Source organism: Mycobacterium sp. pUA109 (assembly GCF_041287095.1).
Lineage (GTDB): Bacteria > Actinomycetota > Actinomycetes > Mycobacteriales > Mycobacteriaceae > Mycobacterium.
Window position 1 is genome coordinate 1 of the sequence record NZ_JBGGKS010000027.1, and the last position, 53554, is coordinate 53554.

The window sequence follows — 53554 nt, forward strand, 5'->3', positions numbered from 1 at the left end:
CGAACCCACAACCGGATAACCACGCGGCACAGCAACCTCCAAAACCACTAGACGTTGCACTGACCGTATGAATCCGCCCTGGCCATGGTGCTGCTGAGCTCACTCATCGGCTCGCTCATGAGCACGGTGCAGTGATTGGGTGGTGACCCGCGAGTCACCGCACCGAACGTGCATCCACGGCGGGATTCTGGTCGGATTTCCGCCACCAGTGCACGTTCGGCGCGACCGACTCGGCGCGAGAGACTCGGGGCGACCGACTCGGCGCGCCCAGGCCTAGCCGTGGCCGATCCGCAGCAGGTCGGCGACGCTGGCCAGTTTGATCCGAGGCCGGCCGTGCGGTTCGCCGGTCGAGCGTTCGTAGGCGTCGATCAGCTCCCAGTGCTCGGTGGTGACCAGCTTCGGCTGCCGGGACAGCAGCCAGGCCCGCAGCTCGTCGTCGTGATCGGGTCCGAAGTCGGCGGGCTGCGCGGCGGCCAGGTCGGCGGCCAGGGTGTCCACGGTGTGCTGGGAGTCGCTCTTATTGCTGCCGATCACCCCGGTCGGCCCGCGCTTGATCCAGCCGACCACGTACTGGTTGCGGGTGCCCTCGATCCGCCCGTCGGTGTGCGGAATGGTGCCGGTGCGCTCATCGAACGGCAGGCCGGGGGTGGCCACGCCCCGGTAGCCGACCGCACGCACCACCAGGTGCGCCGGCAGCACCTCCCGGGCGCCGGTGTCCTTGGCCACCACGCGTCCGCTTTCATCGGTCACCAGTTCATTGCGGCCCAGCACCACTTCCTTGACCCGCTCGTCCCCGCGGATCTCGATCGGTGAGGTACAGAACCGGAACACGATCCGTCGCCGACCCGGGCGGGCTTCGCGTCCGGCGTAGCCGCGCAGCACCTTGAGGTTCTGCTTGGGGGTTTTGCCGGCCGCCTCGGCGTCCTCGTCGGTGATATCGGCCAGATCGGCCGGGTCGACGATCACGTCGACGTCCTGCAGCCCCTTGAGGTCGCCCAACTCACGCAGCTCCAAGGTGGTGAATGTCGCCTGCAGGGGGCCGCGGCGCCCGATGATGACCACTTCCTCGACGCCGCACGGGTCCAGCACCTCCAACGCGTGATCGGCGATATCGGTGCTGCGCAACGCGTCGGGATCGGTGATCAGGATGCGGGCCACGTCCAGCGCGACGTTGCCGTTGCCGACCACGATGGCCCGGCCGCGGGACAGATCCGGCGCCATCGTCTGGTAGTGCGGGTGGGCGTTGTACCAGCCCACCAGCTCCACCGCGGCCACGCTGCCGGCCAGGTCTTCGCCGGGGATGCGCAGCGACTTGTCGGACTGGGCGCCCACCGCGTAGACCACCGCGTCGTAGCGTTCGGCCAGCTCGGCCGGCTGCACGTGGTCGCCGACCACGATGTTGCCGAAGAACCGGAACCGCGGATCGCGCGCCGTCTTTTCGAACTGGGCGCTGATCGATTTGATCTTCGGATGGTCGGGGGCGACGCCGGAGCGCACCAGACCCCACGGGGTGGGCAGCATCTCCAGCATGTCGACGTGCACGTCCGGTTCGTCCAGCTTGAGCAGTGACGCCGCCGCAAAATATCCCGACGGACCCGAGCCGACGATCGCTACGTGATAGGGCCGCATATAAGCCTTCTTTCGCGCCCGCGCCGCGCAAGGGGGCTGTCGCGCGTGGGGCACAGACGGGTACTCCCCGATGCTAAACGTTCGCCCGCGGCGGCCGCCGGTAACCTGGATAAACGTGGAACCCGACCGCCAAGCCGACATCGCCGCCCTGGACACCACTTTGACCACGGTGGAGCGAGTGCTCGACGTGGAGGGTCTGCGCAGCCGCATCGAGAAGCTCGAGCACGAGGCGTCCGACCCGAATCTGTGGGACGACCAGGCCAACGCGCAGCGGGTGACCAGCGAGTTGTCCCACGCCCAGGGCGAGCTGCGCCGGGTCGAAGACCTGCGCGGCCGCCTCGACGATCTGCCGGTGCTCTACGAGCTCGCGGCCGAAGAAGAGGGTGCGGCGGCCAGCGAGGCGCGGGCCGAGGCCGACGCCGACCTGGCGACGCTACGCGCCGACATCGCGGCCATGGAGGTCCGCACCCTGCTGTCCGGCGAGTACGACGAGCGCGAGGCGCTGGTCACCATCCGGTCCGGGGCCGGCGGGGTGGACGCCGCCGACTGGGCCGAGATGCTGATGCGGATGTACATCCGGTGGGCCGAGCAGCACAAGTATCCCGTCGAGGTGTTCGACACCTCCTACGCCGAAGAGGCCGGGATCAAAAGCGCGACGTTCGCCGTGCACGCCCCGTTCGGGTACGGCACCCTGTCCGTCGAGCAGGGCACCCACCGGCTGGTGCGGATCAGCCCGTTCGACAACCAGAGCCGCCGGCAGACCTCGTTCGCCGAAGTCGAGGTGCTGCCGGTGGTGGAGACCACCGACCACATCGACATCCCCGAGGGCGACGTCCGCGTCGACGTGTACCGCTCCAGCGGACCCGGCGGCCAGTCGGTCAACACCACCGACTCGGCGGTGCGGCTGACCCACATTCCCACCGGGATCGTGGTGACCTGCCAAAACGAGAAGTCCCAGCTGCAGAACAAGGTCGCCGCCATGCGGGTCCTGCAGGCAAAGCTGCTGGAACGCAAGCGATTAGAGGAACGCGCCGAACTCGACGCGCTCAAGGGCGACGGCGGCAGCTCGTGGGGCAACCAGATGCGCTCCTACGTGTTGCACCCCTATCAGATGGTCAAGGACCTGCGCACCGAATACGAGGTCGGCAACCCGGCGGCCGTGCTGGACGGCGACATCGACGGATTCCTGGAGGCGGGGATCCGGTGGCGCAACAGGCGCGATGACGACTGACACCAGCGTTCTCGCCATCTCGCTGGCGCAGCGCTGGCACGACTTCTGGCGTGGCGACATCGGCGAATGGATCATCGCCAAGGGCTTACGGATCGTGTTGCTGCTGATCGGGGCGGTGCTGGTGGCCCGGTTCATCACCTGGGCGGCGCAGAAAATCACCCGGCGACTCGAAGAGGGCTTCCAGACCGGGGACGCCCTGGTGCGGTCGGAGGCCTCCAAGCACCGCCAAGCGGTCGCGTCGGTGATCTCCTGGGTCGCGCTGGTCATGCTCGGCGTCGTCGTCGCCGTGCAGATCACCGACATCGTCAACATCTCGGTGGGGTCGTTGGTGGGGCCGGCCGCGGTGCTGGGCGGCGCGTTGGGTTTCGGCGCCCAAAAGCTGGTCCAAGACCTGCTCGCCGGGTTCTTCATCATCACCGAGAAGCAGTACGGCTTCGGTGATCTGGTGCAGCTGAGCATGGTGGGGGCGCCGACCGAAGCGCTCGGCACCGTCGAAGAGGTCACGCTGCGGGTGACCAAGCTGCGCACCCCCGACGGCGAGGTGTACAGCATCCCGAACGGCAACATCGTCCGATCGCTGAACCTGTCCAAGGACTGGGCGCGCGCCGTCGTCGACATCCCGATCCCCACCACCGCCGACCTCAGCCAGGTCAACGAGGTGCTGCATCAGGTCTGCGAGCACGCCATGGATGACGATGCGCCGCTGCGGGAGCTGCTGCTGGATCAGCCCGCCCTGATGGGCGTGGAAAGCATCGAGGTCGACACGGTCAACCTGCGGATGGTGGCCCGCACCCTGCCCGGCAAACAGTTCGAGGTGGGCCGACGGCTGCGGGTCCAAGTGGTGCGGGCGCTGGCCCGGGTCGGGGTGGTGACCGCCGGCGGGGTGACCCCCACCGTGGAGGCGCTGGCCCATCCGGCCGCGGCCGACAAAACGCAGAGGCCGGGGTAACGATGGTGAAGGTCACGTTGCCGAAGTTCAAGAGGAACGCCGACGGGGCGCGCGGCTGGCCGGCCTACCTGTTCGGCGGCCACGTGCGCACCTCCACCGTGGTGCTGATCGTCGCGTTTTTCCTGGTGTGGTGGGTGTACGACGCGTATCAGCCGCCGCCGAAACCCGCCCCGGCGCCGCAGGTGGTGCCGCCGGGCTTCATCCCGGATCCGAACTACACGTGGGTGCCGCGCAGCCGGTTGCAGCAGCCGCCGGCCACGGTCACCGAGACGGTGCGACCGTCGACGGTGACCGAGACCGTGACGCCGACCACAACCGCGCCGGAGACGACGTCCAGCGAGCCCCCGCCGCCGCCGTTCTGTCCGCCGTTTTGCCCGCCGTCCCCGGCGGAGCCGTCGCCGCCGGCCCCGCCGGGCGAGTCGGCCAGTCCGGCTCCCGGGCAATCGCCGGCGCCCGCCCCGCCGCCGGTTACCACCACGCCACCCCCGAGGTAGCCTGACCAGCTTCTGGGTGACTCACAGCTACACTGCGTGCCGTGATGATCACCCTCGACCATGTCAGTAAGCAGTACAAATCGTCGGCGCGTCCAGCGCTGGACAACGTCAACGTCAAAATCGACAAGGGTGAGTTCGTCTTCCTCATCGGGCCGTCCGGCTCGGGCAAGTCGACCTTCATGCGGCTGCTGTTGGGTGCGGAGACCCCCACCAGCGGCGACGTGCGGGTCTCCAAGTTCCACGTCAACAAGCTGTCCGGCCGCCACATCCCGCGGCTGCGGCAGGTGATCGGCTGCGTATTCCAGGATTTCCGGCTGCTGCAACAGAAAACGGTGTTCGCCAACGTCGCCTTCGCGCTGGAGGTGATCGGGAAGAAGCCCGAGATGATCAACCGGGTGGTGCCCGACGTGTTGGAGATGGTCGGGCTGTCCGGCAAAGCCAACCGGATGCCCGCCGAACTGTCCGGCGGTGAACAGCAGCGGGTCGCGATCGCGCGGGCCTTCGTCAACCGGCCGCTGGTGTTGTTGGCCGATGAGCCCACCGGGAACCTGGACCCCGAGACCAGCAAGGACATCATGGACCTGCTGGAACGCATCAACCGGACCGGGACCACCGTGCTGATGGCCACCCACGACCACCACATCGTCGACGCGATGCGACAACGGGTGGTGGAACTGTCGTTGGGCAGGCTGGTGCGAGATGAGCAGCGCGGCGTCTACGGAATGGATCGGTAAGTGCGTTTCAGCTTCCTGCTCAACGAAGTCATCACCGGTCTTCGTCGCAATGTCACCATGACGATCGCGATGATCCTGACCACCGCGATCTCGATCGGCCTGTTCGGCGGCGGGCTGCTGGTGATCCGGCTGGCCGACAACTCCCGCGCCATCTACCTGGACCGGGTCGAGTCGCAGGTGTTCTTACAGGGCGACGTCTCGGCCAACGACCCGACCTGCGATGCCGACCCGTGTAAGGCGCTGCGCGAAAAGATCGAGTCGCGGGCCGACGTGAAGTCGGTGCGCTACCTCAACAGCGAAGATGCCTACCAAGACGCGATCCGCAAGTTCCCGCAGTTCAAAGACGTGGCGAGCAAGGACACCTTCCCGTCGTCGTTCATCGTCAAGCTGGAACACCCCGACCAGCATCAAGAGTTCGACGCCGCGATGCAGGGTCAGCCCGGGGTGGACCGGGTGCTCAACCAAAAGGAGCTGATCGACCGGTTGTTCGCGGTCCTGGACGGCTTGAGCAACGCCGCGTTTGCGGTGGCCCTGGTGCAGGCGATCGGTGCGATCCTGTTGATCGCCAACATGGTTCAGGTCGCGGCGTATACCCGGCGCACCGAGGTCGGCATCATGCGGCTGGTCGGCGCCACCCGCTGGTACACCCAGCTGCCCTTCTTGGTGGAGGCGATGGTGGCGGCCACCGCCGGTGTCATCATCGCCATCTTCGGGTTGGCGTTGGTGCGGGCATTGTTCCTCGACAAGGCGTTGAGCCAGTTCTACAAGGCCAATTTGCTCGCCCCGATTGGTTACCTTGACATCCTCTACATTTCACCTTGGCTGCTGCTGGTCGGGGCGGTGATGGCCGGTGTGACCGCGTATGTGACGCTGCGTCTGTACGTACGGCGGTAGCCAGATGGCCAAAAAGTCCAGCGCCGAAAAGGCTTCCGGCAAGCAGGTGGTGGCCACCAATCGCAAGGCGCGGCACGACTATGCCATTGTGGAGGTGTTCGAAGCTGGTGTGGCCCTGGTCGGAACCGAGGTGAAAAGCTTGCGGGAAGGTCACGCCTCCCTGGTCGATGCGTTCGCCACCGTGGACGATGGCGAAGTGTGGTTGCGCAACCTGCACATTCCGGAGTATCACCACGGCACCTGGACCAACCATGCGCCGCGGCGTAACCGCAAGTTGCTGCTGCATCGCCGCCAGATCGACATGCTGGTGGGCAAGCTGCGCGACGGCAACCTGACGCTGGTTCCGCTGTCGGTGTATTTCCTGCACGGCAAGGTCAAAGTGGAGTTGGCGCTGGCGCGCGGTAAGCAGGCCCACGACAAGCGCCAGGACCTGGCCCGCCGGGACGCCCAGCGGGAGATCACCCGCGCGCTGGGCCGTCGAGCCAAGGGCATGAACTGATCGGCGCTCCCGCTGGGCCGGCGTTGGCGCTGGTCTCGGCGGCCAATTTCGGTGTCAGCGACTTCGTCGGCGGGCTCGCCTCGCGGCGGGTGGTGGCGCTGCGGGTGGTGCTGGTGTCCACCCCGGTCGCGATGGTGCTGCTGGGGGTGCTGGCCTTTGTCGAGGGCGGACCGATCACCGCCGAGGCGGTGATCTGGGGCGCGCTGGGCGGGGTTAGCCAGGCGCTCGGCATCTGGTGGTTTTACGCGGCGCTGGGGTCGGGTCCGATCGCGGTGGTGTCCCCGCTGTCGGCGGTGGTGGACGCGGCCGTCCCGGTCGGGGTCGGGGTGGCGTTGGGGGAGCGGCCGGGGCCGATGGCCACCTTCGGCATCGTGCTGGCGCTGGCCTCGGTGGTGCTGATCAGCCGGGAAGCCACCGACGAAGACGTCAAACCGCACCGGTTCACCCGGAGGGTGGCGTGGCTGACGATCGGGTCCGGGTTGGCGCTCGGGTTGAACTTCGTGTTCATCGATCAGACCCCGATGGAGTCGCGGCTGTGGCCGCTGCTGTTCGCGCGGGCGGCGGCGTCGGTGATGGTGGTCGCGGTGGCCGCGGTCAGCCGCAACCTGCACTTGCCGTCGGGCACCCCGCTGCGGTTGGCGCTGCTGGCCGCGCTGCTCGACACCGTCGCCAACGTCACCATGCTGTTGGCGCTGCACGTTGCCCTGCTGTCGCTGGCCAGCGTGCTGATCGCGCTGTACCCGGCCGCGACCGTGGTGCTGGCGATCGTGGTGCTGCGGGAACGGGTGCACCGCTGGCAGGTGGTGGGCATGGTGCTGGCCATGGTGGCGGTGGCGCTGATCACCATCCGGTGACTTGTCTTTTGTCGCCGAGAGTCGTCTTTTGTCGCCGAGATCGACGCTAGCGCGGACAATGTCGAGTGGACCTCTCGCCAGCGTCGATCTCGACGCCGTTACACCACGCCGGGCGGGAAGATAATGCGGTGGCATGTCGTTGCAGACCGCGTACCATGAAGAGTCCTGCCGAAGGTCGGCGGGGATGCGAGGGGCTGAACGGTTTCGACTTCGCGCATCGAATCAAGGGAAGCGTGCCGGTGCAGGCAAGAGACCACCGTAAGCGTCGTTGCAACCAATTAAGCGCCGATTCTCATCAGCGCGACTACGCCCTCGCTGCCTAAGCGACGGCTGGTCTGTCAGACCGGGAGCGCCCTCGGCCCGGACCCTGGCATCAGCTAGAGGGATCCACCGTTACGTCCGGTCGCGGGACGTAACGGGACAACCACAGCGACTGGGATCGTCATCTCGGCTAGTTCGCGTGACCGGGAGATCCGAGTAGAGGCACGGCGAACTGCGCACGGAGAAGCCTTGAGGGAATGCCGTAGGACCCGGGTTCGATTCCCGGCAGCTCCACCTATTCATGCAGGTCACGACAACAAAATACCAGCCGGAAACCTTATCCACACCACTATCCACAAACTCATCTGATACGGTGCCGGACATGGCATCGGTTCGCAGGCTCGACCGCAAAGACGGAACCACGACGTGGCAGGTCCGATACCGGATCGACGGCCGGGCGTCGGGGCTGACGTGGCCGACTGAGGACGACGCCAAGAAGTTCGCCGCCCTAGTCGACAGCGTCGGCGCCAAGCGGGCGCTGGAAGTGCACGGCTTGGACGACGGGCCCGCGCGTAAGCCGAAGGGCATCACGGTCGAGGAGTGGGTCAAGCACTACATCGACCACCTGCCGGGCCTCGACAAGCGCACCGCGGCCGACTACCGGACCTACCTGAAGAACGACATCGGCCCGGTGCTGGGCAAGATCCCGCTCGTCGATCTGTCACGTGACGACGTTGCCTCGTGGATCAACGCGATGGCCTGTTATGGCGCGTCGGGAAAGACCATCGCAAACAAGCACGGGAGCCTGCTATCGCCGGCGCTGGCCGCCGCGGTGACGGCCGGCAAGATCGCGGCCAACCCCGCCGCCGGGCTACGCATGCCGCGCACCGAGGCCGGCGAGATGCGGTTTCTCTCGCACGCCGAGTTCGACGCCATCTTGCGCGCGACCCCCGACTACTGGCGGCCGATGATGCGGTTTCTGGTCGCGTCCGGCGCCCGGCTCGGCGAAGCGACCGCGCTGCGGCCCTCCGACGTCAACCGCGGCGAGAACACGGTGCGGATCGCGCGGGCGTGGAAGCGTCACCCGGACGGCTACCGCATCGGCGCGCCCAAGACGGCCCGGTCCGTGCGAACGATCGACATGCCGGCCGACGTTCTCGACGACCTCAACTACAGCGGCGAGTGGCTGTTCACCAATTCCGGGCGTGGTGCGCGCAGTCGGGGTGGTGCCGTGCGCGCGGCGAACTTCCGGTCCAACGTCTGGTGGCCGGCCGTCGCCCGCGCCAAGGTCGCAGCGCCGCGGCCCCGGATTCACGACCTGCGCCACACCTGCGCATCGTGGATGATCGCGGCCGGCGTCCCGCTGCCGGTGATCCAGCGCCACCTGGGCCACGAGTCGATCAAGACGACATGTGATCGATATGGACACTTGGACCGGGAGGCGGGAAAGCGCGCCGCCGCGGCCATCGAGATGGCCCTAGGCGGGTAAGGGCGGATTGGTCGGCGCCGACCGACGTTCCATTCTTATTCAGGTTTTTCTCAGCCTATGGCGATCTTGTTCTTATCGATGTACGTTTGCGGAGAACTCCTCCCCAGCGGGGGGGGGGGGGGGGGGGGGGATATCTCTCATAGAGCAGGAAAACCATTGAGCACGAACATAATTCCGGGCGCCCCGGCGAGCCGGCCCAGCGAATTTCGCCAGCGCATCGCGGACCTCCTGGAGGCATTCGCGGCCGACTGTAGCTGCGGCGACACGGCCGACGACTGCGAACTGCTGCCGCACGTGCTCTGGGAGATCCGCCAAATCATGGCCGACATCCAACCGTCAGACCTCTTCCCGCACGAGGCGCTTGCGCTCCTAGCGGTGCTGGTACCGGCGCACGCTCGACGGCTGCGGGTCATCGCCGGCGGCCCAACCCGGCGCCCATCCCTGTCCATCGTCAGTGAGATTCCGGCGCCTGGCATCGGCGAGGCGGCGCCGTAACTCGTCGATCAGGTCGTCATTGCTGGCGTCGCGCAGCGCAACGCCGCCATCCGGGCCGCGGTCGGGGGGCCGGATCGCCGTGGGTTCGCCACCGTTGAGAACGGCGATCGCCGACCCCGGCTCCCATTGCAACGGGCCGTCGAGCTTGTTGAGCGTCGAGCCGCGCGGCCGGGGCGCGCTGGCGTCATCGTTTTCGATGCGGGACTGAACGACATCGGACGGTCCGCCGAGGTCCTGGACGGCTTTCTGACTCAGGTGTAGTTCGACGCGCCGCAGCCTCACTATCTGCCCGAGCCGCTGCCAGCGTGCCGCCTCTCCGTCGTTCATAGCTACATCATCCGGAAAATGTTCGGCAAACACAACCGATGTTCGGCTAACGACATAGTTGTAATTTGTTCGGCTGACCTGCGCTGACATCAAGATCGGTGCAGATCAGGACAACATTTGCCGAACAGATGCTTGTGTCCACCGCATGTTTGCCTTACATTGTGTTCATGCCAATCGGCGCCAAACATTCGAAGTCCATAGGCGAGGATCGGCCGCTTCGGACCCCGCCACACCTTCCGCTCAAGGCCCTCCGCGAGGTCACTGACACCACCCTCGAAGAGCTGGCCATCGGCATCGGCGAAATCCTCGACAGTACGCCCCCTAGCCGCGGAACCCTGTCGGCGATTGAGACCGGGCGTCGCGGTGCATCGCGCGAGCTGCTCAGCGCAATCGAAGAATTCTTCCACCTGAGCCCCGGCACCATCACCACCACCTACCGGCCGCGGCCGACTGCGCGACGGGTGGTCGCGTGATGAGCGCCGTCGAGCTATTCACCTACGCCGAGGACGACCTGCGGGCTGTTGTCATCGACGGAGAACCGTGGTTCGTCGCTGGCGACGTGGCCCGGATGCTCGGTTACCGCGACGCGCACAACATGGCGCGCCGCCTCGACGACGACGAAAAGGGTACTCGCTCACTGAGTACCCCTGGCGGACAACAGGTCGTCGGCATCATCAACGAGTCAGGTCTGTACACCGCGATCCTTGGGTCACAGATCGAGGGGGCGCAGCGCTTCAAGCGCTGGGTCACCCGCGAGGTTCTGCCCGCCATCCGGCGCACCGGCAGCTACGGCACGCGGCCCGCGCTCACCGGCGCCGAGCTCCTGGCCCACGCGGTTCTGGAAGCCCAGGCGATGCTGGCGGCCAAGGACGAGCGGATCGCCGAGCTGGAGCCCAAGGCCGAGGTCGCCGACAGGTTCCTGACCGCCGAAGGTGACCTGTCGGTGCGCGACGCCGCGCAGTCGCTCACCCGCGCCGGCATCCAGGTCGGCGAGCGCCGCCTGTTCTCGTGCCTGGAGAAACGGCAGAAGTGGATCGGCCGCGCGGGCGACGGGCGCTACCGCGTGTACCAGTCGGCCATCGACGCCGGCTACATGTCCGTGCTGCCGCAGTCGCACTACCACCCGCGCACCGGGGTTCTGGTAATCGACCCGCCGCAGCCAAGGGTGACGCCAAAGGGGTTGCAACGGTTGCTGTCTGCGTACAACCACGGGGCCGCGTGATGGGCGACTTCAAGAAGCGTGCCGAATCTTGGGAACTCCTGCTTGAACAGGGATTCGTCAACAAAGGGCTGACGACCGCCAACACGGCGTCGCCGCCGAGCGACGCCGTGCGCCGCGACGAGAGCGCGCTGCGTCGCTACATCGGCGCGCTTCTCGGCGAGATATTCAGGCTGAAGAATGCCGTTCGCGTCCCGTGCCCACGCCACCGCGTGGATGCGTGCTTTCGTTGCGGCGCGCCTATTTACCCTGCCGCCGTTGAAGTGCTGCGCGCGCTAGGTCCGATGGTTTCAACGCCTGATGCGGCTGTAGGTGCGGTGATGTGCACGGCTTGCGTCTCCGTATTGGAGGCGGCGTCCAGGTGACCCACAGCACCGTATGCTCCCAGTCTTTGATCAGCACGCCGAAGGCGAACTCCAGAACGTCGCCCGGACGCAGGAGTGCTGTCGTAGCGCAAACCTCTGGCTCCCAGCGTTCGGCGCGGCGGATATGCACAGCGACGCGGTGCGCGTTCCCGTCGCCGAAGTTCGACAGCTTGCATATCGCCTTGAAGCTGTCGCCCTGGCCGTTTGGGTGCGTCACTTCGCCGTCCAGCGTCCAGTCCGACTGGGGCCGAAACCACCACTCGCGACCGAAGGTGAACCCGGTTGCGCTCATCGAGATCGCTGCCGCAGCCCATGCAGAGACCGTGCCTATCTCCATCGCCGAAACCTACCGCAGCGGCCCAGGGGTTACCGCAGCCGCATAAAGAAAACCCCCGCCCAGGCAGGGGCGGGGGCCGAACAAAGGAGTATTCGTGACCAACTCTACCGCACGCCTGCGACACCGCACCATCCACGCCCGCACCGCACGCCGACTGCTCGCCTCCGTCGCGGCCGGTGCCATCCTGACCGGTACCGCGCTCGGGTGGGCCGGGCACGCGAACGCCGATCCGGACCCGCACGTGCCGAACATGGCCGGGGGCTACTGCCCAGGTGGCGGCCAGGGCTCGCCCATGTGGTTGGGCTACTGCGACGGCGTCCACTATCCGGACGGGAGTTATTGGCACACAATCCAATACGGGCTGCCATTGATCGGCCACCCCAACGGACTGCTGTCGCCGGGGATGCAGTGCGTGGTCGATGACGGTGGACCCATCCCGGTCGCGGCACCCGGCGGCGGGTGCGGTGGTGCGGCATGAACTACACCCTCCCCGAAGTCGCCCGAATCGCTTGCGAGGGCGCGGGCATCAAGGACCCCGAGCGCTGGCTGCTGACCCGCGTGCGTGCCGGGAAAGTGTCGGCGCGACGGATCACCCGCGGCAAATACGTCTTCACCCAAGAGCAGTTGGACGAGCTGCTGGCCAGCCTCGACACCAGCCGACAGCCGGAACCCGCCGCCGAACCCGACCCCGAGCCGGCACCGACCGGTCGACCGACCGCCGCCAGCCTGCGCCGACGACTCAGGAGTGCATCATGACCGACACCATCGCCCACGCCCTACGCCGCGTCGACGAGCTGGAGCAGCTATCCCAGCGTCTCGCGGCCGACAACGCGCACCTACGCGCCCAGCTCGACAACGCACTGACCGAGCGCGCGAACCTGGTCATCAAGAACCGGGCGCTCGTCACGGTGGTCGCCAAGCAAGAAGACGAGATCACCACCGCTGCCCAGGACTTCGACGCCGAGCGCGTTGTCTCGGCGGGACTCCAGGCTGAGCTTGATCGGCTGGCGTCGGACAACGCGACGTTGCGGGCTGAGCGCGACTACTGGCTAGCGCAGTACACGTCGGCGGTGTCCTCATGAGCAAGTTCTACCCACCGCAGCGGATGAACAAAAAGAACCGTGGGCGGCTGTATCGCGCGCAACTCGCGCTGGGCCGGATTGCCAGAACGCTGGACAACGATGACCTGTCTGACAGCGAAGCAATCGAGGTAATCGCGGACATCGTTACCGACTGGGAAGAACTGCGATACGGCGCGCGGGAGCCCTCTGAAGCGGAGGCGTCGTGACCGTCTTCCAAACGTTCCTCTACCGCGTAGCCCTTGGCCTGCTTGGCGTCTCGATCATCGGCAACGCCGTCGCATGGGCAACGAAGGGCAACGGCACCGACTGCGTGCTGCACATCCTCATGCTCGCGTCGCTGATGGCACTGACGGCGCTGCCGGTCCGCTACCGGCGGCAGATCGACGCGCACCGCTGCCCGGCGCCGGCCTCCCTCGATGACCTCTTCGCCGCCCAGGAGCGCGAATGGGGGCATGGCGGCTACGTGTACGACTACCCGGCAACGCTCGCGGACGGCACCGCGATCACGGGGCGTGCGCGATGACCCTCCTATCGGCCCTCACCGTCGCCATCAACCGTGCCTTCAACGCCATCGAGGGGTTGGCGTGGAAGCTCGGCCACGACTGGGACGTGCCGGCACAGACGCCGGAGGGTTGGGACGCGCAGACTTCCGCCGTTGGGGAATCGGCGGAAAGCCCGGAGCCGGTTGAGGTAACTCCCGGCTCCGGGCAACCAAGCTCCGATGAATGGGCCATAAATGACGGCGTCGTGATGGTTCCGGCCAGTTTTCTAAACAGCCTGCCGCCTGGACCCCCGCCCGATGTCGCTCTCGCCGAGGACGACGTGCACCGAGCTGTCGACGCTCAACTGGCTGGACGACTGCTCTTGCTAGCAGACGAACTGCATGAGTACGCCGCCAATTTGATTCCGGACACCAAGTAAGAAAACGGCCCCGCCGGGACGCATCCGGCGAGGCCATGACAAAGGAGAAACGATGTCAGAGACAACGATAACGCAGGGCTACGAATTGGTCGAGTCGCTGCTGCCCGTCGCCCGACGGTGCATCCGCGCGACCGCCACCGACGGTTACCCGATTGCGTCAGCACGCCAACAGGTCGCGGGCCACTGGATCGTCATCGCGAGCACGCCGACCGCCCCTAATGTCGCGGCGAAGTTCACCGGCGCGGACGATGCCCTGGAGTGGCTGAACTACATCGCGCGCTTGTACGTGCGGGCGGTGACCGCGTGAGCGTCACCGTCCGTAATCAGGCCCAACTGGACCAGGCCCTCGCCGATGAGGCCGACGTCATCTACATCAAATCGCCGGCCGCCGTGTGGTTGACCGTCACCGCGACGGGCTCCAGCAGCGTCACGGCGTGGGGCTCCAGCAGCGTCGTGGCGTGGGACTCCAGCAGCGTCGTGGCGACGAAATATGTTGTGGTACACTTGTGGTCGCAGCGCGTCACCCTCACCGGTGACGGCCATCTGATCGACATGACCGGAATCGACCTCGATGATCCGGTCCAGTGGTGCGAATACCACGGCGTCGCCGTCGAAGACGGCATTGCCCACGTGTACAAGGCGGTGGCCGGGGATTGGAAATCCGGCTACGGCACCGACTATTCGCCCGGCTCAACACCGGAGGCGCCGGACTGGTCCACCGAGCGCGCTTGCGGGGGTGGTCTACACTTCTGCGCGGCACCATCACTGGCGCTGACCTACCTGAACTCGCCGCGCCACGAGGCCCGATTCCTTCGCTGTGGCATGCGTCTGGACGAAATGGTGTGCCTGGGCGACAAGATTAAGGCCAAGCGCGTGGTGGTGGGCTGCGTCGAGGTTGATCGGCACGGCGACGTTGTCGGGGCGGTGACCGCATGAAGCTCCGTCGCATCTGGTCCCCGTCCGACGCCCGCAAGCTGGCCGACCACGCCCGCAAGTTCGCCGGACTCAAGGTCGTGAAAGCGCACACCGACGCGCGCACCGAGGATGACTTGGAGTTCGAACGTGACTTGGAGTACCTGCGGGATCTGGAGACCGCGGTCATGGCCGAGGCGCGGTCCGTGGTGCCGCGCCAGCCGCGTCACGCGATCGCGATCGCGCTGTTGCGGCTGGACGGCCTCGCCGGCAACTCCGACATGGACATCATTGCTGACCTTGACCACGCGATGGCCGAGTTCAAGGCGGTGATCTCATGAGCGACGCCGTTGCAATCGCGTGGCTCATCCTCGCCATCGCCCTGTGCGTCGGGCTGCCGATCTGGGAGGCGCTGGGATGAGCGATGTCGACTGGCTCGCGATCTCCTGGGTCTGTTCCGGAACCCCAATCGCCCTCACCGACGACGAGCGCCGAATGGCCGTGCGCCGCATGGTTCCGCGCATGGTCACGCGAGCCGAGGTAAGCCGCGACCTGAGCAGCGCGGATTGGCTTGCCCGTGGTCGCTTCACCGCCGAAGAGGTCGGCCGGCGCATCGGTGTCGGGGAACGGCAGGTGTACCGCATTCGTGACTCGTTACCCGCGGCCGACACCGACGAGTGCCCGGTGTGCCGCGAGCGCATCTGGGTCGTCGCGGGTGTTGCCGAGGAACACCCCGACAGGTTGCTCAACGAGTGTCCGATGAGCGGCCGAGAGATGCCGGTTCAGGTGGATCGCGTTGTGGCGCTGCTACATCGGATGGCCGAAGTGATCGAGAGAAGGAGGGCGGCGTGAAGCTGAACGAGGGATTGGTCGAGGCCGCGGCGCAAGCTGCGGTGGACTATAGCAACCCGCTCCCTTTATGGAAAGACATGTCGGATTCCACGCGAGAGCGCGCAATCGGGCAGGTGCGCGTCGCCATCGAGCACTACCTGACCAACCGGTCGCTGCCGGAACGGATGCGGGAGGCGGCCGACACGCTGCGCGAGATCGCGCGGAAGGTTGGATCTAGCGAGCCCGACCGCAGCTTCGAAATGACACCCTGGACGCTGGAGCACGACGCCGATCTATGGGAAGCCGAGGACCGCGCCGCGGTCGAGCGGGACAAGCTTGCCCAGGAGCTCGCCGCCGAAGTCTTCATGTTCACCGCCGAGGACAAGTTCGAATACGTCCTGCAAGCAGCGCAGAAGCTCATCGCGGACGGCTGGACGAAGGGCGGCGAGCGGTGATGGCCGCGGACTTGCTCAGCGCCTTCGGCGCCGGAATGGGTGGCTGCGTCCTGTTCCTCGCCGTGATCGGCATCTGCGATTGGCTGGAGGGCCGATGACTAATTGGACCGCCATCGACAACGCCGAGATACGCGACCGTGCACGCGATTACGCGCAGTCTCAGGAGTGGGAACGGCGAGACGCGCAACGACACCCAGGTGGATTCGCGACGTGCTACACGCACCTGTGGCAGCCACGGGGGAACGCAATGGAGTGTGCTCGCTGCGGGGAAAGGGAAGAACCGTGACTTACAGCGAAGTGGCGCATCTGCGCGAGCAGAACCACGTGCTTATGGAGGCGAACGCAGCCCTCATTAGGGCGCTGGAAAGCGTAGCCCGACAACTGGGTTGGATATCTGGACACAATAGCCGTCGTGCCGAGCAGGAGGGGCAAGCATGACCGAGATCCCCACCGAAGATGGCCAAGTCACCGGACTGCCGGACACGATCTACCACGCCGACCGACGTTCGCTGTCATCCTCCGGCGCGTCGATCCTGCTCAAGCCGGGCGGTCCAGCGCGGTTCCGCGAGCACATGGACAACCCTCCGAAGCCTAAGCGCCAGTACGATTTCGGGCACGCGGCGCACAAGTTCGTGCTCGGCGAAGGCGAGGAAATCGTTCCGGTCGACGCCGCGGACTGGCGCACCAAGGACGCCAAGGAGCAGCGCGACCAGGCGCATGCCGAGGGTAAGATTCCGCTCCTGCGATCCGAGGTCGACGTTGCGATGCGCATCGCAGACAGGGTGGCAATGCACCCGGTCGCGTGGGGTCTGTTCAGCGAGGGCCAAGCCGAGGTCTCGATGTATGTGACCGACCCGGAGACGGGTGTGCGACTGCGGGCGCGACCGGACTGGATGCAGGCCGGCGACCGGCTGACCATCGTGGACTTCAAGACGGCGGTCGACGGCGGCGCGCACCGGGACGTGTTCGAGCGCAAGGCGTTTGAATACAGTTACCACCTGCAGATGTCCTGGTACATCACCGTGGCGCAGCTGCTCGGCCACGAGTCGCCGGCGTTCCTGTTCGTGGTCGCCGAGAAATCACCGCCGTACCTGGTGAACGTGATCGAGCTTGACGCCGACTATTTCGCGCTCGGCCGTGACGCGATGCGCGAAGCCATCCGCATCTACCGCGACTGCACCGAGGCCGGGGAGTGGCCCGGATACGCGCCGATCATTCACAGCGCTTCACCGCCCGCGTGGGCGAAGACATCGCAGAGCATCAACGACCTATCGGAGGACATCGCATGACCAGCACCGACTACCGCCCGGTCGCCGCGCAACCCGACAAGAAGTCGCTGGCCGCGCTGATCGAGCAGATGAAACCCGAGATCGCCCGCGCGCTACCGAAGCACATGACCAGCGACCGAATGGCGCGCATCGCCACGACCGTGCTTCGCCAGACTCCAGCGCTCGGCCGGTGCACGCCCGAATCGTTCCTCGGGGCGCTGATGACCGCCAGTCAACTAGGCCTGGAGCCGGGGCCGCTCGGCGAGGCGTATCTGGTGCCTTATGGAAACACCTGCACGTTCATCCCCGGCTACCGCGGTCTGGTGAAGTTGGCACGCAACAGCGGCCAGGTGCTCGACCTGTGGGCCGAAATCGCCTACGAGAACGACACGTTCACCTACACCCTGGGGCTGCATCGCGACATTCAGCACGAGGTCAGCCCCTGCGAGCGCGGCAAGCCCACGCACGTCTACGCCGCGGCTCAACTGCGTGACGGCGGCACACCATTCGTGGTGATGACGGTCGCCGAGGTCGAGGCCATCCGCAGTCGGTCCAAGGCCGGCAAGAATGGCCCGTGGGTCACCGACTGGAATGCGATGGCCAAGAAAACGGTCGTCAAGCAGCTCGCCAAGTGGCTGCCACTGTCATCGGAGTTCTCGACCGCCGCCGCGCTGGACGGATCGGTGCGCACCGAGGTAGACGCCGAACTGATCGACCTGGCGCCCGACTTCATCGAGGGCGAAGTGGCCGACGAGATGCCAACCGAGGCGACCGAATGACCACCCGCGAAGTCCTCACCCACGCCCTGGCCGTCATTCGCGCCGAGGGCAAGGACATCCGGTCCGCGATCATGAACGCCGCCGACCGGCACCTTGAGACCACCGCGGCGCAGTACCGGGCGTACGGGGACGCTCGGGATGCGGTCGCGAAGGCGCTCGGGTCGCCGCTCGGCGGAATAACCAGCTGGGAAACCCGACCCGGCCGCACCAAGGCCGACGTCGAGGCGTTAATGGAGCGGGCGATTGAGGGCATCGTGAAGGACATCGACACCCTGGCCGCCATCCACCGCGGTGGCGTGCTCGGCATCCTGTCCGCTGCCGACCAGGCCACCGCAGTCAAGCAGCTGGCCGAACGGCAGGACGCCGCGCTGGCCGAGATTCGGGAACTGCACAAGCGGTGTGAGTGCGGGGTCTGGCACTGCAACGGGTGCACGTGCGGTGCCCTGACGTATCCATGCGAGACCGTCGCCATTCTGGAACGGCACGGGCTGTGCTGACGATCACCGACTTGTTCTGCGGCGCTGGCGGCTCATCCACGGGCGCAATCATGGTCCCCGGAGTTCAGGTCCGGGTCGCGTCGAACCATTGTGACATGCGGGGAATGGGAGCCGGTGCGGTGAGCGGCGTCAAGCGACGGATGGCCGAAGTGCTGCGGGAGCACCGACAACTCGACGAGTACGGCTATTCCGTCGATGAATGCTCTTGTGGCTGGAGTCAGTGCGATGACGATGACGACTGCTACTGGCGTGAACACATCGCCTCGGTGCTGGTGGCCGAGCTGGGACTGGAGCGTGTTTGACGTCTCGCCGACGTCGACAACGTCCTATCCGCGAGCACCGAAAGCGCGAGCGCGCCACCGCTTCGCAAGCACGTACCACCGGGGCTCGATATCCAGACGCGCTACGTCACCGCCTGGGAGGCACCGTGGCCGACATCGTTGACCGCGCAAAGGAACTGCTCGCCGCGACTAGTGCATGGCCGTCGGCGCATCTCGACGTCATGGCCGAACTCGTCGCCGAGGTCGAGCGGGCACGCGAAGCCGAACACGACCCCGGCAGGTGCTTCCACTGCACCCGCTGCGCGGACGCCGACGACAGCCAACAGGACGCGCTACGTGACGAGATAGAACGGCTGCGGCTGTCGCGTGAGAACGCACTCGCGGAGGAACGGCGACTGCGCGAGCTATGTCACGCACAGTTCTATCTACGCGAGGACGTTCAGGCCGAACGAGACGCGGCCCTGGCTGAACTAGACCGGCTGCGCCCCCGCCGGATCGAGACGGTTGAGGAACTGGACGCGCTGCCGGGCGAGACGCTGGTCGAGCACGACGGCCGGGTCTACCGAAACCGCGCGTTCTGCGGTTGCTGGCAGGAAGTCAGCGGTCACCAATACGACCGCGACGCCGAGGACGTCTTGCCCGCGCTGCTGGTGTGGACACCGGAGGGGGACTGATGGCCGACAAAACCGGCATCGAATGGACCGACGCCACCTGGAACCCGGTCACTGGCTGCAACGAGGTATCGCCGGGCTGTGATCACTGCTACGCCAAGACGTTCGCCGAACGCTGGCGCGGCACACCGGGCCACTACTTCGAGCACGGATTCGAGGTGCAGCTGCGGCCCGACAAGCTCGACTTGCCGCTGCGGTGGAGCCGCCCGCGCCGGATCTTCGTGAACTCGATGAGCGACCTGTTCCACGATGCGGTGCAGTCCGACTACATCGCGGACGTGTTCGCCATCATGGCGATGGCGCCGCAGCACACGTTCCAGGTGCTCACGAAGCGCCACGCGCGCATGCAGTCGCTACTGAAGTCGGCGGCGTTCCAGTCGGCAGTGAGCGACGCGATCCTGGCGTACGACGACGGCCAGCCGGTGCGCGTATTCCCCGGCGCGGATTGGCCGCTGCCGAACGTCTGGCTTGGTGTCAGCACCGAGGACCAGAAGTGGGCCGACATCCGCATCCCCGCGTTGCTCGGCACCCCGGCCGCGGTGCGGTGGATCAGCGCCGAGCCGCTGCTTGGGCCGATCGACTTGGCCAGTGGTGGCTATCTGGCGCCCGATGAGTTCGATCGGAATGGAATCGACTGGGTCGTTGTCGGCGGCGAATCCGGCCGCGGCGCAAGGCCCATGCACCCCGAATGGGCGCGTTCGCTCCGCGATCAGTGCGTCGCCGCAGGTGTGCCATTCCTGTTCAAGCAGTGGGGGGAGTGGACGCCAGGGGACCACCGCAACCCCCAGCTCGATGGCCAAGTCCCTGTCCCGTTTCGACCCGAATGCCCGGACCCTTACCCGCTCGGCTGGGTACGTCGCGTCGGCAAGAAGGCGGCCGGGCGCACGCTCGACGGCCGCACCTGGGACCAGTACCCCGCATGACGCCGGCCACCGCGGAGCAGAACGCCCGCTACCGCGCGACACCGCGGCGCTGCATCGGCTGCGGCGGCAAGCCATCGGCCGGGCGCCCGCGGTGCGCCGAATGCCACCAGGAACTGATCGAGGCGAGGAACGAAGGGAGAACGGCGTAGTGCGTATCCGATCCACCAAGCCCGAGTTCTGGCGGTCCGAACGAATCGCGTCCGTCGATTGGGAGGACCGCCTTGTCCTCAAAGGCCTGGAGTCCTACGTCGATGACAACGGCGTCGGCAAAGATGACATCGCCCTGATCGTCGGCGATCTGTTCCAGCGTGACCTCGTTCGCGAACCTTCGCGAACCCTCGCGAGGTTGTCCGAAGCCATTTCCCGGCTTCATCTGGCCGGTTTGGTGTGGCGATACGAGGCCAAGGGCACCAATCTGCTCTACGTCTCGTTCTGGGAGTCGATTCAACGTGTCGACAAGCCGCAAGCGGGGCGTTTCCCCAGGCCAGACGGCACGATGAACTACAAAGACTCCGAAATTCGCGAGTGCCTCGCGAATCCTCGCGAAGCCTCGCGAACCTTCGCGCCTGGAACAGGGGAACAGGGGAACAGGGGAACAGGGGAAATCTCTGGTCCCTTACGTACGGAACCACACAGCGCGCCGCCGCCGACCGCCGCCGAATCCGCGACACCCGGAGCCGAACTCGTCCGCGAGCACATCGACCGTAACCACCCCGCCGCCACCAAGACCGCGCTACGCATCCAAGCAAGCGAACTGCTCAACACCGGCACCGACCGCGAAGTCGTCGCAGCCGCCCTGCAGCTGTGGAACGACAAGCCCAGCGTCGGCAACGGCCGGACCATCCTCGCGTCGCTGTGCTCCGAAGTCATCAAGTCCCGAGCCGCACCGGCCGCCAACGGTCGCCGCGTCGCAGCCTCCGATGCCGCGTTCGCTCAAGCGCAGGCGCTCAAAGCCAGCAACGGCACCCGATTGGAGATCGAGTCATGAACCGCAACGACGTGATCGACGTCCTGTCCGTCGTGGCCGCCGCGACTCGGCGCACAGTCGGCAAAACCGACGTCGAAATCTGGCTCGGCATCATCGGCGACGACGACAAGCAGCTGGCGTTGCGGGCCGTCCGTGAGCACCTGCGCGACTGCCCCGGCGTCTGGCTGGAGCCGGGCCACGTCCACCAACGGGTGCGCGCCATCCGCCGCGATGAACTCGAACGCGAGCCCGACGCCGACCGCGAGGCCCGGCAGGCCGCGCTCGACGGACGGTTCGCCGACCAGGTGCGCGAACTCGCCGAGTCCAAGGCGCTCCCGAAATTCGAGCGACCGTCCAAACGCCACGACGGCCCGAACCCGCTGTCCGTGTCGTGCCCGTTCTGCCGAGCCCGCATCGGCCGGCCGTGCACCATCGGGAGCCTGCCCGGCGTCCAGCGCGGTGACACCCGCAGCACGCCGCACCCGAGCCGCATCGAAGCCGTGACGGAGGCACTGTGACCGACTGGAGATCCCGCGCGGCCTGCCTTGGCCATGACCCCGACCTATGGTTCCCGCAGCCGTCCGAGCGGCCGCACGAGGCCATCGCGATCTGCCGCACCTGCCCGGTCATCGCCGAGTGTGCCGACTTCGCACGCCGGACGGTGCAGCTGCACGGCGTCTGGGGTGGTCGCGCTCGGCACAAGCTCACCAACGAGCGCGTCGGCCGGCCAGTCGGCAGGCTCAAGCCGATCGAGCACGGGACCTACAACGGCTACCACGCGCACTACCGCCGCGGCGAGGAAGCGTGCGATCCGTGCAAGCGCGCCAACACCCAGCGCTCGCGACGCCTCAATGCTGCCGCCCAGCGTCCACGCAGAGCGACGAGTGACCCGCGGCCGGTGTCACTTGATGGGTGGGACCAATTCGAGACGGGAGAATCGCTGTGAGCGCACCGACGCCAGCCGAGCTAGCCAACACGGACCAGTTCGCCGCGCACTGGCAGCAGCTGCATGCCGAAGCCGTGGCCGAGATTCGCGAGGCCATCCGCGGTGGCGATCCGACGGTCACCATGTGCATGCTCGCCGACAGCTTCCGGCGATTGGTCCACTGCTGCCCGGATTGCGCGACGCGGGTCGCGTACGGGCTGGCGGCGTTGATCAGCGAGGCGAAGGGGGAGGCACGCGCGTGACCTGCACCGTCTGCACTGCGAAAACCGACCTGTTCCTGTGTGGTCGCTGCAAAGGCGAACTCCGCAGCACCCTCTCCGGACTTGTGCGCGGCCCTGCGTACACGAACGGCCACTACGGTGCCGGAGGGCTCGCATTCCTGTTGCAGGCCGCCCACGGGCAAACCAGGCTCGGGGAATCGGCACGCAGGAGCACCGACAAGGGCTCGCCGATGTTGTGCAACCTGCGTGCGAGTGAGCTGTTGGCCAACGTGAGCAACTTCCTGTCGACGTGGATCAGGGACATCTGCGAGACACGCGGGGTCGAGATACCGGAGTTCAGGCCGACGCCGGGCGAACCGGACGAGCCGACGCCGACGAAACCAGCGCCGTGGCTCGACGCCGCAGCGGTCTACGTGGCGGCGGGGAGTCCTGGCGAGTACTGCGGGGAATGCTGGAGCTACCACCGAGGGGAGTGTCTGTGAAGCTGAAGGTGTACAAGTCAGCTGGCCGCTGGAACGTTTACTGCCAAGCCACAGCCGTGTGGGTGACCTTCCCCGACTGGCGGTCTGCCATCCGGTACGCATTCAACGAGGCGTGGTATCAGCGCGTCGACTACGGGCCGCGGTGGCGCCAGCTCGTGCTCGGTGGGCGCCCATGAACGCCGACACGTCCGTGATCGACATGGCCGCATGGCTGCTCAAGCACGTCGACGCCATCGCGCTACACCCGGCCGCCGACGAGTTCCTGGACGAGCTGAAACAGCGGGTTGGCGAGATCGAGCGGATGATCAACCGGCCGGCGCCATACCGCGATCTGGGGACGTGTCCGACAGTGTTGGCCGATGGCTACGGGCAGCGCGTGTGCCTACACCCGCTCACGGCGAAGATGGGCCAGACCGACATCCAATGCGCCGGCTGCGGCACGCCGTGGAATGTGGAGAAGCTGATCCGGTTCCGTGTCGACGAGGCCGATGACACGCCGTTCACGCAGCGCCAGATCCTCGACATCATGGCGCAGATCGGCGAGCCGATCCCGATGAGCACCTGGCGCACCTGGAGGGTCGCCGGCAAGCTGATCGAGCGCCAGGAGTGGTATGTCGCCGAGCCGAAATACCGGCTTCGAGATGTGCGGGAGCTGCGGGAGAAACACGGAGCGCACCGGGTGAAGCGGCAAGCGAAAAGCTGACGTATCGCACGATTATCGGTGAAGGGAAAACCATGTTCGATGACATCAACGACGCCAATGAGCTGATCGGCGTGGCAGTCGGCGCAGGCTCTACGTGCTGGGCAAACCTGCCGGGGGCAGCCGAGTTCGATTCGCTCAGGGCATCCGAGATTGCGGACGCGGCCTACGCGCGGTTGCGGGTCATCCTGGCAGATCACTTCGCCACGACCTGACGTAAGGCAATGTTATGAGCACTTCCGACAGGGCATTCAGCTGGTCGCACACCGTGCGCGACACGTCGATGCTGCTTATTCAGTGTCCGTGCGGGATCGCGCACACCGTCGACAATGTGCGACCTGGCGGACTGTCCTTGGTCGACTGCTGCTGCGGCCGGACGTGTGAGATCAGGCACTGATGACACGCGAAAGCCGCTGACCATGACAAACGATGATCGGTGCCGTATTCTCGACGCCAATACGTCAGCGACCGCTTTTGTCTGCTGGCGTTTTTTCATGCCTCCACGCAGGAGTTCTGATGACACGCGATGACGTCCGCGGCCATCTTCATCACATGCCCGTCGTCGGCACGCCGGCGCCCGAAGGCGAAACCCGCGCGATGGTCGTCTTCGATGCGACCGGCCGGAAGATCGCAGCGAGTCCGCACGTCAAGATCGAGCAGACCGAGCACACCGTCTCGCGTCGCGGAGTGGTGACGACCACCCTGAAGATCACGCCGATCAAGCCACCGAAAGGCGACTGATGTTCATCAAGGCCCCCACCGACACGCTCGACTACATGTGGGACTGGTCCGAATGGCTGGCCAGCACCAACGGTGACACGATCGCGTCGGTGGCCTGGACCGCGTCGTCAGGCATCACGCTGGAAACGAGCCCTGCGACGTCGAGCACCGCGACTACGGCGACCGCATGGATCGGCGGCGGTACCGTCGCCACCACCTACACGCTCACCTGCCAGATCACCACGGTCGCGGGCCGCGTCGCGCAGAACACGCAAGACATCAACGTGGTTGACCTATGAGCAGCCCCGAGCTGACGACGCCCTCGGAGCGCACCTGCTACGTCGTGGCCGACAACCGGACGGTCACCGTCCCGGCCAACGATCGCGTCATCGTAGTTCCCGACGACGAGTAGCCATGGCGAAATCAGCGCAGCCCGAGAAGCCGTTCGCCCTGATCAACGATCGGGAAACGCTCAAGCTCCTCGTGGACAACATCCACAACCTCGAATACCCGCTCGTGGGCACGACCCAGTGGATCAAGCTCCCGTACTTCCAGGACCGCCTGAGCGGCAACGCGGCCGGCGTCAACGAGGTCAAGCGCCGGTTCTGCGAGGCCATCGTGCTGCTGCTGGAGAAGAACGGCCGACTCAAGACCGAGTCACCGCTGAGGCGAAAGCGGCGTCGTGCCGACGATTAGCGGGCCCGATGCGATGCGTCTGTACATCGATGAGCTGATCGTTCCGCTGCTGCGACGTGTCGGGCTCCGGGTCAAGGTCAAGCGCGAGAAGGCGCAGACGGTGCTGACGATCAAGCTCGGCCGTGCCGAATAGGGCGCCGTCTCCCTGCACGATATGTGGCGCGCTGGCCGTTGACCGTGGCCGCTGTGAGCGCCACAAGCGCGGCAACGCACACCAGCGTGGGTACGACCACCGGCACAAGGAATTGCGTGGTACCTGGGCGCCTCTGGTGGCCGCTGGGACGGTGCGCTGTGCACGGTGTGGTGAGCTAATCGACCCGGACGACGCATGGGACCTCGGGCATGATGACAACGACCGCAGCAAGCACAATGGGCCCGAGCACGCGGACTGCAACAGGTCGGCTGCGAGGCGTCGCCAGCTCGGCAAGTAGGCCGGTTCTAGCAATGTTTGCTGTGGGCATAGGCGCTGGTCATATCACCCGGTAGAGGATAGTCAGCTAATCGAATGAGCGTGCGAGCTTTCGGGACCACCGTTTGCTAGACGGTCACCTTCGGATGTTTGCTGGAAACGTAAGCTCAGGTCACGGGCTCGTTAGCTGGGCATCGATCGGCCAAACGTGTCAGCTAACTATTAGCCAACCGTATCGTCGCAGGTCAAAGCACATGCGAGCAGTTGCAAGCGGTGTTTGCGCAGATCAGGGGGGGTATCAAAATCCCTGCAGCAATCAAGATCAGGCGACCCCCCCTACCCCCCACGCGGTTGCTACACGTTTTCGCGTTTTCCCACAGCAAACTTAGCTGGGACGGCATAACCGCAGGTCGCAGTCCTTTGTGACTTTGCTACGCGCCAACTTGGCTGCTAACGTACTGACATCGAACGATCGTTCGAAATTAGCTGGTATCACCGATGGCCGTGCCGTGATCGGGCGGCGGCCGAGCAAATCGACCCAGCTAACTCGACATATTCGCAGCTCAGAGCGTTATTGGACCTGCGCGATCTTGAGTTGTGCGCACACCTGTTCGAGTAAATCCACTCGTGACGTGTTAGCTGACGCTGATGGGCGCCGAAAAACGCTGCAACGCCGAATTTGCTCGCTTCCCCGTGCGGAAGAGCAAACAAGGGAATAACCGCAGGTAAACGCACTGGGATGCCCGACGAGAGGTCGACAGCAACGTAGCTGGACTTTAGGTCCAGTTAACAACTCAGAGTCTAACGTCCGTTTGCTGGAAATCGGGAGCCCAACCCTAAAATGAGCGCAGCCACCTGCTCACCCCGAAAATCTCGCGACGTCGTATGCGAGACCCGTCGATGCTACGGCGTACCGCGCGGTCGGGCCAAGCTTTGCGACCTATGCCTAGACGCACTTGCCGAATCAGGCATAAAGATCTCGCGCGGTGAACGAAACTCCGTGTGTCGAAATCACAAGTGCTCGCGCAAGGTTGGCAAGTACCAGCGCTATTGCTCGGACGAGTGCGCGGGCCGGTTGGTCGTATCGTGCAAACGATGTGGTTCTGAGTTCGTCGTTACCAAAGACAAAAAGACGTTCTGCAGTCGCGCGTGCACAGGTGCCAGCCGTCGCAAGGGTCATCCTGCCAAGCCGCGTAGCGAATCCGATCTGACCCGCGCGCAACGATTCGGCGTCGAGTACGAACCGATCAGCCGGCGCAAGGTCTACGAGCGCGACAACTGGACGTGCGGTGTCTGCGGCGATCCGGTAGACCGCGCGCTGAAATATCCCGATCCAATGGCAGCAAGCCTCGATCACATCAAGCCGCTGTCGTTGGGCGGCCCACATCTCTACAGCAACGTCCAGTGCGCGCACTGGCAGTGCAACATCGAGAAGAGCGATAGGTACGAACATGGGCAAGCGTGGACCGGCCCCTCGGCCGTCGCATCTTAAGGCCCTCGAAGGAGCCTGGGAAGGCCGCCTGAACCGCAACGAGGCCATCCCCGAGGACGCCCCGATCGCACCCCCGGTCACCCTCCCCGCGGACGCCCAAGCCGTCTGGGACCGTCTCGCCCCGGACATGGTCGCCAAGAAGGTCCTGACCGCCTGGGACGTCGACGCCTTCGCCGAGTTCTGCCGGTCGGTGGCCCTCTACAACCGCGCGGCGGCCGAAGTTGAGCGCGTCGACCTGGTCTCTGAGGGCTACAACGGCAACCCGGTCGTCAACCCGGCCATCCGGGTCATGAAAACGGCATCGGACATGATGCGCGCGACCGGATCTCGCTTCGGCCTGACGCCGGGGGACCGCGCGGCACTGAAGGTGGAGCAAGGTGGACCCGCAAAGTCGGGAGCCGAACGACTCCTCTCCTGAGCTTCCGCCGTGCGGCCGGGTTAACCACGGTCCTGACGGAACGCCCACGGAGTGCACCGAGCGCGGCGACCACTTCTGCGTGCCACGGGCCGATCACGTGGTGCAGTTCTTCGAGGAGCTGCTTGTCCACGTCAAGGGCAAGCACGCCCGCAAGCGGTTCCTATTGCGGGCATGGCAGTCCGAGGAGATCCTGCGCCCGCTGTTCGGCCGCGTGGTGTGGTCCACCGAGCACGAGGCGTACGTCCGGCAGTACCGGATCGCCTACATCGAGATGGCCCGCAAGAACGGCAAGTCGGCATTGCTCGCCGGAATCGCCCTTTACCTGCTATTCGGTGACGGCGAGTACAGCGCGGAAGTGTTCGGTATCGCGAAGGACCGCCGCCAGGCGTCGCTGGTGTTCGACGTCGCGACTCAGATGACGCTGCTGTCGCCAATCCTGTCGCGCGCCGGCAAGCCGGTGAAGTCGACCAAGCGCATCGTGCGCGCCGACACCAACAGCGTCTATCAGGTCATCGCCTCGGATGCCGCTTCGGCGCTGGGCTCGAACCCGTCTGGCGTCATCGCTGACGAGATCCTGGCGTGGCCCAAGAGCGACATGTGGGATGCACTGCGCTCCGGCATGGGCTCGGCGGACAGGATGCAGCCGCTCATGGTTGCGGCCACCACCGCGCCGGCCGATGACTCGTCGTTCGGCGCCGACCTGCACAAGGAAATGCAACGGGTCGCCGACAATCCAGAGCGCACCCCGCACGTGTTCGCGTGGATTCGCAACCTGCCGCGCGACGCCGATATCTGGGACGAGAAGAACTGGAGCGTCCCCAACCCGGCGCTGGGCGACTTCCTGTTGCTGTCCGAAATGCGCAAGATGGCCCTTGAGGCCAGGAACGATCCGGCCCGCGAGTTGTCGTTCCGTCGCTTCCAGCTCAACCAGATCATCGGGTCGACCATCCAGTGGATGCCGATGAACCTGTGGGACGACGCTGCAGGGACCGTGTTTCAGAACTCCGCGGCGACCCTGGACGCGTTCGCCGGCCGTGAGTGCTGGTTTGGCCTGGACCTCGCGGCGTTGCAGGACCTCACGGCCATGTGCTACCTGTTCCCCGACGGCGACGCGTGCGACGTCGTCTGGCGGTTCTGGGCGCCGGCCGCCGCGGTCAAGAAGCTCGACAAGGCGCATGACCGCAAGTTCACGCGCTGGGCCGAGGATGGCTGGCTGACAGTCACCGACGGAGATGTGCTGGACTTCCAGCGCGTCTACGCCGACGTCGAGACCGACGCCAACCGCTACGTGATCCTCGGCGGCGACGGCGACCGCTACTCGATGTACCCGGTGATCCAGGAGATCGAGTCCCGGACCTACATCGAACAGATCTTCGTCTACGCCAACGACTTCATCCACATGTCCACCGGCATGCACCGGGTGTTCGATCTGGTCACCGAGGGCAAGTTCCGCCACCACGGCAACCCGGTGGCGCGGTTCTGCTTCGAATCGTGCGACGCCCGGATGTCGACGGCCGACCCGGACCTGATCCGGCCCGACAAGATCGACCGGGCAACCAATCCCAAGCGGATCGACGCGGTCCCGGCCGCGATCATGGCCGTCAACGCGTGGCTGACGCGCGGCAACGACGCCTACAGCGTGTACCAGGACAACGACCTGCTTGTTCTCTAGGGAGACCGAATCTTGTTCGCACGTAACCCGCTCAAGCGCGCGCTGCGGCGCCGGTTCGCGGTCACTCTGCGCGGCAATGAGGGTGTGTTCTCGGGATTCCTGACCGAGTTCGATGACCGGGTGCTGGTGCTGGAGCAATGCGAGACGGTGCCCACCACCCCCGGCGAGACGCCCAACAAGATCATCGGCCGCGTGTTCGTCGATCGCGAGAACGTCGCCTACGTGCAGGAGCTGACGTGATCCTCGCGAATGGCATGAGCCAGCCGATCGCCCCCCAGGCGTTCGCCGAGACCGCCCCGCTGTTCTTCGACGGCTATTTCGTCGGGTCGCAGGGCGTCCAGCTCGAGACGCGGTTCGCCACCTACGCGCAGCTGTACGCCTCGCAGCCGTGCATCGCGACCGTGGTGGACAAGATCACGGCCGGCATCGCGCGTCTGGGCGTCAACGTCTGGGACATCACGCCCGACACCGGCAACGTCCTGCAACTCGACACCCCGTACGCGCGCCTGATGGCCAATCCCGGCGTGACGCTGGACCCCTACAGCTTCTGGCAATGGCTGGTCTCGACGTTCGAGATCTACGGCGAGGCGTTTCTACTCAAGGTCAAGGACGGAAACGCCGGCACGCGCCCGTCGGTGATCGGCGGCAAGCATGTCGACCTGAACACCAACGACGGTCGCACGGTCGGGTTCATCCCGATGCACCCGGCGATGACGCAGACATTCCGCGATCAGTACGGCGACGTCGCGTATTGGTTCATGGGCCAGCCCAACGAGCTGATGAGCCAGGACATGGTTGTGCCGTTCCTGCGGTACAACCCGAACATGACCCAGCGCGGCATGAGCCGCATGGAGCCGCTGCGCTCGACGCTGATGAACGAGGACTCGGCCCGGCGCGCTGTGCAGGCCATGTTCAAGAACATGGGCCGTCCTGGCGGCTTCATCTCCGTCAAGGGCAAGCTGGACCCCGAGGCCAAGCGTCGGCTGCGTGAGCAGTGGAATCAGCTCTACGCCGGTAGCGAAAACGTCGGCAGCACAGCGGTTCTGGAGAACGAGTCCACATTCCAGGCGATGCAGCTCAACTCCGAAGAGATGCAGTACATCGAGTCGCGGCGACTCAACCGCGAGGAAGTGTGCATGGTCTACGACGTGCCGCCGCCGGTGGTGCACATCCTCGACCACGCGACGTTCAGCAACATCACCGAGCAGATGCGCTCGATGTACCGCGACACCATGGCGCCGCGCCTGGAGTTCTACGAGTCGGTGTTCAACGCCTACGTCGGCCGCGAGTTCGGCGATGACGAGAAGATGCGTTTCGACGTGGCCGAAGTGATGCGCGGCGACTTCGAGGCACGCGCCGACGGCTGGTCCAAACTCGTGCAGACCGGCATCGCCAAGCCGAGCGAGGCGCGTCCGTACTTCGACCTGGGCGACGCGGGCCCGGCGGCCGACAAGCTCTACGCGCAGCAGCAGTTGCAACCCCTCGGTGCGGCACCGGCAGCCGGCGCACTTCCTCCGGGGCAGTCCGACGACGGCGAAGAGGTCCAGTCGTCGGGACGCGGGGGCGGCGGCTCCCCGGCGGCGCAGAAGTACCTGCGTGCGCTCGGCGGACGGATCGGCAGTGGCCAGTCGCTTGAGCACGCAGCCCGCGCACTGCTTGAAGCGAACCCGCGCGACGAAGCCGAGATCGCGCAGGCGTGCGTGAAGGTTCTGGAAAGGAACGGCTCTCGATGAACGTCACGATGAAGTCCGCCGACGTGCGGCCGGTCGACTCGGCCCATCCCAATGGGGAGTTCGACGTCATCCTATCGACCAAGGCGCGCGACCGCGACGGAGACGAACTGCAGCCCGACGAGTGGAAAACCCCGCTGCCGGAACACATCACCTTCGACTCTGACCATGGCATGAGCGTGGCCACTACCGTCGGCAGCGGCCGGCCCTTCATCAACGATGACGGTCAGCTCCAGGTCCGGGGCACCTACGCGTCCACCCCGCATGCGCAGAATGTGCGCGCCCTGGTCAACGAGGGCCATATTCGCACGGTCTCGGTGTCCTACATGACCCGCAAGTCCACCAAGGGCGCCGGTGCCGAGCGTGAGCTTCTGAACGGCGCTTTCGTGGCCATCCCAGCGAACCCCGAGGCCGTCGTGCTGTCTTCCAAGGCCGCGCGCAGCCATGACCCGAAGTTCCCCTATGGCCGCGACGTGCACTACGCCGACCCCGGATTCCGTGACGGCGTGCACCGTTACCCGCTGCGTGACCGCGAAGAGGTCGACGCCGCCTGGGACTACTTCCACCACGCAGCCGACCGCGACAAGTACACCAAGCCTCAGCAAGCGCACATCGAACGCGAGATCGAGAACGCGGCCAAGGAGTTCGGCGTGACGCTGGACAAGGCCGAAGAGGAACGCGACGCGCGGGAAGAGAGCAAGGGCATCGGCCCGACGGGCACGTTCATCGACGGCCCGTTGATCGATGTCGCGACGGGACTACCTATCGAGTTCAAGAGCGTCGACGGCGCATCCGATGCCGGCGCCGAACAGACCGGCGTCGAGGCGGTCCTACGCAACGCGCTCACGTCGCTGACGACCGCCGCGCAGCTCCGTAACGGCAACAGCGCCGCAGACGCGGCCAGTACCGACGACGGCACCTATCCGCACCTGCAGATGATCCACGACGCCGCCGTGCAGCTCGGCGGGAAGTGTGCATCCATGGCGCCTCCCGAGGCCGAAGACGGCCAAGTCTGGGGCGCGAACTCGCCGACGATCTCGGCGCCCACAACTTCCGGCAAGTCCGCCGGGGCCGCAGAAGTGACCGCCGATCAGGCCGCCACCGACGCCGCGCCGACCGACCTCACCGAAGCGCTAGCCAAAGGAAAACGGCTAGCGATCTCGCTCAGCACCTACTGAGCAAAATCCTCTCGCAGCGCAGCCAACACCGTTCCGGCAATCCGTCGGCGCGGCTTTCCGTGTTTGCATGAAAGGGCACGATTTTCGTGAACCGCGACGACTTGCGCAAGCGCGCAAAGGAACTCGAAACCGAGGTCCGGACCAAGACCGCCGCTATGGAGAAGGGTGAAATCACCCTCGCCGAGTACAACGAGTGCGTCGAGAAGGCGTACGCCGAGTCCGAGAACGTCGGCACCACGCTCAAGAACCTCGACCGGGCCATGCAGTTCGCCACGCCCGAGCTGGAGCCGGTGCGCTCCAAGTCGGTCGACCCCGACGAGATCCACCCCATGCAGGCCAAGGCCATCATGGACAAGTACGCACAGCTGAAGAGTGCGGCGATCAACAAGACGCCGCAACAGGCGTACACCTTCGACCTCAATGTGAACTCGCGAGGGTTCAACGGGAGCCTGTGGACCAAGTCGCAGGGCACTTCCGGACTGCAGGGTGAAGGCGCGAGCGGCACCACCCAGCCCTCTCCGCTGACCGGAGCCGGTAGCCAGTCCGCGGGCGCGACCGACTTCTTCCTGACCGGCCCCGGTGGTCCGGACATCACCCCGCAGTGGGTTCCGGGCATCCTGGAGCTGCGGTGGTATGAGAACGTCATCGCATCGCTGATGCCGTCATTCCCGGTCGACTCGCCGGTCGTCTCGTATGTGCGTGAGACCGCATGGACGAACAACGCCGCGGCCACCTGGGAAGGTTCGACGTTCCCGACCTCGACCAACACGATCGAGCGGTACACCGAACAGGTCGGCAAGGTCACCAACATCTCTCGGGTCACCGACGAAGAGATCCAGGACAGCAACTACTTCTGGGCTCTCGTGCAGAAGCGGACCACCATGGCGGTCACCCGTCAGGAAGAGGTCCAGTTGCTGGCCGGCGCCGGGATGCCGGGCGTCGACGGGCTGCTGAACCGCTCCGGTGGTTTCACCCAGCCGCAGACGGTTTCGGCCCTGACCAACGTGCAGGTGCCGAACCAGTCCAACCCCGGTGTGGGCGCGTCTTCGCAGACGATTACCTCGCTGACTCCGGGTCGGCAGATCGTCGGCGCCGGAACGCTGTACCCGGACGGTCATCAGATCGTCGAGGGCGTCTTGGCCGCGTTGACCGACATCCGGATCAACCACTTCTTCGAGCCGGACGCCATCGTGATGAACCCGTTGGATTGGTTCATCGTGCGGACCATGACCGACAACAACGGTCAGTACATGGCCGGCAGCATGTTCGGTTACGACTACGGGCAGCGGCACGAGCTGAACCCGGCAGTGCAGGCGACCGACGTGGGCCTGACCCTGTGGGGTAAGCGCGTCGCGGTCACCCCGGCCATCCCGCAAGGGCTGATCCTGGTGGGCGACTTCACCGACGGCACTGCGGTTCTGCGCCGCGGTGGCATGCGGGTGGAGATCGTCAACACCAACGGGACCGACTTCGAGCAGGGCATGTGGACCATGCGCGCCTACACCCGCGTGGGTCTGGCCGTCTACCGGCCCGAGCTGTTCGAGCTGATCAGCCTGGTTTCGGGCTAGGAAGGGGACTGAACCATGACTGGTCCTATCGGTAACGACGTCTCGGGCGACACCCCGGCCGTCAATGTCGCCTCGTACCAGTACGGAACTGTGAACGTGGGCACCACGGCCACGCTGATTGCCGTGATCCCCGAGGGATATAACGGCGGAATCGTGGTCAACGCTGCGGCCACAGGCGTGTTCGTCGGGGATGCGAGTGTCACGAAGACCACAGGTTTCGCGTTGCCGGCCGCTCCGGTGACCATTCCGAGTGGCAAGTCGGGTCAGCGCTCCTTGTATGGCGTGGCCGCGTCGGCCGCCACCGACGTGTCCTACATCCTGGCTGCGGACTGATGATCCACGACACCTTCATCAAGGTCGGTGACCGCACGGTGCCCATCAAAGGCGATGGGCACCGTCGGCCGCTGGCCGAGAAGTCTCAGCCGAAGGTTATCGGCGAGGTCACCGCCAAGGTCGTTGCGCCGCCAGATGAAAAGAAGGCCCCGCGCAAGTCGTCGGGAGCGCAGACCAAGGATGTCTGACGCCAAGCCTCCCCGCCAGATGCCGGTCGCGGGGCTCGTGCGGCGAGTCCCGCCGGGCGAAGCGACCAAGTCGTCTCTGACGGCCGAACAGGCGCGTCCGATCATGGATCGCCTTGAGGCTGAACGGGAACGCCGCGCGGAGTACAACCAGCGCTAGGAGCGATTCGCATGGGCCTCGTTCCTGTCGACCAGGTGATGGGCCTCCCGATGATCGTCGGAGCCCACACCAGCGATGAGGTTCAGTTCGCGTTGAACTGGGCATCTTCGGCGGTCGAGTCGTACTGTGAGCGCGAGTTCGGCCAAAAGCTAGCCGACACCGTCGTGGTCGACCCGTACTACAGCCACGTCAAGGCGATGCCGTCGATTGCGCCGATGTCGTCCTACGGCAGCTATCCCGGCTACGGGGTGTCCTTCTCTGCCTACGGCAGCCCGTACATCGGCACGGCGATGTTGGCCAATCCTCCGGTGACCAACGTGAGTTCGGTCATGGCGTGGATGCCGATGGCGACCCAGACCGGCGAGACGGGCTGGGTCGAGCTGGTCAACTACCAGTGGGCCGAGGATGGCCTGATCTGGGACACCAGCGGCATGCCGGGTGTCGTCATGTCCGACGGGGGCCCGGTGCCGTCGTGGCCGCGGATGCCGCGTTCGCTACAGATCACCTATGACCACGGATTCGTGCTGCCGGGAGCGCCGGCCGGCGGTGGCCCTCCGCTGCCCGACGGCGTCCAGGATGCGGTAATCGCCGCCGCGGCCTACTTCCTGGCCAACCCGACCGGCGCGGTCGACGAGCGCACCGGGGACGTGTCCACGAAGTGGTCCGACCGGGAGCGCGTGGCCGGAATCCTGGACTCGACGCTGCTGGGCAAGTACCGGCTGGTGCACCTGTGAGCCTCGGCGCGATGACCCTGACCATCGGGTCGGCCACGGCTGGGGCGCTCAGCCGCAAGGGCATCCCGGCGGTCAGCTACGAGGACACGACAGTCGACGGATGCTCGGTGCAGCCGGTGTCGGTCAAAGAAGACGTGACCAACATCGACTACGCGATCGGCAAATTCAACATCTTCCTGCCGCCCGTGCCCGCGGCGCTGGCCTGCAAGACGACTGATCACATCACCGACGCCAACGGCACCGTGTACCGGGTCATCGGCACCAAGGTCTGGTACCGCAGCGGCGTCCCGCATCACGTGACCGTGGTGGCTGAGATCCCGAGCGGCCTCGATGGCTAAGGGCATCAGCCTCGGCCGGGCGGCGCGCAGCAAGCGCGTCATCCGCGCGCTGGAGCGCAAGGCCGAGAAGTGCAAGGCGTACTGGGAGTCCATCGCGCCCGTGTTCGGTGACCTGCCGCCCAAGCGCAGTGCGCCGGCCGGCGACACCAACCCGGCCGGTGAGGGTTCATACAAGGGCTCGGTCGGCGTCAAGCGCATCGACAACGGCGACGGCAGCGTGCGCTTTCGCGTGTTCGACAGCGACCCCAAGGCGCAGTGGATCGAGTACGGGACCGCGCACATGCCCGAGTACGCACCGGCGGCCAAGACGGCGGCCAAGTTCCGGGGGAAGCGATGACCACCCCAGCGCCAGAGGTCGACGTCGAGGACTTCGTCATCGCCTACCTGATCGGCCTGGGAATCGTGACGGCCGCGCAGATCTCGGCCAGGATGCCCGAGAAGCTGACGCCGCCGTTCGTGCTGGTGCAACGCGTGGCCGGTGGTGACGATCTGCTGGTCGATCACTCGACGGTCAGCATCCACAGTTTCGACACCGACCAGACCGCGGCCAGCGACCTCGCCCGCGCCATCCACCATGCGATGCGTCAGCTCCGCACCAAGGTCACGGTGACGATGCCCGACGGGTCGATCGTCAACCCGTACGGCCCGACGCGCACCGAGCAGACACCGATCTTCGTGCAATGGGAGCCCGGCGGCGGCGGCGCGGTCCTGTCCCGCTACGTCGGCCGCTACCTGATCGATCTGCGGCTGCCGTCCATCACCGCTTTCTGAAAGCCACCAGCGCGGCCACGCTTCCCGCCCTTCTCCGAGAGGAACATGTCTCGATGACCACCAACGGCGTTTTGTGGAACACCCAGTTTCAGGGCGACGAAGACAACATCCGCAAGATCCTCTATGGCTCGTGGCTGTGGCGGGACTGGGATTTCGCCAACACCAGCCTGACCGGGTTCAACCTGTTTGCGTCCGACGGCAACCTGGTCGACACCCTGTTCGACGCCGACAACCCCGGCGGCCCGTGGTATGACCCCGGCTACCTGGACGAGAAGGGGCCGGACTTCAACCAGAAGATCACCACGAAGCCGACGCCCGTCATGCAATCTCGCTGGGCTGCGCGCTACGACTACACCAGGGAATCCGAAGAGGTCTCGGCCACCCTCATGGAATCCAACCCGATCGTCGATGCGCTGCATAACAACCAGCCGCTGGCGAACCTGCAGGCCCTCGGCTCTGTCGGATACAACAGCGCCACGCCGGTGGAACTCGACATCGTGTGGCGCCAGTCGTTGCTGATCGGCGTGGACGGTCGTAGCGGCCTGAATCACTACGTCGTGCGCGTCTACCCCAAGCTCGTGGTCACCGACTACGGCAAGACGCCCTGGAACACCGACGCCGTCGCCGCGCTGCCGATCAAGTGCAACGCGGTCCCGGACGCCTACAGCGTGCCGCCCGACGGCGTGCTGGTGGGTTCGCCGCGGTGGATCCTGCGCGACGGGCCCGCGTGGCGCGCGCAGGGCAACGCGCCGTTCCAGACCACAACGCCGGTCGCCACCGCGGCCACCGGACTCAAGGCCACCATCGCGTTCCCGACGCCGGTGGGTCTGAACTCGCCGACGTACACGGTGCAGCAGCAAGCCGGCGCCACGGGCAGCTTCACGAACTCGACCACGTCGGGCGCCCCGTCGGTGACGGGTCCAACGACCACGTTGACGGTGACCGGGCTGACCGCGTCGACCAAGTACGTGTTCCAGGTGACGGCCACCGATTCGCTGACCGAGACCGCGGTGACCTCGGCCGCGTCCAACCAGGTCACATCGACTGCCTCGTAACAGACCCCGTTGCCGGGGTGGGTGTGGGCTGCGCTGACACCCCGGCAACGGTCAAGCCCATCAGCGTAGCCAGAGTCAGGGCAGCCCAATGGACAAAAACGCGCGCCGCGTCAAGGCAATCGGCTTCGGTGAACAGCGCATCGAAGCACTCGGTCAACAGCCCTATCTCGATTTCGAGCTCAAGGACGGCACCACCGTCCGGCTGCCGCACCCGTGGCGCCTCGACCCGGACGCGCTCACCCGCTACGAGGCGTTCCGCCGCGGCGACGGCCTGGACCGCGAAGCCGTGCTGGACGCCGACGGCCAACAGCGCGTTCACCCGGAGACCGGGCGACCGCTCACGGTCGTCATCAACCCGCCGCAGATCGACGGGCAGCCGGCGCCGGCTACTGATGTCCGCATGATGCGCGCGGTCCTCGGCGACGAGAACTACGACAAGCTCATCGCCCACGGCATCATGCCCTCGGAACTTCGCGCGGCCTGGGAAGAACTCGCCCAGCCGCAGGCCGGGGACGCATCGGACCCAAAAGGCAAGAAGTCCTAGCGGTCCTGGCGTTCTACGCCGAGGAGATCGAGGCCGACCTACTGTTTCGCGGCGTCGACATCTTCGACTGGTACCGCGGCGAGATGAGCGACCGGCGACTGCTGGCCCTGATCAACGCGCTGCCCGAGGACTCAGCTTACAAGACGGCGCGGCGCGAGGACTGGGGGCTGGCCGAGCAGATCAGCACGGGCGTCCTGAACGAGCTCAAGGCCATGCGCGGCGACCTGTGGGCGCTCATCGGCCACGAACGCCTGCCGTTCAAGCCGGTCCTGACTCCAGGTGCGCAACGTCAGCAACGGGCCAAGCGGGACGCGATACGCGCGGTGCACGACGACATCTCGGATCGGCTGCATGGGCGCAAGCGGGGTTAGCGCTCCTTGGTAAGGGTGATGGGAACCGACATAACGGCACCTTTCGCGAGGCACGACGAGAGTTCGTTCGATGTAGTTATCGAAACTCCGCGCCAAGAGCCGTCGGACATGGGTTCGAGCGCGAGTCGTCTATCGAATGTCAGCGCGCCATCTTGGGTGCTGCAGGTGGCGCGGTCCGTCGAGTGCAGCGCCCAGGCCGCGCCGTCCCATGTCATCTCGACGCCGTTAAGGGTCTGGCGGGGCAACGCCTCGGTCTCGATCGACTCGACGGCTGCTGTCTCGTCCATGCGCGCGGATTCTACGCGCAAAACCGACCTTGAGGAGGGGTGATGGCCGACGACGACGAAGTCTATGTCGACGTTATCCCGAAACTCGATGAGGCAGCCGCCGACGAAGCGGTCGGCACCCTGCGCGAGAAGTTCAAGGACGTCACCGGCAGCTTCAGTGACGGCCTGCGGGACTCGATGGGCGACGCGTTCCATGACCTCGGTGGAAGGGCGCGCGACTGGGGCAACGACCTGGCCGGCCAGCTCGGCGAGAGCTTCGGTACCCACCTTGGCCAGGGCGACCTCGGCGGCATCTTCGGCGACTTCAAGGACATCGTCGGGTCGTCATTCGATCCCTTCCGCGACATCACCGACCACTTCGGCGACCGCTTCCGCGACATCGGGGACATCTTCGGCGAGTTCAAAGGCGGCGACATCTTCGGTGGCCTCGACCACCTGTCGGACACGCTGAAGAGCATCGGCGGCGGCGAATTCGGCAACGTCACCGGCGCGCTGGACAACCTGAGCGGCGCGCTGAAGGGGTTTGGTGGGATCGCCGACGAACTCTCAGGTCTCAAATTTCCTATGTCCATGAATGACGCGAAGAGTTCTCTTGAGTCGCTTGCGCATCTATTCGGTCAAGGCTCAGACGTCGCAAATCTGCTTGGCCAAGGCAATAGCCGGCTCGGCAAAGCCGCGCAGTTAGCGCAGGGTGGCGCGAACTTCATCGATCAGATGAATCAGCCAGACGAGGGCCTGACCTTTGGCGATGAGATAGGTCGCATCCTGAGCGGTGCCGGTGGAGGTGCCGGCATGGGCGCCGTATTCGGACCCCCCGGAGCGGCCGTCGGGGGGGCTTTGGGATCGCTCGCCATGGTCGGTCACGATTGGTACGACTGGGCTAATCGGATGGCCGCCGCTCCACCGCAGCCGACGTACGACATCCCCGACTGGGCCCCCCCGCGGCTGGGGTCCAGGGATATGGCGTCCTACTTCCTGAACGCGCCGCTGCACGCCACGCCGGGGATGAGCGCCGGCGGTTCGCCGTGGATTCCGGGGGCGATGCCGATGCCATCGACGTCCGCCGCGCCGTCGTCGATCACCACCAGCACCATGGGCGTCACGGCCGGAACGGTGAACATCACTGGCGGGATCTCGATTCCTGGCCTGTCCGCTGCGAGCGCGCCCATGCCGGGCAGCCTCGGCACGATGCCGGGCGTCGGGCATGGCGGTACGACACCGCCGCATGCGACGGCAGCCGCGCCCCACGCGCCCGCAGCGCCATCTGCCGGCGGAAACGCGAACGGCCATCTCATCGGATTGCCGCCGGGACTCCAACACCACTTCGATGGCGGAATCATCGGGCATTTCGACGAGGGCGGAACGGTGCCCGGAGGCTCGTCGTCGGGTCACGGCGGTGGCAGGTTCAACCCCAATATTCAGATCGATCTGAGTCAGAGCGGGTGGGGAGAGCTGCCGCCCGGAACCGCGACAGGAATGCCGCCACAGATCGGACTCGACTCCGGTGCACCCCAGATTGATATGCACAGGGATGTCCGTATTCCCCAAGGGAACAGGCAGCTCACGGCCCCAGGGCCGGTGCGGCTACCTCCGATAAGGCCTGGCGCGAATATTCACGCTCCCGGCGATGTCTACACCGGCTCGGACGCCCATCCGGAGAACGATGAAGAGGGGGTCGACGGCGCCAACCTGGGCCACTTCTCCGACGGCGGAATCCTGCCCGGTTCGTCGCCCGGCTACGACAACATGCTCGGCTTCCTGCCCGACGGATCCGCGGTCGGCCTCGAGGGCGGCGAAGGCGTCATCAACCCCGGCGCGATGTCGCAGCCGGGTGTGGCCGACCTGGTCCGCCAGCTCAACGGCCACTACGACGACGGCGGCCAGATTCCGGGCCTTGTCGCGCCGCCGACTCAAGGCAACGAGGGCGGCCCGATCCAGTCCAAGGGTCTGGGCTCGGGTTCCGGGGCCGGCATCTCCGGGGGCGGTCTGATCGGCCTGGGCGAGTCGGCAGCGGCGACGGCGGCCGGCGCGTTCTCGTTCGGCGGCGGCGCGATCGCGGCGCAGATGGCCGAGCAGGAGATGAACCTGGCCGCGCAGAAGGGTGCGCAGGCCGCAGCGACCGCAGTTGCCGCGCCGTTCGAGACGCTGTGGCTCGGCGGCGGCATGATGGGCGCCCCGTCGCTGTCGTCGCCGATGTTCGGCTGGCCGGGCAAGATCCTGGGCGGCCTGATCGGTCAGCAGTTCAACGCCCCCAACATCGCGGGCGCCACCCAACCGCCCAAGGATCCCAAGGAGCCGACCGAAGAGGAAGAGCCGGGGATCGGCACGCAGAACGCGCCGAGCAGCCCGAGTGGCGCCAAAGACGACCCGATGCACGTCAAGGTGACCAATCCGGCGAACGGAACCGCGCCGTTGGGTGCGACGACGAGCGCGCTTAGCGGTGTGGGATCCATGTTCGGCCTGGGCGGATGACCACTCCCGTCGTTTTCCCGCCCGGCCCGATTACTCCGCTCGGCGAGGCGCGGATGCAGGCCGGAATCGTGCCCGAGATCGATTTCGTCGGCGCCGACGGGACGATCGTCTACCTGCAGGGCGGCAAAGCGCCAGACCTGTCCTGCGAGGACGGGTTCGGGCTACTCGGCCACGAGGGCCTGCAGCCGCCGTTCGATCTGCTCGACGAGCAAGGCGCGCGCCAGGACGGCGTGACCAATCTGGACACCGTTTTCGATCCGGCCATCATCAAACTCACGCTGGAAGCATCCGGCGTCACGCCGCAGTCGATGCGCCGCGCGATCCGGATCTGGATTTCGTCATGGAATCCGCCGAACGTCGGCACGCTGTCGGTGTTCACCCAGGAACTCGGCCAGTGGTGGATGCCGGTCCGGCAGCACAAGCCGATCCCGGACAAGCTGACCCAGGACCCGTCGCTGCACCGGCGCCTGCGGTTCGAGTGGGAATGCCGCGGTGACAACTCGTTCTGGCAGGGCGTCGACTCGCTGTCCACGTTCGAGCTGCCGACCGGCGCGACATCCGGTAACGGCTGGTGCCCGCTGACCAATCTCGGGACACGCCCGGCGTGGCCGCGGTTTCTGGTCTACGGGCCCGGAACGTTCACCCTCGGCAACGGCGCTGTTCCGACCGCGCAGGGGACCGTCTCGAACTCCGGGTCGCCCATCACGTTCGGCCCGCTCAAGGCCGGCCAGATCGCGATGATCTACACCGAGCCGAGGCTGCGCAGCGTGGTCGACCTGTCACCAGATCAGCCGGCGCAGTCGCTGACCGCGTTCCAGAACCTGATTTCGACCATGGTCAACGCCGCCGTCGGCGCCTACCCGGTGCCCCCGCTACTGCAGGACCTGGAGAGCGTGTTCGGCATCCTGCCGCCGCAGGGACCGCTCTACTCGCTGCTCAACGGCCGGTTCACCAGCCTCTCGCAGCTGCCACCGAAGCAGGACGGCTACCCGCCGGTGACCACCTACATCCCGGTGTCGATCAGCGGCGGCAACTCCGCGTCGAAGATCATCGCGGCGGCGACCCCGTATAGGACGTGGCCCTGGTGACCGTTCCGTTGAATCCGACGCAGCCCGTTGCCGCGGCGCCGCTACAGTCTCCGTACTCGCCCAACGAGATACTGCTGCCGTTCCAGCCTCCGCTGTCCTACCTCAACGGCCAGTACGGCAGCGACGGCGTCTCGCTACTGGAGCTGCTGGAGTCCGGGATTCCCGAGACGCAGATGGCGGCGGCGTCGATCGCGGGCAACGTCGCGCAGCACCCGCCGGACGACTGCACGATCACCGTCTACGGCAAGACATATACGCCCGTCGGGGAGATCAACGACTACATCTCGCTGAAGTTCCAGCTGGCGCGCAACCGGGTCGCCTCGGCACAAATCGTGCTCAAGGGCAACGACCCGATGGCGCCAACGGTGCTGAACTGCCCCAACACGACGGTTCCGATCACCATCGAGACCGGCAACGTCCGCTGGTCGGGTCGCGTGTTCACCGCCGAAGACAAGTTCGGCATGATCGAGGGTTACGACCGGCCGATGCGCACGGTCGTCGTCACCTGCATCTCGGATTATGCGTGGCTCGACAAGATCCTGTGCTGGCCGAATTTTCTGCTTCCGATCCAGGTCCAATTCCCTTCCGAGGCCTTGTTTTTGGGGCCTGCCGTCACTTGTGTCGCCACCCTGATCAGCGAACAGTGCTTCCGGCTGCAAACCGGGCTCTGGGAGCTGGTCAACAACCTCGGTTCGGGCGACCTCGATTGGACGGCATGGTTCGGGACGTGGCTGGAGTCCGACGGCAACCCGATCGACATGCTGATGACGCCCATCGTCGTCGTTCCGGTCGACCCGATCCTCGACACCAGCCCGTGGGTGTCGTTCACCGGACGCATGGATCAGTGCTCGACGCTGATCCAACAGGTCTGCAAGGACACCGGGACCAACGTGTCGGTCGGCCTGTGGCTTCCCGGCGACGAGCAACCGTCGGGGCTGGCCGTTCCGCTCAAGCTGCCCACGATCTTGGTCGAGGTCACCAATAACCTGGGCGTGACCGGGCCGACGGGAACGTTCCTCGATGGCATCCTTGAAGACACCGTCGACCTCCAGCAGTCCGTACTCGGGAACGTGCTGGCTCCGTTCCTGAACCCTGACAACGAGTACGCGCCGCAAGGGATCAACATCGCGCCGGCGCTCGGCGTGAACTTTGTGCAGCCGTGGGTCATCATGAGCGACGACCCGCGCAGCGGCCTGATGGAATACTCCCTGACGGGTCGGCATCCGTTGGCCTACACCGTAATCGGTGGCGGCAAGAGTCCCCAGTGGCTCGACGACTTGCTGAACATCGTCGCGTCTTTCGCGGTCGAGTCGATCACGACGCTGCTGGGGGTCACCGGCGTCTCCGGGGACATGTTCGACGGCATTATCGATGACGTAATCCTGGCCTTCCAGCAGATCGAAAACGGTGGTCGCAGACTGGATTTGGGACCGTACGGATTCCCGGAGTACTTCGTCCAGACCGGCGCGTCGGCGTACACGCTCGACGAGTGGTTCGCGCTCCAAGGCGCGATGTGGGACACCCGCGGCCTGTACACCTACCAGTGGTCGTTCCTTAACGGCTTCCCGTACACGCTCGGCGTAGACATCTTCGTGGGCGCACTGGCGTCGTTCGCATGTCGCGGACAGCTCTACACGGATTGGGTGGATTCGATCACCTACACCGACGACCGCAAGACGCGCTTGGGCAAGGTCGAGGTCACCGTGGGCGACGGGCAGTTCGTGGAGAACCCGGTGGCCAAGCTGTACCGCAAGATGGTCTCCTTCGAAAAAGCATTCCAGATTATCACCTTGAGCAGCAATTAAATTGGAGCATTCACGTGGGCATTAGTGTTGACGGTAACTCCATCGTTGTCGACGACTGCACCCTGACGATCAACAACGCGTTTGATCAGACGACCGGCATGGCGACGCTGACCATCACCCCCAAGGGAGGACTCGGCACGCTGCCCGCCCTCATGGAGGGCCAGCCCGGTCCGTCGGCCATGTGGCGCAACGTGAACCTGACTGAGGTTGCCTACGGGTCGGCGCTTCCCAGCCCTCCCGCGTCCGTCACGCAGATCAGTCCCGGCGGTCCGGGTGTCGCCGCGGTCTATGACCTGAACATCGCGCTACATGCCGGGTCGCCCGGTGAGGTCGGGTCATTCCTGATCTCGGCCGCTCAGGACTTGGTCGGCACGGTGACCAACGCCGCCACCATCGTCTGGAACTCGGTCACGGGCCTGTTCGAGTACCAGCCGCAGTTGGTTCCGGCCTGGTACTGGCCGTCGTCGATCAATTCGATCAGCGGCGCGCTGACCGGCGCGCAGGAGCTGTGCTCGGTGACGGTCCCCGCGCAGGCCACCGCATGGAACCCGATCTGCCAGGGCTTTGCCGTCGTCGGCGGCACCGCGAACACACAGGTGCAGCTGACGGCGTGCATCGGCAGCAGCTCGGGACAACAGGTCGCCTCGGGCAAGGGCGGCATCGGTGCGACCAGTCAGCAAGTGGCGCTGATGGCAGCCCCTCCCGCCGGGGCGACCGCGGCCAACGTGCAGGTGGCGTCGGGGACTTCGGCGACCATCGTCTTCTACGCCACCCAGGTCGCGTCGACGGGCGATTCCTGGTCGATCGCGAGTGCCGACTGCGCGTTCTCCGTGCAGGTGTCCCCGATCCTGACCTCGTCGTGACGTATCCGATCACCCCTAATCCGGGGATTCACCAGAGCCCGAAGAACAACACGACGCCGAAGCCGCTGTTCACGCAGCAGCAGCTCGTGCAGTGGGCCGAGGCGCTGCTGAAGTCGTTCACTCAGGGCATCATCGACGCGATCCTGGGCGCGCTCGGGCTGACCGCCGTCGAGGGTCCGGTCAACGACATGCTCGCCCAGCTGGAGACGGCGCTGACCGACATCCCGCAGGGCAATATCGCGGGGCTGGCCTCGGCACTGGAGTCTGCCGGCGCGGACATCGGCAACGCCATCCTGGCCGCGTTCGGTTTCTCGTCGACCGGGAACATCGTCACCGATGTCGAGAATGCGCTGAAGCAGATCCCCGGCGCCAACATCGTCGGCGAGATCGAATCCGCGTTCGTCAACGGCGCGAACGTTATCGGCCAGTTGCTCCCCAGCTCCATCGGCCCCGTCTCCGTCTCTCAGATCAGCAACACGACGCCCGAACTGCTGATCAACCCCGGCTTCAACAGTTCGACATCGCTGTCCGGCGACGGCATCTGGACCTACGACGCGACGACGGGCCACACGTCTCCCGGTTCGGCCACGGTGACGGCCAACGGTACGCAGCTGCAGCTGATCTCGAACCCAATCCCGGTGACCCAGGGCCAGCAGTTCAATGCCTCGGCGTGGGCCAAGTGGTCGGGACTCGCGGCTTCCGGTGCCGCGCTGGAGCTGGACATCGCAACGTACTTGTCCGGCTCGGCGGTCGCGACGACGCAGATTCAGGCCATCAGCAATCCGGCGGCGTCTGCGTCGTGGACGGAGCTGTCCGGCACGTACACGGTGCCCTCAGGCGTCGATACGATCCGATTGCAGCTCACGGTGAATGCCGCCGCGACCGCCGGTCAGGTGTGGTTCGATGACGGCTCGTTGTCGGCGACCGGACTGATGCCACAGAACCTCGTCGAGAACCTGGTCACTGACCTGGAGTCAGCCGTGTCTACGGCAACCTCGGCGGCAAACGACATCGCGTCGCTGCTGTCCGCTGCCGGTGCTGCGACGGTCGAGGATCTGGCGTCGATGATCACCAGCTCCGTCAACAACATCGAGGCGCTGATTCAGGGCGCGGCGCAGTCGACGGCGGCCGAGGTCGGGTCGCTGCTGTCGACGGCGGCCAACGATGTCCAGGGCGTCATCGACGGACTGTTCCAGGCGTTCAACGGGGGCACGTCGACGGGGAATGCCGTGTCGACGGTGAAGGCCGGTGCGACGGCGATTCCAGCATCGAACGTCGTTGGAATCACGCCGGCAACCGTGGTATTTGGCGCTGCGGGTGCCGGTGGAAATTCCGCCGGCAACGAGGTTTCATCGCTGTCTACATCGTGGACGCACACCATCGCGAGCACGGATACCTACGTGCTTGTGCCGGTCATTGTCGAATTTTTCCAGAACGCCCCGACGTCCGTCGCGGCATCGTTCGGCGCTGATGCGATGGATCAGATATTCGTCGTAGGCGCACCTGTGACACTCGTTAACGGGAACGGAATTATCAACACGGACGGCATCAACATCTATGTGTTTGGGCTTAAGTCGCCGCCGTCTGGCGCTCAGACCGTCTCGATAAGCGCGCAGGGCAGTGAGCTTACGATGATCGGCGGCGATTCAGTCTCGTATATGGCTGCGAGAATCGCGTCTACCAACTCGAATAGCGGCACGAACGCCGGATCGATGTCGGAGTCGGTGACGTTGGCCGCGACGGAAAACATGGCCGTTGCCATATTTGCCGGTACGTCGTACTCGTCCTCGGGACACTGCCAGATAACCAGCTTCACCGGCGGAAACCAGCGATACAACCTGTATGCGAACGCAGCTGGACCTAAGGGCGGGGCAGTGATAGGCGACTCTCAGGGCTCCGCGTCGTTCTCTGCGGTAATCAGTCCGTCCGCGAACTGGTGCAGCGCGGTCATTGAACTCTCGAACTGATGACCACCCCCTGGAACCCCGGTTGGTTCACCACCCCGCCGACCAACACGCCGACGACAGCAACCGGCTGGTGGGCGTTGGTCAACGCGAGTGTGGCCGCGCCGGTCATGTCAGCCTCCGCTGCGATGCCCGTTCCCCGCGCAGGCGTCCAGGCCGATGCCACGATTGCCGCACCGACCATGACCGCGACCGCCACCATGCCAGCGCCGACCGTCCAGGCCCTCGACATCATCGCGGCCCCAACGATGTCGGCCACGTCGGCGATGCTGATCCCGACGCTGACCCATTCCAGCACGATCACGCCGCCGGTCATGGCAGCAACCGCGCAGATGCCCACGCCCGAAGCTGTCGGTAGCCAGATCAACATCGCCGTCCCGGTGATGAGTGCGACCGCCGAAATGCTGGTGCCATCGACGACCGTCGCGCTCCCAGCACCGGTCATGTCGGCCAGCGCGTCCATGCCGGTCCCGTCGATCAGCGCATCGGCCACCATCGCCGCTCCGGTCGCCAGGGCTACGTCGGCCATGCTCGTGCCATCCGTCGGTGCCATCGACACGATTGCGCCGCCGGTCATGTCGGCGTCTGCCTCGATGCTGGTCCCGAGCGTGACAGCGGTCAATCCGAATGTGGCCTATGACGCGACGGGCGCGGGGTCACATGCGTCGGCTACGTCGTTGAGCTGGACACACGTCATCGGATCGACCGCCAACGCGATCCTGGTTGCGGCGAGCGCACAAAACACGTCCTCCAGTGTCACGGCTTCGGCCACGGCTGGCGGCACGTCGATGACGTTGCTTGAGGCGCTTACCTTCTACAACCTGTCGACGTTCTCCTACTACCGCCTCTACGTGTGGGGGCTGCTTAATCCGCCGAACGGTTCACAGGCCGTCACCATTACGATGTCGGCTAGTTCCGCACTCGCCGCAAACTCGGTGTCGTACATCGGCGTTGGATCATTCGGGACGGTCGCGACCAATGCGGCCAGTAGCGCCACCGCATCTCTGTCGGTTCCTGCGGCAACGGGCGATATCGTCTTCTGCGCGCTCGCCAGCGTCGCCGAGAACAGCTCGTTCTCCAGCTTCAACCAGACAAGTCGCTGGAACCAAGCGGGTGTCAACAACACCTGCCTAGCGACAGTTATCGGCGACGCTCCCGGCGCGTCGACGGTGAGCTTCAGCGCGTCTCAAGCGTCCACCTACTTCGGTGCCGTCGGTGTCCCGCTGATCCCGTAGCTGCCGTTCCGACCAGATCGACCGGCATGGCCGGACAGTACCCGAAACGACGCCACCAACTGACCGAAAGGCCGACATGTCCGTCACCGCAACGCTTTACGGCGGCTTCCTCAAGAGCCTCGGCAACAAGCAGATCAACCTCAACAGCGACACATTCATGGTCATGTTGCTGTCGAGTTCCTACACGCCGTCGGACACGCATCAGTACCAGTCCGATGTCAGCTCGTACGAGATCACCGGCACCGGCTACACGGCTGGGGGCGCGACCATCGCGTCAACGGCCACCAGCTACGCGAGCGACGTGCTGACCTTCACGGGCGGCAATGTGTCGTGGGGCAGTTCATCGATCAGCGCCGCGTACGCCGTGGTCTACGACTCGACACCGGGCGCTGCGGCATCCAACCCGCTGGTCGGCTACGTGAACTTCGGGGGCACCATTTCCGACACGTCGGGGACGTTCGAGGTCACCTGGAACGCCAGCGGTATCGCGACCATCACGCACTCGTGATGATGCTCTACGCACTCGGCGCGGCAATCCTCGCGGTCGCGGTCGTCGAGACCGTGGCCTACATCGCCGTGTGCCTGATCGAGGACGTGGGCGATGACAGCTAGCGCGCACCCGCTCTACTCGCTGTCGGTGCTCGACAAGTTCCGCGAGAAGCCACTGGCGCCCGGCTACCCGGACAATCAGCGCACGCTCTACAGTCCGGTCGACGACGTGCACGGCGCGCTGCTGTATCTGCTCAAGAGCGCGCAACACAGTCTCGTCGTGGCGATGTACGGGTTCGCCGATGACGAGCTGGCCGACGTGCTTCGGTCCAAGCTGATCGACAGCGAGTGTTTCGTGCAACTCACGCTGGACAGCACGCAGGCCGGGGGCGTCAGTGAGCGAAAGCTGCTGGCCGAAGAGGACTATCCGGCGTCGTCGCTTGCCATCGGTCGCAGCGAACGGGGCGCGATCATGCATCTCAAGGCCGTGGTCATCGACGGGATCTGGACGGTTACCGGGTCAACGAACTGGTCGGACTCGGGCGAGTCGAAGCAGTCCAACGCCTTGGTGGTCATCGCGGACCCGTACGTGGCGGCCGAGACGCGGGCGCGCATCGATCAAACCCACGCGAACATGCTGGCCAAGAAGCGATGAACGATGCTAACCCCCGAGGTCATCTCGACCCAGATGTACACGGGGCCCGGTTCGGCGCCGCTGACCGCAGCGGCGATGGCGTGGGATGGGCTGTCCACCGAATTGGCAAGCGCAGCGGTCGGCTATCGCTGGGCGCTCGCCGGTTTAGCTGGTGCCTGGTCTGGTCCGTCCGCCGCCGCGATGCAGGCAGCCGCGCAGCCGTACATCGCATGGCTTGAGAGCGCCGCAGCGACAGCGCACGCGACCGCCGCCCAGGCCCGCGCCGCGGTGCTGGCCTACGAGACCGCACACGCCGCTGTCGTGCCGCCCGCCGCCGTCTACGCCAACCGGGCTCAGCTCGCGGTGCTGGTGGCGACGAACCTGCTCGGCCAGAACACGGCGCTGATCGCGGCCAACGAAGCGCAGTACGCCGCCATGTGGGCGGCCGACCTCGCGGCGATGGGTGCGTATGCCAGCGCATCGACCGCGGCCACCCAGCTCCCGACGTTCACGCCGGCGCCGCAGACCGCGCAACCGTTGACACAGGCGACGCAACAGCCCGCGGACACCACCAGCGTCGGGAGCATCATCAGTCAACTGCTCGGCGGCCAGACGGTTCCCGGCTGGCTAGACGAGACGTTCCAGTCGCTCTTGTCGTCCGGGCCATGGCAAGCACCGACCGATGTCCTGGCGCTGCTCACCGGATTGTGGGCAGTCAGCAGCGCCGCGTCGCTGCCCGATGTGCTCAACCGGATCCGCAACACCGTCGATGTGCCGCCGATGCCGATCGTTCCCGCGCCGACGGTTCCGAAGGTGCACGCTCACGCCAGCGCCGCGGCCGGCAACGGCAACCGGATCGGGCGGCTGTCGGTGCCGTCGAGCTGGGCGCAACCGCCGACCGCAGGTGGTGCAGGTGGCGCAGGCCCCGCAGCAGCCGCGCTCGCCGCCGAGGAACGCGCGGTGCCGCTGGCGATGCCGCTCGGTGCTGGACAGCGCAACGGAGAGCGCCGCAAACGCCCTGACCCGGAGTACGGGATCGCCCCGAAAGTCGTACCCCGACCGCCATCTGGCGGCTGACCGAGAGGACATCATGCTCACCTATGACCAGGCCGTCGAGGCGCTGGAGAACGGGCACACCGTCACGGCGACGTTCCGCATGCCCGAGTACGCGGCGGACGCGGATACCTGGGAACTACGGGAGGGACGCCACAGGATCGCCGCGACCGTGGATGTGGCGTTGACACTGACGCTCGACGGCAAATCGCTGGAGGTAGAACGGGGCGGTCACGTCGCCACCGTCGAGCCCGACTTCTACGCGGCGCTCTGCACCGCGACCACCGACACGCCGCCGAAGCCGAAGCGCGGCGCGAAGGTCAGCGTGGACGGCGTCGACATGGGCGAAGGGAAGCCCGGCACGCGCCCCGATGACGCGCACCCCGGAACGGTCATCGAGTGAGGCTGCACGTCCGCGCGCTCGAAGCGTTCAACCGCTGGTTTACCAGCGCTGGCGGCGTCTGGCAGACCATCGCATTCTGCATCGCCGTTTCCGCATGGGAACTGCTACACCCCGGCGCAGACCCGGCTTGGCTGCGGTTCATGGTCGCGCTCACGATCTACTCGGGCGTTACCCAGCCGATGATTGCCTACGTTACGGCCAAGGCTGCCAACAACACTGACGAAATGATGGATTCCGACTGCGTTGTCGACCGCCAGACCTACGAGCTGGTGAAGCGCATCGCTGAGAAACTGGAGATTGACTAATGACCGTTTACTACCCGGACTGCTCAAACAATCAATGGAGCAGTAACCAAGAGGCTATTAACTTTCTTGAACTACTTGTACCGCAGGGCTTTAGCGCCATGTGCCACAAGGTATCCGAAGGCAACTACTACCAGGACCCGTACTGGCCCGTCGTGCGCGATTGGTGCGCGGCGAACAACCTGCCGTGCATCGGATACCACTACGTCACCACGAATGATCCTGCATCCCAGGCGCAAACGTGGCTGGCGAACGGCGGCGGCTCGCAAGTGATGCTCGACTTTGAGGCGAACTCGGGCGACATCGCCAACTTCTGGGCTGTCGTCCAGGCGTTCAACAACGCGGGCGTGCACGTCGCGCTGTCCTACATCCCGCATTGGTACTGGCAGCAGATCGGCTCACCCGACCTGACCAACGTGCCGGGCCTCGTGTCATCGGCCTATGAGTACCAGGGCAACTACGCCAGCACCGAGTACGTCGAGTCCGGCGGCGACAACGGCGAAGGCTGGACGGCTTACGGCGGCGCTAACCCGGTCGTCTGGCAGTTCACCGACTCCGCAGAGATCGGATCGTTCTCCGTCGACTGCAACGCCTTCCGCGGGACTGCCGACCAACTGGCCGCGCTGTTCAGTGGAAGCGGCGCGCCCGCACCGTCCGCGCCGTCGGCCAAGCACGTCCTGTTGACCGTCTCAGGCACTGGCACGAACATGTGGGACACCAGCAGCCCGCAGCCCGCGATGGTCGGCTCCCAGCTTGCCGCCGCGCAGCCGGATCGGTATTTCTGGCAGCCGGTTGGCGACTATCCTGCGGCCACGTTCCCGATGGGCCCGAGCGTCACGGCGGGTGTGCAATCGCTCATCTACCTGACCACGGGCGAGACCTATCCCGGCTTCAACATCACGCCGGGGACGACCTACGGCGACAATTCGCTGATCCTGCTTGGTTATTCCCAAGGCGCCATGGTGGTCTGCCAGTTCATCCAATGGTGCTACCAGTTCAACCGGACGGACATCCTACAGCGCATCGTCGCCGTTGCCGTGTGGGGCAACCCGCAACGACTGGAGGGGTACGCATCCGGTAACGAGTTCGCAGGCTGGCCGATGCCCGGACAGATCGATGGCAGCGACACCGGCGGTATCGCGCAGGGCACCAACTCGAACGGCCCGGTCAACATGACGGCCGAACAGATGCAGCCGCACCTGCCGAATCCGGTTACCCACTTCTGGGGCGACTTCGTCAACACCAACGACGCCGACAAGGGCGCGACGGAGCTGTACGCGAACTGCCCGCAGAACGGCGTGGGCTCGGTCGAACAGACCATTTTCAACGCCGTGCAAAATCTCGACCTCACCACGGCGCTCAGCGTGGTCGCGAACCTCGCGCACCCGATGAACACCGTCGACGCCATCCTGAACGGGTTCGAGTTCCTGGCCGCGACGGGCAACGCCGACCACTACACCTACGACACGACGCCGATCTACAACTTCGTGGCGCTGGCGGGGAGTCAAACCGAGCCGTTCGGGGCGGCCTGATGCTGCCCGCCCGCCCCGGCGATGTTCTCGCCGTCGCATCCGATAACTCGCTGTTCGCCCGTCTGATCCGGCTCGGCGCCCGACTGCAGGGCAAGCCCGACATCGCCGGCCACGTCGTCATCGTCACCCACCAGGATCCCAAGTCCGGCGCATGGATGGGTGTGCAGGGCCAGCCCGGCGGCGTCGGCCCGGTCGATGTGACGCGGTTCCTCAAGGACCACCGCACCCGATCGAACTACGCGCAACCGCGCTCGGCCGGCCAGCTGTCGGTGTTCCTGGCCGCGGCCAACAAGGCGATGGGCACGCCGTACGACTGGGTTGCCATCGCGCAAGACGCATGCGATGCGCTTGGCGTCGACGACCTCGGCGAGCTGCTTGACCCGATCTGGGACTGGCCGACGGGCGCGATGCCCGACCACGTCGTGTGCAGCTCGTTGGCCGCGGCGCTGTACCGGCTCGTCGGCTGGGCCCACCCGAGCACCGGTGACGAGCGCAACTGCGCGCCGTGCGACTGGTGGGCATGGTCGGACACCCAGGCGTGGAAGGCCGTGGCGTGAACTGGCCAGCGGTCACCCTGGCGCTGGTCTCGCTGATCGGCACTGTGGTCGTCGCGCTCGCTCAGGTCAGCGGCCACAAGGCGTCCAAGCAGCAGACGACCAGCGCCGACTGGAAGAACTTCACCGACTCGTTGCTGGCCACGATGGGCCGCGTCGACGGCAAGGTGTCCGAGGTCCGCGAACAGGTGAAGAACACGCACGACTCGAACCTGCGCGAGGACCTCGACAAGGTGGCGCGGCTCGCCGAATCCACGGCTGCCAACGTCGCGGTGATCGGCCGCCAGGTCACCGAGGTCAAGGACCACGTCATCTCGCACGGCGGCGACATCAGCGGCATCCGCAAGGACATGGGCATCATCCGCGGCGAGCTGCGAGACGAGCGCCGCGAGCGCATCGAGGGCGACCGCCGGGCCGACGAACGGCGCCGGCGCCACGGCGAGCCGATGTAGCCATGGCCGTCCTGGGGCCGAAGCGGATGACGCTTGCCGAACAGATCACCAGCGCACTGGCTCAGCTGCGCGGCGCTCGGGCTCAGGGCGAGCTGGAGCGCGAGCTGTTCTGGGACAGTCGCCTCGACTGGCTGCTGACGCGCTGGACCGAGGGCCACCGATGAGGCCATCCGAGCGCGCGTGGTGCGCGCTGGTCGCCGGCGTCGCCGCGTGGGACGCGTGCTGTCCCGCCGGCGAGACGCTGTCGGAAGGGATGGGCCGCTGGAACCGCTGCCGGCCGGTGCTGGCCCGGCTGCCCGTCGCCTACGTCGCGCTGCATCTGCTCGGCGCGCTG

General features: G+C 65.9%; 75 protein-coding genes and 1 other RNA gene (1 of these 76 cut by a window edge). 72 read left to right on the forward strand and 4 right to left on the reverse strand.

Features of this window, described 5'->3' with window-relative positions:
- Positions 1-273: 273 nt before the first annotated feature.
- Entirely contained in the window at positions 274-1629 is a 1356-nt protein-coding gene (locus ACAG26_RS24080) for an FAD-dependent oxidoreductase (RefSeq protein WP_370485597.1), read from the reverse strand.
- Positions 1630-1744: 115 nt separating this feature from the next.
- Between ACAG26_RS24080 and prfB the strand changes: the two genes are divergently transcribed.
- The 9 genes from prfB to ACAG26_RS24125 all read left to right on the forward strand — a co-directional run bounded on the left by prfB (position 1745) and on the right by ACAG26_RS24125 (position 9034).
- A complete protein-coding gene (prfB, locus tag ACAG26_RS24085; protein ID WP_370485598.1) occupies positions 1745-2860 on the forward strand; it encodes a peptide chain release factor 2 in 1116 nt (371 codons plus the stop codon).
- Positions 2850-3809, forward strand: coding sequence for a mechanosensitive ion channel family protein (locus ACAG26_RS24090; protein WP_370485599.1), 960 nt, complete (start codon positions 2850-2852; stop codon positions 3807-3809). Before prfB ends, ACAG26_RS24090 begins: the two co-directional genes overlap by 11 nt.
- 5 nt (positions 3810-3814) lie before the next feature.
- A complete protein-coding gene (locus ACAG26_RS24095; RefSeq protein WP_370485600.1) occupies positions 3815-4303 on the forward strand; it encodes a hypothetical protein in 489 nt (162 codons plus the stop codon).
- Positions 4304-4347: 44 nt separating this feature from the next.
- Positions 4348-5037: a cell division ATP-binding protein FtsE gene (ftsE, locus tag ACAG26_RS24100; protein WP_071025126.1), complete on the forward strand. Its 690-nt coding sequence runs from the start codon at positions 4348-4350 to the stop codon at positions 5035-5037.
- Positions 5038-5931: a permease-like cell division protein FtsX gene (gene ftsX / locus ACAG26_RS24105; RefSeq protein WP_370485601.1), complete on the forward strand. Its 894-nt coding sequence runs from the start codon at positions 5038-5040 to the stop codon at positions 5929-5931.
- Between the two features lie 4 nt (positions 5932-5935).
- Positions 5936-6430, forward strand: coding sequence for an SsrA-binding protein SmpB (gene smpB / locus ACAG26_RS24110; RefSeq protein ID WP_370485602.1), 495 nt, complete (start codon positions 5936-5938; stop codon positions 6428-6430).
- Between the two features lie 23 nt (positions 6431-6453).
- On the forward strand, positions 6454-7284 hold the full coding sequence (locus ACAG26_RS24115; protein WP_370485603.1) for an EamA family transporter: 831 nt from the start codon (positions 6454-6456) through the stop codon (positions 7282-7284).
- 190 nt (positions 7285-7474) lie between these two features.
- Positions 7475-7842: a transfer-messenger RNA gene (gene ssrA / locus ACAG26_RS24120) on the forward strand.
- An 85-nt stretch (positions 7843-7927) separates the two neighbouring features.
- Positions 7928-9034, forward strand: a complete 1107-nt coding sequence (locus ACAG26_RS24125) for a tyrosine-type recombinase/integrase (protein ID WP_370485604.1) — start codon at positions 7928-7930, stop codon at positions 9032-9034.
- A 369-nt stretch (positions 9035-9403) separates the two neighbouring features.
- Here the strand turns inward: ACAG26_RS24125 and ACAG26_RS24130 are convergent, their stop codons facing one another.
- Positions 9404-9856 (reverse strand): hypothetical protein, encoded by a 453-nt coding sequence (locus tag ACAG26_RS24130; RefSeq protein ID WP_370485605.1) that lies wholly within the window; start codon positions 9854-9856, stop codon positions 9404-9406.
- A gap of 167 nt (positions 9857-10023) precedes the next feature.
- Here ACAG26_RS24130 and ACAG26_RS24135 point away from each other — a divergent pair, with 167 nt between their 5' ends.
- The 47 genes from ACAG26_RS24135 to ACAG26_RS24365 all read left to right on the forward strand — a co-directional run bounded on the left by ACAG26_RS24135 (position 10024) and on the right by ACAG26_RS24365 (position 38087).
- Positions 10024-10329 (forward strand): helix-turn-helix domain-containing protein, encoded by a 306-nt coding sequence (locus ACAG26_RS24135; RefSeq protein ID WP_370485606.1) that lies wholly within the window; start codon positions 10024-10026, stop codon positions 10327-10329.
- Positions 10329-11078: a BRO family protein gene (locus ACAG26_RS24140; RefSeq protein WP_370485607.1), complete on the forward strand. Its 750-nt coding sequence runs from the start codon at positions 10329-10331 to the stop codon at positions 11076-11078. Before ACAG26_RS24135 ends, ACAG26_RS24140 begins: the two co-directional genes overlap by 1 nt.
- The gene (locus ACAG26_RS24145) at positions 11078-11440 is read left to right on the forward strand and encodes a hypothetical protein (protein ID WP_370485608.1); all 363 of its coding nucleotides are present in this window, start codon (positions 11078-11080) and stop codon (positions 11438-11440) included. Before ACAG26_RS24140 ends, ACAG26_RS24145 begins: the two co-directional genes overlap by 1 nt.
- A gap of 431 nt (positions 11441-11871) precedes the next feature.
- Positions 11872-12255, forward strand: a complete 384-nt coding sequence (locus ACAG26_RS24150; RefSeq protein ID WP_370485609.1) for a hypothetical protein — start codon at positions 11872-11874, stop codon at positions 12253-12255.
- Positions 12252-12533 (forward strand): hypothetical protein, encoded by a 282-nt coding sequence (locus ACAG26_RS24155; protein WP_370485610.1) that lies wholly within the window; start codon positions 12252-12254, stop codon positions 12531-12533. Before ACAG26_RS24150 ends, ACAG26_RS24155 begins: the two co-directional genes overlap by 4 nt.
- Positions 12530-12859, forward strand: a complete 330-nt coding sequence (locus ACAG26_RS24160) for a hypothetical protein (protein ID WP_370485611.1) — start codon at positions 12530-12532, stop codon at positions 12857-12859. The genes ACAG26_RS24155 and ACAG26_RS24160 overlap by 4 nt, the downstream gene beginning before the upstream one ends.
- Positions 12856-13065 carry a hypothetical protein gene (locus ACAG26_RS24165; protein ID WP_370485612.1) on the forward strand — a complete coding sequence of 70 codons (210 nt, stop codon included), beginning with the start codon at positions 12856-12858 and terminating at the stop codon, positions 13063-13065. Before ACAG26_RS24160 ends, ACAG26_RS24165 begins: the two co-directional genes overlap by 4 nt.
- Positions 13062-13382 (forward strand): hypothetical protein, encoded by a 321-nt coding sequence (locus tag ACAG26_RS24170; protein ID WP_370485613.1) that lies wholly within the window; start codon positions 13062-13064, stop codon positions 13380-13382. The genes ACAG26_RS24165 and ACAG26_RS24170 overlap by 4 nt, the downstream gene beginning before the upstream one ends.
- Entirely contained in the window at positions 13379-13780 is a 402-nt protein-coding gene (locus tag ACAG26_RS24175; protein WP_370485614.1) for a hypothetical protein, read from the forward strand. Before ACAG26_RS24170 ends, ACAG26_RS24175 begins: the two co-directional genes overlap by 4 nt.
- 52 nt (positions 13781-13832) lie before the next feature.
- On the forward strand, positions 13833-14087 hold the full coding sequence (locus tag ACAG26_RS24180) for a hypothetical protein (RefSeq protein WP_370485615.1): 255 nt from the start codon (positions 13833-13835) through the stop codon (positions 14085-14087).
- Entirely contained in the window at positions 14084-14716 is a 633-nt protein-coding gene (locus ACAG26_RS24185; protein WP_370485616.1) for a hypothetical protein, read from the forward strand. The genes ACAG26_RS24180 and ACAG26_RS24185 overlap by 4 nt, the downstream gene beginning before the upstream one ends.
- Positions 14713-15033 carry a hypothetical protein gene (locus tag ACAG26_RS24190; RefSeq protein WP_370485617.1) on the forward strand — a complete coding sequence of 107 codons (321 nt, stop codon included), beginning with the start codon at positions 14713-14715 and terminating at the stop codon, positions 15031-15033. Before ACAG26_RS24185 ends, ACAG26_RS24190 begins: the two co-directional genes overlap by 4 nt.
- Before the next feature lie 76 nt (positions 15034-15109).
- The gene (locus tag ACAG26_RS24195) at positions 15110-15544 is read left to right on the forward strand and encodes a hypothetical protein (protein WP_370485618.1); all 435 of its coding nucleotides are present in this window, start codon (positions 15110-15112) and stop codon (positions 15542-15544) included.
- The gene (locus ACAG26_RS24200) at positions 15541-15978 is read left to right on the forward strand and encodes a hypothetical protein (protein ID WP_370485619.1); all 438 of its coding nucleotides are present in this window, start codon (positions 15541-15543) and stop codon (positions 15976-15978) included. Before ACAG26_RS24195 ends, ACAG26_RS24200 begins: the two co-directional genes overlap by 4 nt.
- A gap of 434 nt (positions 15979-16412) precedes the next feature.
- A complete protein-coding gene (locus tag ACAG26_RS24205; RefSeq protein WP_370485620.1) occupies positions 16413-17267 on the forward strand; it encodes a PD-(D/E)XK nuclease-like domain-containing protein in 855 nt (284 codons plus the stop codon).
- Positions 17216-18025: a recombinase RecT gene (locus tag ACAG26_RS24210; protein WP_370485621.1), complete on the forward strand. Its 810-nt coding sequence runs from the start codon at positions 17216-17218 to the stop codon at positions 18023-18025. The genes ACAG26_RS24205 and ACAG26_RS24210 overlap by 52 nt, the downstream gene beginning before the upstream one ends.
- Positions 18022-18522 (forward strand): hypothetical protein, encoded by a 501-nt coding sequence (locus tag ACAG26_RS24215; RefSeq protein ID WP_370485622.1) that lies wholly within the window; start codon positions 18022-18024, stop codon positions 18520-18522. The genes ACAG26_RS24210 and ACAG26_RS24215 overlap by 4 nt, the downstream gene beginning before the upstream one ends.
- Positions 18523-18617: 95 nt before the next feature.
- Complete coding sequence (locus ACAG26_RS24220; RefSeq protein WP_370485695.1) at positions 18618-18824, forward strand: hypothetical protein; 207 nt, start codon at positions 18618-18620, stop codon at positions 18822-18824.
- A 125-nt stretch (positions 18825-18949) separates the two neighbouring features.
- Positions 18950-19477: a hypothetical protein gene (locus tag ACAG26_RS24225; protein ID WP_370485623.1), complete on the forward strand. Its 528-nt coding sequence runs from the start codon at positions 18950-18952 to the stop codon at positions 19475-19477.
- Complete coding sequence (locus ACAG26_RS24230) at positions 19477-20397, forward strand: DUF5131 family protein (protein ID WP_370485624.1); 921 nt, start codon at positions 19477-19479, stop codon at positions 20395-20397. The genes ACAG26_RS24225 and ACAG26_RS24230 overlap by 1 nt, the downstream gene beginning before the upstream one ends.
- Before the next feature lie 148 nt (positions 20398-20545).
- Positions 20546-21385 carry a hypothetical protein gene (locus ACAG26_RS24235; RefSeq protein ID WP_370485625.1) on the forward strand — a complete coding sequence of 280 codons (840 nt, stop codon included), beginning with the start codon at positions 20546-20548 and terminating at the stop codon, positions 21383-21385.
- Positions 21382-21882 (forward strand): hypothetical protein, encoded by a 501-nt coding sequence (locus ACAG26_RS24240; protein ID WP_370485626.1) that lies wholly within the window; start codon positions 21382-21384, stop codon positions 21880-21882. Before ACAG26_RS24235 ends, ACAG26_RS24240 begins: the two co-directional genes overlap by 4 nt.
- A complete protein-coding gene (locus tag ACAG26_RS24245) occupies positions 21879-22310 on the forward strand; it encodes a WhiB family transcriptional regulator (RefSeq protein WP_370485627.1) in 432 nt (143 codons plus the stop codon). The genes ACAG26_RS24240 and ACAG26_RS24245 overlap by 4 nt, the downstream gene beginning before the upstream one ends.
- Positions 22307-22552, forward strand: a complete 246-nt coding sequence (locus ACAG26_RS24250) for a hypothetical protein (RefSeq protein ID WP_370485628.1) — start codon at positions 22307-22309, stop codon at positions 22550-22552. The genes ACAG26_RS24245 and ACAG26_RS24250 overlap by 4 nt, the downstream gene beginning before the upstream one ends.
- Positions 22549-23013, forward strand: coding sequence for a hypothetical protein (locus tag ACAG26_RS24255; protein WP_370485629.1), 465 nt, complete (start codon positions 22549-22551; stop codon positions 23011-23013). Before ACAG26_RS24250 ends, ACAG26_RS24255 begins: the two co-directional genes overlap by 4 nt.
- A 172-nt stretch (positions 23014-23185) precedes the next feature.
- The gene (locus ACAG26_RS24260; RefSeq protein ID WP_370485630.1) at positions 23186-23716 is read left to right on the forward strand and encodes a hypothetical protein; all 531 of its coding nucleotides are present in this window, start codon (positions 23186-23188) and stop codon (positions 23714-23716) included.
- Between the two features lie 32 nt (positions 23717-23748).
- Positions 23749-23928, forward strand: coding sequence for a hypothetical protein (locus ACAG26_RS24265; RefSeq protein WP_370485631.1), 180 nt, complete (start codon positions 23749-23751; stop codon positions 23926-23928).
- A 301-nt stretch (positions 23929-24229) separates the two neighbouring features.
- Positions 24230-24454, forward strand: a complete 225-nt coding sequence (locus tag ACAG26_RS24270) for a hypothetical protein (protein WP_370485632.1) — start codon at positions 24230-24232, stop codon at positions 24452-24454.
- Entirely contained in the window at positions 24454-24732 is a 279-nt protein-coding gene (locus ACAG26_RS24275; RefSeq protein ID WP_370485633.1) for a hypothetical protein, read from the forward strand. The genes ACAG26_RS24270 and ACAG26_RS24275 overlap by 1 nt, the downstream gene beginning before the upstream one ends.
- Before the next feature lie 115 nt (positions 24733-24847).
- Positions 24848-25129, forward strand: a complete 282-nt coding sequence (locus tag ACAG26_RS24280; protein ID WP_370485634.1) for a hypothetical protein — start codon at positions 24848-24850, stop codon at positions 25127-25129.
- Positions 25116-25262: a hypothetical protein gene (locus ACAG26_RS24285; RefSeq protein ID WP_370485635.1), complete on the forward strand. Its 147-nt coding sequence runs from the start codon at positions 25116-25118 to the stop codon at positions 25260-25262. The genes ACAG26_RS24280 and ACAG26_RS24285 overlap by 14 nt, the downstream gene beginning before the upstream one ends.
- Before the next feature lie 1276 nt (positions 25263-26538).
- Positions 26539-27030 (forward strand): HNH endonuclease, encoded by a 492-nt coding sequence (locus ACAG26_RS24290; RefSeq protein ID WP_370485636.1) that lies wholly within the window; start codon positions 26539-26541, stop codon positions 27028-27030.
- The gene (locus tag ACAG26_RS24295; protein ID WP_370485637.1) at positions 26990-27448 is read left to right on the forward strand and encodes a phage terminase small subunit P27 family; all 459 of its coding nucleotides are present in this window, start codon (positions 26990-26992) and stop codon (positions 27446-27448) included. The genes ACAG26_RS24290 and ACAG26_RS24295 overlap by 41 nt, the downstream gene beginning before the upstream one ends.
- 79 nt (positions 27449-27527) lie before the next feature.
- Positions 27528-29120: a terminase large subunit gene (locus ACAG26_RS24300; RefSeq protein ID WP_370485638.1), complete on the forward strand. Its 1593-nt coding sequence runs from the start codon at positions 27528-27530 to the stop codon at positions 29118-29120.
- Between the two features lie 12 nt (positions 29121-29132).
- Entirely contained in the window at positions 29133-29360 is a 228-nt protein-coding gene (locus ACAG26_RS24305; RefSeq protein WP_370485639.1) for a hypothetical protein, read from the forward strand.
- Positions 29357-30853 carry a phage portal protein gene (locus tag ACAG26_RS24310; protein ID WP_370485640.1) on the forward strand — a complete coding sequence of 499 codons (1497 nt, stop codon included), beginning with the start codon at positions 29357-29359 and terminating at the stop codon, positions 30851-30853. Before ACAG26_RS24305 ends, ACAG26_RS24310 begins: the two co-directional genes overlap by 4 nt.
- Entirely contained in the window at positions 30850-32028 is a 1179-nt protein-coding gene (locus tag ACAG26_RS24315) for a DUF6582 domain-containing protein (protein WP_370485641.1), read from the forward strand. The genes ACAG26_RS24310 and ACAG26_RS24315 overlap by 4 nt, the downstream gene beginning before the upstream one ends.
- A gap of 86 nt (positions 32029-32114) precedes the next feature.
- The gene (locus ACAG26_RS24320; RefSeq protein ID WP_370485642.1) at positions 32115-33596 is read left to right on the forward strand and encodes a phage major capsid protein; all 1482 of its coding nucleotides are present in this window, start codon (positions 32115-32117) and stop codon (positions 33594-33596) included.
- A gap of 15 nt (positions 33597-33611) precedes the next feature.
- Entirely contained in the window at positions 33612-33929 is a 318-nt protein-coding gene (locus ACAG26_RS24325; RefSeq protein WP_370485643.1) for a hypothetical protein, read from the forward strand.
- Positions 33929-34117, forward strand: a complete 189-nt coding sequence (locus ACAG26_RS24330; protein ID WP_370485644.1) for a hypothetical protein — start codon at positions 33929-33931, stop codon at positions 34115-34117. Before ACAG26_RS24325 ends, ACAG26_RS24330 begins: the two co-directional genes overlap by 1 nt.
- Before the next feature lie 168 nt (positions 34118-34285).
- Positions 34286-35008, forward strand: coding sequence for a hypothetical protein (locus ACAG26_RS24335; RefSeq protein WP_370485645.1), 723 nt, complete (start codon positions 34286-34288; stop codon positions 35006-35008).
- An 11-nt stretch (positions 35009-35019) separates the two neighbouring features.
- Positions 35020-35346, forward strand: coding sequence for a hypothetical protein (locus ACAG26_RS24340; protein ID WP_370485646.1), 327 nt, complete (start codon positions 35020-35022; stop codon positions 35344-35346).
- Complete coding sequence (locus tag ACAG26_RS24345; RefSeq protein ID WP_370485647.1) at positions 35339-35683, forward strand: hypothetical protein; 345 nt, start codon at positions 35339-35341, stop codon at positions 35681-35683. The genes ACAG26_RS24340 and ACAG26_RS24345 overlap by 8 nt, the downstream gene beginning before the upstream one ends.
- A complete protein-coding gene (locus tag ACAG26_RS24350) occupies positions 35680-36117 on the forward strand; it encodes a hypothetical protein (RefSeq protein ID WP_370485648.1) in 438 nt (145 codons plus the stop codon). Before ACAG26_RS24345 ends, ACAG26_RS24350 begins: the two co-directional genes overlap by 4 nt.
- Before the next feature lie 53 nt (positions 36118-36170).
- Positions 36171-37172 (forward strand): hypothetical protein, encoded by a 1002-nt coding sequence (locus ACAG26_RS24355; protein WP_370485649.1) that lies wholly within the window; start codon positions 36171-36173, stop codon positions 37170-37172.
- Positions 37173-37260: 88 nt separating this feature from the next.
- Positions 37261-37716: a hypothetical protein gene (locus tag ACAG26_RS24360; protein ID WP_370485650.1), complete on the forward strand. Its 456-nt coding sequence runs from the start codon at positions 37261-37263 to the stop codon at positions 37714-37716.
- An 83-nt stretch (positions 37717-37799) separates the two neighbouring features.
- Positions 37800-38087, forward strand: a complete 288-nt coding sequence (locus ACAG26_RS24365) for a hypothetical protein (RefSeq protein WP_370485651.1) — start codon at positions 37800-37802, stop codon at positions 38085-38087.
- On the opposite strand, the gene ACAG26_RS24370 is transcribed toward ACAG26_RS24365, so the two are convergent.
- Positions 38084-38374, reverse strand: a complete 291-nt coding sequence (locus ACAG26_RS24370) for a hypothetical protein (RefSeq protein WP_370485652.1) — start codon at positions 38372-38374, stop codon at positions 38084-38086. The two genes, ACAG26_RS24365 and ACAG26_RS24370, sit on opposite strands and share 4 nt — an antisense overlap.
- A gap of 42 nt (positions 38375-38416) precedes the next feature.
- Here ACAG26_RS24370 and ACAG26_RS24375 point away from each other — a divergent pair, with 42 nt between their 5' ends.
- Genes ACAG26_RS24375 through ACAG26_RS24395 form a run of 5 tightly spaced genes read left to right on the forward strand, consistent with a single transcriptional unit; the run spans position 38417 to position 46569 of the window.
- Entirely contained in the window at positions 38417-40846 is a 2430-nt protein-coding gene (locus ACAG26_RS24375; RefSeq protein WP_370485653.1) for a hypothetical protein, read from the forward strand.
- Entirely contained in the window at positions 40843-41934 is a 1092-nt protein-coding gene (locus ACAG26_RS24380) for a hypothetical protein (RefSeq protein ID WP_370485654.1), read from the forward strand. Before ACAG26_RS24375 ends, ACAG26_RS24380 begins: the two co-directional genes overlap by 4 nt.
- Positions 41922-43739 carry a hypothetical protein gene (locus ACAG26_RS24385; RefSeq protein WP_370485655.1) on the forward strand — a complete coding sequence of 606 codons (1818 nt, stop codon included), beginning with the start codon at positions 41922-41924 and terminating at the stop codon, positions 43737-43739. Before ACAG26_RS24380 ends, ACAG26_RS24385 begins: the two co-directional genes overlap by 13 nt.
- 14 nt (positions 43740-43753) lie before the next feature.
- Entirely contained in the window at positions 43754-44602 is an 849-nt protein-coding gene (locus tag ACAG26_RS24390) for a hypothetical protein (protein ID WP_370485656.1), read from the forward strand.
- Positions 44599-46569 (forward strand): carbohydrate binding domain-containing protein, encoded by a 1971-nt coding sequence (locus ACAG26_RS24395; protein ID WP_370485657.1) that lies wholly within the window; start codon positions 44599-44601, stop codon positions 46567-46569. The genes ACAG26_RS24390 and ACAG26_RS24395 overlap by 4 nt, the downstream gene beginning before the upstream one ends.
- Here ACAG26_RS24395 and ACAG26_RS24400 read toward each other — a convergent pair.
- Positions 46550-47188: a hypothetical protein gene (locus tag ACAG26_RS24400; protein ID WP_370485658.1), complete on the reverse strand. Its 639-nt coding sequence runs from the start codon at positions 47186-47188 to the stop codon at positions 46550-46552. The genes ACAG26_RS24395 and ACAG26_RS24400 overlap by 20 nt on opposite strands.
- Here ACAG26_RS24400 and ACAG26_RS24405 point away from each other — a divergent pair.
- From ACAG26_RS24405 to ACAG26_RS24455, 11 genes are all read left to right on the forward strand, one after another.
- A complete protein-coding gene (locus ACAG26_RS24405) occupies positions 47175-47801 on the forward strand; it encodes a hypothetical protein (RefSeq protein ID WP_370485659.1) in 627 nt (208 codons plus the stop codon). The genes ACAG26_RS24400 and ACAG26_RS24405 overlap by 14 nt on opposite strands.
- 76 nt (positions 47802-47877) lie before the next feature.
- Positions 47878-48309 carry a hypothetical protein gene (locus ACAG26_RS24410; RefSeq protein WP_370485660.1) on the forward strand — a complete coding sequence of 144 codons (432 nt, stop codon included), beginning with the start codon at positions 47878-47880 and terminating at the stop codon, positions 48307-48309.
- A gap of 129 nt (positions 48310-48438) precedes the next feature.
- The gene (locus tag ACAG26_RS24415) at positions 48439-48945 is read left to right on the forward strand and encodes a phospholipase D-like domain-containing protein (protein WP_370485661.1); all 507 of its coding nucleotides are present in this window, start codon (positions 48439-48441) and stop codon (positions 48943-48945) included.
- Positions 48946-48948: 3 nt separating this feature from the next.
- Positions 48949-50001 (forward strand): PPE family protein, encoded by a 1053-nt coding sequence (locus tag ACAG26_RS24420; RefSeq protein WP_370485662.1) that lies wholly within the window; start codon positions 48949-48951, stop codon positions 49999-50001.
- 13 nt (positions 50002-50014) lie between these two features.
- Entirely contained in the window at positions 50015-50380 is a 366-nt protein-coding gene (locus ACAG26_RS24425) for a hypothetical protein (RefSeq protein WP_370485663.1), read from the forward strand.
- Complete coding sequence (locus tag ACAG26_RS24430) at positions 50377-50685, forward strand: hypothetical protein (RefSeq protein WP_370485664.1); 309 nt, start codon at positions 50377-50379, stop codon at positions 50683-50685. Before ACAG26_RS24425 ends, ACAG26_RS24430 begins: the two co-directional genes overlap by 4 nt.
- On the forward strand, positions 50685-52214 hold the full coding sequence (locus tag ACAG26_RS24435; protein WP_370485665.1) for a GH25 family lysozyme: 1530 nt from the start codon (positions 50685-50687) through the stop codon (positions 52212-52214). Before ACAG26_RS24430 ends, ACAG26_RS24435 begins: the two co-directional genes overlap by 1 nt.
- Positions 52214-52771 (forward strand): hypothetical protein, encoded by a 558-nt coding sequence (locus ACAG26_RS24440; protein ID WP_370485666.1) that lies wholly within the window; start codon positions 52214-52216, stop codon positions 52769-52771. Before ACAG26_RS24435 ends, ACAG26_RS24440 begins: the two co-directional genes overlap by 1 nt.
- Positions 52735-53220: a DUF2746 domain-containing protein gene (locus tag ACAG26_RS24445; RefSeq protein ID WP_370485694.1), complete on the forward strand. Its 486-nt coding sequence runs from the start codon at positions 52735-52737 to the stop codon at positions 53218-53220. The genes ACAG26_RS24440 and ACAG26_RS24445 overlap by 37 nt, the downstream gene beginning before the upstream one ends.
- Positions 53221-53222: 2 nt before the next feature.
- The gene (locus ACAG26_RS24450; protein ID WP_370485667.1) at positions 53223-53384 is read left to right on the forward strand and encodes a hypothetical protein; all 162 of its coding nucleotides are present in this window, start codon (positions 53223-53225) and stop codon (positions 53382-53384) included.
- Positions 53381-53554, forward strand: partial view of a hypothetical protein gene (locus tag ACAG26_RS24455; RefSeq protein WP_370485668.1) — the 5' portion only. Its footprint extends 51 nt past the window's final position; only the first 174 of its 225 coding nucleotides appear in the window; its start codon is at positions 53381-53383; the stop codon falls past the right edge of the window. Before ACAG26_RS24450 ends, ACAG26_RS24455 begins: the two co-directional genes overlap by 4 nt.

Excerpts from the sequence above, each read along its gene's own strand:
- ACAG26_RS24080 (WP_370485597.1), bottom strand. The coding sequence starts at position 1,629 with ATGCGGCCCTATCACGTAGCGATCGTCGGCTCGGGTCCGTCGGGATAT.
- ACAG26_RS24090 (WP_370485599.1), top strand. The coding sequence starts at position 2,850 with ATGACGACTGACACCAGCGTTCTCGCCATCTCGCTGGCGCAGCGCTGG.
- ftsE (WP_071025126.1), top strand. The coding sequence starts at position 4,348 with ATGATCACCCTCGACCATGTCAGTAAGCAGTACAAATCGTCGGCGCGT.
- smpB (WP_370485602.1), top strand. The coding sequence starts at position 5,936 with ATGGCCAAAAAGTCCAGCGCCGAAAAGGCTTCCGGCAAGCAGGTGGTG.
- ACAG26_RS24125 (WP_370485604.1), top strand. The coding sequence starts at position 7,928 with ATGGCATCGGTTCGCAGGCTCGACCGCAAAGACGGAACCACGACGTGG.
- ACAG26_RS24130 (WP_370485605.1), bottom strand. The coding sequence starts at position 9,856 with ATGAACGACGGAGAGGCGGCACGCTGGCAGCGGCTCGGGCAGATAGTG.
- ACAG26_RS24135 (WP_370485606.1), top strand. The coding sequence starts at position 10,024 with ATGCCAATCGGCGCCAAACATTCGAAGTCCATAGGCGAGGATCGGCCG.
- ACAG26_RS24140 (WP_370485607.1), top strand. The coding sequence starts at position 10,329 with ATGAGCGCCGTCGAGCTATTCACCTACGCCGAGGACGACCTGCGGGCT.
- ACAG26_RS24145 (WP_370485608.1), top strand. The coding sequence starts at position 11,078 with ATGGGCGACTTCAAGAAGCGTGCCGAATCTTGGGAACTCCTGCTTGAA.
- ACAG26_RS24155 (WP_370485610.1), top strand. The coding sequence starts at position 12,252 with ATGAACTACACCCTCCCCGAAGTCGCCCGAATCGCTTGCGAGGGCGCG.
- ACAG26_RS24160 (WP_370485611.1), top strand. The coding sequence starts at position 12,530 with ATGACCGACACCATCGCCCACGCCCTACGCCGCGTCGACGAGCTGGAG.
- ACAG26_RS24165 (WP_370485612.1), top strand. The coding sequence starts at position 12,856 with ATGAGCAAGTTCTACCCACCGCAGCGGATGAACAAAAAGAACCGTGGG.
- ACAG26_RS24175 (WP_370485614.1), top strand. The coding sequence starts at position 13,379 with ATGACCCTCCTATCGGCCCTCACCGTCGCCATCAACCGTGCCTTCAAC.
- ACAG26_RS24180 (WP_370485615.1), top strand. The coding sequence starts at position 13,833 with ATGTCAGAGACAACGATAACGCAGGGCTACGAATTGGTCGAGTCGCTG.
- ACAG26_RS24190 (WP_370485617.1), top strand. The coding sequence starts at position 14,713 with ATGAAGCTCCGTCGCATCTGGTCCCCGTCCGACGCCCGCAAGCTGGCC.
- ACAG26_RS24195 (WP_370485618.1), top strand. The coding sequence starts at position 15,110 with ATGAGCGATGTCGACTGGCTCGCGATCTCCTGGGTCTGTTCCGGAACC.
- ACAG26_RS24205 (WP_370485620.1), top strand. The coding sequence starts at position 16,413 with ATGACCGAGATCCCCACCGAAGATGGCCAAGTCACCGGACTGCCGGAC.
- ACAG26_RS24215 (WP_370485622.1), top strand. The coding sequence starts at position 18,022 with ATGACCACCCGCGAAGTCCTCACCCACGCCCTGGCCGTCATTCGCGCC.
- ACAG26_RS24220 (WP_370485695.1), top strand. The coding sequence starts at position 18,618 with ATGCGGGGAATGGGAGCCGGTGCGGTGAGCGGCGTCAAGCGACGGATG.
- ACAG26_RS24230 (WP_370485624.1), top strand. The coding sequence starts at position 19,477 with ATGGCCGACAAAACCGGCATCGAATGGACCGACGCCACCTGGAACCCG.
- ACAG26_RS24240 (WP_370485626.1), top strand. The coding sequence starts at position 21,382 with ATGAACCGCAACGACGTGATCGACGTCCTGTCCGTCGTGGCCGCCGCG.
- ACAG26_RS24260 (WP_370485630.1), top strand. The coding sequence starts at position 23,186 with ATGAACGCCGACACGTCCGTGATCGACATGGCCGCATGGCTGCTCAAG.
- ACAG26_RS24265 (WP_370485631.1), top strand. The coding sequence starts at position 23,749 with ATGTTCGATGACATCAACGACGCCAATGAGCTGATCGGCGTGGCAGTC.
- ACAG26_RS24270 (WP_370485632.1), top strand. The coding sequence starts at position 24,230 with ATGACACGCGATGACGTCCGCGGCCATCTTCATCACATGCCCGTCGTC.
- ACAG26_RS24275 (WP_370485633.1), top strand. The coding sequence starts at position 24,454 with ATGTTCATCAAGGCCCCCACCGACACGCTCGACTACATGTGGGACTGG.
- ACAG26_RS24280 (WP_370485634.1), top strand. The coding sequence starts at position 24,848 with ATGGCGAAATCAGCGCAGCCCGAGAAGCCGTTCGCCCTGATCAACGAT.
- ACAG26_RS24295 (WP_370485637.1), top strand. The coding sequence starts at position 26,990 with ATGGGCAAGCGTGGACCGGCCCCTCGGCCGTCGCATCTTAAGGCCCTC.
- ACAG26_RS24315 (WP_370485641.1), top strand. The coding sequence starts at position 30,850 with ATGAACGTCACGATGAAGTCCGCCGACGTGCGGCCGGTCGACTCGGCC.
- ACAG26_RS24325 (WP_370485643.1), top strand. The coding sequence starts at position 33,612 with ATGACTGGTCCTATCGGTAACGACGTCTCGGGCGACACCCCGGCCGTC.
- ACAG26_RS24330 (WP_370485644.1), top strand. The coding sequence starts at position 33,929 with ATGATCCACGACACCTTCATCAAGGTCGGTGACCGCACGGTGCCCATC.
- ACAG26_RS24335 (WP_370485645.1), top strand. The coding sequence starts at position 34,286 with ATGGGCCTCGTTCCTGTCGACCAGGTGATGGGCCTCCCGATGATCGTC.
- ACAG26_RS24340 (WP_370485646.1), top strand. The coding sequence starts at position 35,020 with ATGACCCTGACCATCGGGTCGGCCACGGCTGGGGCGCTCAGCCGCAAG.
- ACAG26_RS24345 (WP_370485647.1), top strand. The coding sequence starts at position 35,339 with ATGGCTAAGGGCATCAGCCTCGGCCGGGCGGCGCGCAGCAAGCGCGTC.
- ACAG26_RS24350 (WP_370485648.1), top strand. The coding sequence starts at position 35,680 with ATGACCACCCCAGCGCCAGAGGTCGACGTCGAGGACTTCGTCATCGCC.
- ACAG26_RS24355 (WP_370485649.1), top strand. The coding sequence starts at position 36,171 with ATGACCACCAACGGCGTTTTGTGGAACACCCAGTTTCAGGGCGACGAA.
- ACAG26_RS24360 (WP_370485650.1), top strand. The coding sequence starts at position 37,261 with ATGGACAAAAACGCGCGCCGCGTCAAGGCAATCGGCTTCGGTGAACAG.
- ACAG26_RS24365 (WP_370485651.1), top strand. The coding sequence starts at position 37,800 with ATGAGCGACCGGCGACTGCTGGCCCTGATCAACGCGCTGCCCGAGGAC.
- ACAG26_RS24370 (WP_370485652.1), bottom strand. The coding sequence starts at position 38,374 with ATGGACGAGACAGCAGCCGTCGAGTCGATCGAGACCGAGGCGTTGCCC.
- ACAG26_RS24375 (WP_370485653.1), top strand. The coding sequence starts at position 38,417 with ATGGCCGACGACGACGAAGTCTATGTCGACGTTATCCCGAAACTCGAT.
- ACAG26_RS24380 (WP_370485654.1), top strand. The coding sequence starts at position 40,843 with ATGACCACTCCCGTCGTTTTCCCGCCCGGCCCGATTACTCCGCTCGGC.
- ACAG26_RS24410 (WP_370485660.1), top strand. The coding sequence starts at position 47,878 with ATGTCCGTCACCGCAACGCTTTACGGCGGCTTCCTCAAGAGCCTCGGC.
- ACAG26_RS24420 (WP_370485662.1), top strand. The coding sequence starts at position 48,949 with ATGCTAACCCCCGAGGTCATCTCGACCCAGATGTACACGGGGCCCGGT.
- ACAG26_RS24425 (WP_370485663.1), top strand. The coding sequence starts at position 50,015 with ATGCTCACCTATGACCAGGCCGTCGAGGCGCTGGAGAACGGGCACACC.
- ACAG26_RS24435 (WP_370485665.1), top strand. The coding sequence starts at position 50,685 with ATGACCGTTTACTACCCGGACTGCTCAAACAATCAATGGAGCAGTAAC.
- ACAG26_RS24440 (WP_370485666.1), top strand. The coding sequence starts at position 52,214 with ATGCTGCCCGCCCGCCCCGGCGATGTTCTCGCCGTCGCATCCGATAAC.
- ACAG26_RS24445 (WP_370485694.1), top strand. The coding sequence starts at position 52,735 with ATGGTCGGACACCCAGGCGTGGAAGGCCGTGGCGTGAACTGGCCAGCG.
- ACAG26_RS24450 (WP_370485667.1), top strand. The coding sequence starts at position 53,223 with ATGGCCGTCCTGGGGCCGAAGCGGATGACGCTTGCCGAACAGATCACC.